We start from the raw sequence: 57,671 nt of genomic DNA, 5'->3' as shown, positions 1-57,671 counted from the left end.
CTGACCGTGGCCGCAGTCCTGTTACTGATCTACGTCTCGGTCCTGATCGCCTTCGCCCCCGCCGCCGTGATCGTCGAAGGACTCACCGCCGGAGCCGCGCTACGCCGCTCCCTCGACCTGGTCCACCGCTCCTGGTGGCGCTGCTTCGCCGTCCTCGTCGCGATCAGCGTGATCCTCCTGATCGTGGCCACCCTGATCACCCTGCCCGCCCTCGCCGCCGCCATCGCGATCGGATTCACCGGACCACTCTGGATCGCGATCCTCGGCGTCGGTGCTGTCCTGGCCGCGGTGTTCGGGATCAGCTGCAGCTACAGCACCGGCGCCACCGCCCTGCTCTATCAAGACCAACGCATCCGACGGGAGAACTACGCCACCGACCTCATCCACGACGCCCGCCTCGAACCGTAAACCCGCAGGCCAACGGCACAACCGCACCAGCGGCGCTACCGTCCGAGCCCGGGGCCCCGACCCGGGCTCGGACGGTGCTCGTGGACCGGGGACCGCCGCGGTGGCACCGGGCGGGGCGGCTCTCGACGATCCTGCACCGCCACCGGGGACCTGGCGCCGGGCACCACCCCCACCGGCGGCGACACAGCCGCGGCCGGGACAGCGGTCAATGCCGCGTAGCTCCGCCGCGCCGCCGCGGCCTGCGCCGGACGCTGCTGCGCCTCCCGCAACGCCACCACCTCCGCGACCACCGCCGCCACCGCAGCGATCAACCGGGCCGCGTCCTCCCCCCCATCACGCCCCAACGGACCCGCAGCGGCCAACCGCCACGCCGCCGACCGCAACGCCTCCGCCGCCGGCGACCACCGCACCGGCAGCACCCGATACGGCACCCGCACCGCCCGATCCAGATCGGCCCCCGCCCGACCACCGACCTGCCGAGCCACCACCTGACCAGCGGTGACCGTCTCGACCGCAGCCAGCATGTCCCCCACCGCATGCACGACCCCATCACCACCACGACCAGCACCCTCAGCAACAACGACGACGCGAACCCCGCCGTCCCCAGACACCGCCTCCCTCAGCGCTGCGCTCGCCTGGCCCATCGCCGACACCGCACCGGCCACCGCCGCCGCCCGCTCCACACGCGAGGCACGCGACCGATACCGCCGCACCCCGGCCGACTCCACCGACACGACCGGCTCCGCTGACGCCCACCGCGCCCGCAGGTTCGGCAACGACAGATCCGCCGCCAACCGCCGCCCGGAGAACCACACCGACTCCCCCACCCCGTTCACATCATGCGGAACCGCGACCGCATACCCCACCATGCCGCTCGCCCGATCCCCCGCCACCGCGTAACGAGGCCGCACCATCACCCCCCGATCCGCCAACACCGACACGAACGCCTCCGCGTCCCGCGCCTGCACTGCTGCGGCCCGCACCTGCCGCCGCAACCACTCCCGCGACGACGAGTCCGAGAGCTCCCCCAGCCGCTGCGTCAATCCCAACCGGGCGGCCTTCTCCAACTCCGCCCGCGACGGACCCGTCACCGACGACCGATCCACACCCGCCGTCCGCACCAGGTCAAGACGCTCCTCCCACGCCTGACACGTCTCCCGCGCACGCCGCTTGTCAAACGACGGCGACACCCGCCGCCCCGACACCTGCCCCACCAACACCGCCGCCACATGCACATGATCATCAGCGTGGCGGATCGCGACCCACCGACACCCATCCACATCACCACGCCGGGCGATCCCCGTCCGATCCATCAAATCCTCAACCACCTGCGACCACTGCTCATCACTGAGCACCGGATCCTCCGGCGCACACCGCAACGAGCAATGCCACACCGGGCCCTGCTTCGGACGCCTCTCCCCCTTCGCCGGCGGCGTCAACGACACCCCCGCCGCCACCGCAGGATCACTCAACTCCGCCACCAACCCCGCAACATCGAACGACCCATCCGCACGCCGACCCGGCTGATGCGCCTCCGCACAGCCGTCCCACGCCGCGACCACCCGCTGCCCCACATGCTCATTCGCCCGCCCCGGGCCCATCAAGTAGCGGACGAGCCCGGACGGGCGCCACCCCCGACTGATCTTCGCGATCACCCCACACCCCCGCACCCATCCGAACCCGGCGCCCCGCCGCCCACCGGGCTCGGGAACGCGCCCGCGACCGCACCACCGCGCGCTCCGCCCCCACCTGCTCATCCACCACCGCGACCGTCGCATCGATCCGCTCCACCGCCCTGCTGACAAGGTCCAGCACCCGCCCCGCCGACGCCTCCACCACCCCACCGGTGTTCGCGACCCGAGCGACGTCGTTGAGGTTCCCCCCGACATTGCGCAACACCCGCCGATCCTCCATCAACTCCGCCCGCAACCCCATCAACCCCTGCATCCGCGCACCCGACACCCCCGCCGAACGCACCGACACACCCGACCCGACCGCGTCATCACCGGCCGCGTCATCACCGGCCGCGTCATCCCCGACCGCAGCCACCTCCGCCGACCGCACCCCCACCACCCCCAACCACGCCCCCACAGCCATCCCCGACCGCGCCGCCGCCGCCTCCACCACAACCCGCTCCGCAGTCGACAACCACACCAACACCCCATGCGGACGACCACCCACCGCCCGACCACGACGCGACCCCGCCATCCGCCCACGACCCCCCAACCACTCACACCCAACACAACTGCTCGACCCGGACTCCGGGGCGAGCATCTCACGACCGGCGACCCACCGCGTGTTTTCTTAAAGAAAACACACAACTTGCTGCGCCGCAGGCGCACGCACACCGCGCAGCGCAGATCCGCGCTCAGCAGCACCCCCACGGAGCAGCACACGAGAGAGCCCGCCCCTCGACCAGGGCCGCGCTAGGCGCTCACCAGAAGACCCCAGACCCGATACACTCCACGCATGAACGCGCGCGCGGCGACAACAGCAACACCACAAGCCAAGACCCACGCACGCACAGCAGCACGCGAACTCCTCCGCGCACGCATGCAACCCATCACCGCACTCACCGAACTCGCAACCGCCGTCGACACCGCCCGCACAGAAATCGACAACGCCCGACAACGATGGCGCGACGCACAAACCGCCTACGCCCACGCCTACCGCGCCGCCCGAGCAGCCGGCTGGAGCCCCACCGAACTCCACGACATCGGCTGCGGCACCCAACCCGCCGGAACAGCACTACGCACACGCCCCGACAGCGACAGCACCACTCCGACGCCCGCACCTCCGGTGACCACCGACCCGGAACCGCGACCCACCGACACCACCGACAACGCCACCGCTGGACACAGCGCACACGAAGCAGGACCCCGATGACCACCGACAACACCGCCACCACCGCCGGTGGCGCCGCAGCCACCGCCGACGACTCTCAACCGGTCTTGATCTTCGGGCGGGGAGCGCTGACCCGACTCGCCGACGGCCGTAAAACAGCAACCATCAGCAGCGAAATCCCCGACGCAGCACCCGGCGACACCGTGACAGCAACACTCCCCGCCGGGACACCACGCCTGCCCATGCAGATCACGCACTGCTACCCCGTCGACGAACTCACCGCGCTACCCCAGCTCGCCACCCAAGCCGGACTCGAACTATCCGCCTTCACAAAATGCCGATCATGGTCGGCGTACCTCGACAACGTGACCACAACCGGGACCGTCACAACCCCGGCGCGCGTACTGGTCCTCACCACCACCGGGGAACTCGAAGGGGAATTCCCCCCGAAAAAGCGCCCCACCCCGAAACGTAAACGCCAACCCCCGACGCCACCCAAGCCGAAACCCGCCCCAGAACCACTGAAACCCGTGAAAAACGGCTGGATGCAGATCCAAGGCACCGGGCCAGTGAAAATGACACCACTCACCATGGTGCACCCACAAGACACACCTGAACTCCAACAACGAATCGCAGCCGTACTCGCCCGACGCACACCAACACTACAAGAACGCCGAGCACTAGCACCCGTCATCGGAGCACTACTCGAAAAAGGGAAAGCCGGACCAGCAGGACTAGGAAAAGACGACCGAGAACGACTCCGGAAACAACTCCACACAGCAGTCGCCTGGCTCACCCAACACCAACTACTCACACACGGACACTGGAACCCGAAACTCCTCACCGGACTCCGCATCAAACACGCCACCACCCGCGGCGGCGCACCCAAACAATAAAACCTTTCCCCACCGAAACCCGAGTTCACGCCCCCACCCGTGCCGCGCCGACCGGCGCGGTCGAGACGCTCCAGTAGCGCCCGGTCTTGACCGCCAACCCCGCACTCGCCAACGCAGTCAGCGCTTTCGACACCGCCGGGGCCTTCCGACCCGTCGCCGCAGCGATGTCCCCGGTCCGGGTGTGCCCGGCGGCCAGGGCGGCGTAGACCTCCCGCTGCGCAGGCGACAACCCGGCGTGCTCCGCGACCTCGAGGGCGCTGGTCTCCTCAGCCGGGGCAGGAAGGGGCCCGACGTCGGCGGCGGTCAACGCCGCCGGCACGGCGACACCCGCCCACCCCGGTAACGCCACCACCGACACCACCGACGGCGCCGAGAGCTCCGGCGCCGGTGCCTCCGGGGCCAGCTCCCCGGCGGCGCCGGCGCCGGTGTGGGTGGTGCGGCGCCAGGCGGCCAGCTTCGCCGTCTGGGTCTCCCACCGCGCCTGCGGCGACAGGCCCCGCACCGGCTGGAACGGCAGAACCGCCGCAGCAGTGTCGACATCCAGGGCCGCGCCGGGCACCGACCGCACCCACTCCCCCAGGTCCTCTGCCCAGGCGACCCGGCCCATCGTCATCCGCCCACCCGAGTTCGCGAAGCAATACCCACCACCCGACGGCAAGCTCGTGGGGGCGACCGCGAGACCGTCGATCACGGCGTTCTCGCTGCGGTTCATGTTGCGGAAAGCGAACAGGTTCCGTGCAGTCAGGAAACTCCGCAGCACCGTGGACTGCCCGAAGTCCGGCGCCAGCAACGACTGCGTCCCCACCACCAGCCCGACGCCGTATTTACGGCCGATCCGCACCACCCGCTCCAACCGGCCGATGAAATCCGCCGCGACCATGTGCGGATGCGTCGAGAGCCGATGCAACTCATCGATAATCCACATCAGGCCCGGCAGCTCCGGGGTGGGCAGCAGCTTGCGCGCCGGGGACTGGGCCGCCGGATCGGTGATCGGCACCAACGCCGGCTCACCGTCCTCCGACGGCGGACCCTCGGTGAGCGTGGACTTCAGCAGCGACCGCACCTCCAGAGCGGCCTCCACCGCGGCCAGCTGGGCCAGGACACCGTCCGGACCGGACTCGGCCCAATCGGCGACATCGTTGAGCACCGGCGACGAACCGCCGTCGGGGTCGCCGTCACCGAAGAACACATGCCAACACCCCGACGCGGCGAGGCCGAGACCGATCGCCTCCAAACACGCCGACTTGCCCGACCCCGGCTCCCAGGGCCCCGGCAAAGTCGCTAGATGATCTTGTAGGTGGTCAGTGGTCGATGGGGGTCGCGGGCGTGGTGGCGGAGTGCTGCGGCGATGTTGCTGACGCCGTGCAGGCGTAGCGCGGTGATCGCGAGGTTCCGCAACGCCGACATGACCTGCGGGGCGTGACCGGTGTGGGCGGTGGCGCGGTCTTCGTCGAAGCAGACATCACGGACCCAGTGCAGGCGATTCTCGATCGACCAGTGCCCACGGATCCAGCGGGCGAGCAGTCCTGGATCGGCGTCGGTGCTGGTCAGGCTGGTGATCGCGTAGGCGGTCTCGGTTCTCCACTTCCCGCCAGGCCGCAGTGGGCGACGCCGGCGCACCAGCTTGATCGCCTGGGATGCGTGGGGGAAGAACTCTGCGCCCAGGTCGGGACAGGGGTGCAGGCTGACCACGCTGATCGTGCGGGTCTCGACGCGGCCGTGCCCACGCCCGCGTTGACGATCAGCGACGCCGATCTGGGTCCAGGGCAGCGCCCGTACCCGTGCCAGCAGCGTGGGCTGGTTCGCTTTGATCGTCATCAGGTAGTGCCCGCCGCGGCGGTGTAGGTAGTCGGCGTGGGCTCGCTGGGTGTGCAGAGCGTCCGCGGTGACCAGTACATCGTCGAGGTCGAGGGGGTCGAGCAGCGCGGTGAACGCGGTGATCTCGCTGCCCTTCTCTGCGACCTGAACCTGGCCGAGCACGCCACCGCTGGTCTGGTCGAGCACCGACACCAGATGCGGGAGCCAGACCCTGCCGTCGGCGGCACGGACGCGGGCGCCGCGCAGGGTCTTGCCGTCCAAGGCCAGCACGCGACGCTGTTCTCGCCGGGGTGTGCCCTCCGCCGCCGGCTGGGCGCTGAGCTGGGGCAACACCCAGGACTGCAACGCCGCCTCCAGCGCCGAGGCGTCGACCCGTTGCAGGACCCGGCGGATGGTCGACTCGTGCGGAGCGACCGCGCCCACCCCGAGCACGTCCAGCACGGCGCGGCCGACGTCATGGGCGTACTCGGCGATCGCGGTGAACGACCGGGCCCCCGCCAACACCGCGCACGCCCCCAGTAGCAACACCGCGAGGACACCGTGGCGGACACCGCGTGGTTTCCGCGGGTCCGGCACTCGCGACAGGGCCTCCACCAGCGACAACCCCGCCGCCTCACCGACCGGCGCGGCTCTCCCCGCGTCAGGACCGACCTCCAGGCCTTCCAGAGCAGCAACGATCGGAGACACTGACACTGCGGACACAGGCTTCCTGACGTGAGCAAGGATTCGACACCCTCATGATCACGCCAAGCCTGTGTCCGCACCCACCCCCACCCCCCACATCACCGCAGCTCAGGACCCACCCATCACGACTTTGCCGGGGCCCTGCCCCGGCTCCCCGGTCACCAGCCCGTTACGGACACCGACCGCCTCCACCGCATGAAAGACCATCTCCCCATCCCCGTCGGCATACGGCCCAAGCGCGACGGCGCCGGCCTCATACCGCGGCCCGGTATAGGCGATCCCCGCCGACAACACATCCGCCGTGATCACCGTCAACACCGCCCAGCCCTCATCGTCCGGGAACGGCTCCACCACCAGGTGTTTCCCCGACACACCCAACGCCGAAGCGATCCGAGACCGACGCCCCAGGATGTCGTCGAAACACAGCTCACCGGGCGGGGTGCGCACCGTCCAGCGGATCGCCCGGCCGGTCTCCACCCGGTCGGTGAGCAGCGAGTCCGGGAGCGCTTTCCCGCGGCGGGCGACGTTGTCAGCCCACCGTCGCGCAAGACGGTCCCCCACATCACCCGCCACGTCCTCGTCCGGCAAGGCCGGGCCGGCCGTGGGCACGGTGACCGGATGCGCCGCCATCCAGCCCGACCAACACGCCGCCGAGCCCGCCGCGAGTACCCCGAGCAGAGTCGGGTCGGCCGGCCCGGTCAACGCCGCCGCACCCACCCACGCCCCCGCACCCGCGACACCCGCCCACGACACCTTCCGCCAGGACGCCGGGACACGGCGGCGCCACCATGCCCGAGCCCCGGCCAGACCGGCGGACACCGTGAGGCCGAGACCGGCCGCGGCCGCGGCCGCCGCACCTGGCCCATCCGAGGCGGCGACCAGGTCGCACAAGGCCCAGCCCAGGGTCCCGGCCGCCGCGGTCGCCGCGGTCGCCAGATACGGCACCCGCCGCGCCCACACCCCAGCCCGAACCCGCTCCACCCGATCACTCACAGCAGCCTGACCAGGCGTTTCCCGACGCAACACCGAACCCGGGCGGCGCACCACCACCTCCCCACCCACACCGTCGACAGGCTCGACGACAGTGTCAGCAGTCAGGCGCTGCAACGCCGCAGCCAGGACCTCCGGAGTGAGAGCCGCAGACTCTGCCGACACCGTCATCGATATCCCTCCAGGTGGTCGTTCACGGACCGATTCTGTTCAGCACGGTTCGGTGGTGCCCCGCACCGCCGCGACACGGACACCCGACAACCAGTACGCGCGTACCGGTTTCGAGGACGGGGCTGACACCCTGGCCTGGGAGAACTCCCAGGCCAGGGCAGAACCATCAGGTGCGGGTGCCGATGTAGGTGCCCGACACCGTCGCGGCCAGGGAGTCGTCCGAGAGGACCTGGTCCTGGGTCGACAGATGCCGCGCAAAATGGCTCTGAGCGCTGCCCGCGCTGTCGCGGAACAGCGCCGCGTGCTCCTGCATCTGCGACAACAGCGCGATCGGAGCGCCCGACACACCCGCCGCGGACAACGACGACACCGACTGCTCGATCTCTGAGAACATCCGCTCCCCCAACGACCGCATCTGCTCACAGAAATGATGCGCACTACCCGGATCCAGCGTCTCCCCACTCGCCATGGTCGTGGTGTTGGTTGCGGTCATCGAATCTTCCTCTCCATCATTACTGCTGGTCACAGGGCTGTCGGTTGTACTGGCCGGGGCGGGGCGGAGTGGATGCACCGTCGCCCACCCCGGCCCGGTCTCGGTCTCGGTCTCGGTCTCGGTCTCGGGAACGCTGCCGCCGACGCTGGCGGGCGGGTCCTCAGCCTTCTTCTCCGCGGGCACCGGCTCGGGAACCGGCGCCCCCGGGGCCGGCTCGGTCTCGGGGGCGGCAGGCGGGTCGACGGTGATCACCATCGGCCCGGCCGCCGGAGCCCGGTCGCCGGCGCGGGCCGCAGGTCCCGGCGTGCCCGGGCGAGGCGTCCACTCGCCACGACCACCCGCACCCGGACGGCGGGGCCTCTGCCCGACGCGGTCGCGGACAGCGCGGGCCCACCGCTGCCGACGTAGCTGCCCTGCGGCGGCCTGCTCGTGACGCTGTCGGCGGCGGTCGGTGGCGTAGTCCCAGCCGTCGGCCCACCACGCACCCACCGCGCGCCGTGCCGGACCCGGGGCGCGCCGTCCCCGCGGGTGCGCGATCCGCTCCGCCACCCGCGCGGCCAGCGCCTCAGCGATCGTCGGACCTGACCGGCGGGCGTCTTTCGCCATGCGGCGCTCATGCGCACGCTCCGCCCGCCGCCGACGATCCGCCAACCGCGGCGGCTCCGTGCCTCGCGCGGTCGCGATCACCTCGGCACCCGCGTATCTCGCCAGGCCCCACACCAGCAGGGACACCAGCAGAATCGTCTCCACCGCGCATCACCCGGTGATCCACGTCGAGGCCACCGCTCCCGCACCACCCACACCTCGGGCCAGGACGCTGTAAAAACCAGCCAGCAACGGCGCACCGGACGCCACCGCGAGGGTCGGCGCGGTCAACGCCAGCCACGGATGCCACGACTTCGGGCGCGCGGTCTTCGGCACGATGCCCTTCACCACGACCTCCAAGGTCGCGATCACACACACCGCGGCCAACACCGTCCCCCCAGCGACGCCCAACAGCTGGGTGACCGTCGAGGTCGCCCCCGACAGCGTCGTGAACACCCGCCCCAACAGCGTCCCCAGGACACCACCGATCCCGGTCCCCGCGACCAAGAACAGCGCGGTCGAGGTCTTCGCGCAGTTGCCGTTGTACTTCAACCACCCGCCCAGGACCAGCGCCAACGCCGCGACGACCCCGGTCGACGCCCACCCTGCCGCGTTCACGACGCACCTCCAGCAGACGACCCCGACAGCCACGCCGACAGCCAGGACGGCGCCCAGTACGACCAGGTCACACACTCCGGCACCAAGACCCCGACCAGCGGAACCTGGTCCAGCACCGACGCCACCGTCACCGCCAGCGGCACCACCGTCCACAGTCGGCCCGGGGTCCGGGACGCCCAGCCCAACACCCCGGCCACGATCAACGCGGGGGCCTGCACACACCAAAAGTGCGCGACCGCGACCTGCCGCAGCATCGGATGCCCCGAGGCCGTCCAATCCCCCCGCCGGGCCAGCTCCAAGCCCTCGACCAGAGTGACCGGGCGCTCCACCGCAGCCCGGCAGCCCGTCACCGCGCTAGCAATCGCGGTCATCAAGCCGCGGCTGATCCGCGCCCACAGCGACGGACCTGCGGTCGGGGCCGGGCCCCACCCGGCCTTCCCCGCCACAGCCGACACCACCGCACTCGGGGCCGACTCGCTCGGGGCCGTCGCGCTCGGAATCGACTCGTTCGTCGTTGCACTCGGCGCTGTACTCGGCGCTGTACTCACTGCCGGCTCCTTCCCGCGCTCAACGGCTCACGTGCCTGCAGCTCCAGAAGTCGATCCCCGGCCGTGACCAGCGCCGACACCGCCGACTCGACCGCAGCCGCGGCTTCGGCCGGGTCCGGATGCCGCCGCGACGCCGCGCCGCGGGCGTAATCGAACGCCGCGGCCAACCGCTCCACATCACTCCCGGCCGCGGCGAACCGCACCACGAACCGCGACCGCCGACGGTCCGGACGCCCCCGGCGCGACGCGACCTCCACACCCGCGCCAGCAGCCGCGGCGGTGCGGCGCCGATAGCCGCTCACCGCCGACCACCCCGCCGGCACCCGAGAGCCCGAGTCACCAGAGCAGCGACGCTGCACCACACCGCCACCGCCGCCAGACCCATCACGATCCGCGGCGCCGACCAGTCCCCGGCCGCCGGGAACATCGCCTCCACCAGCACAAACACCGCGAACCCCACACCACCCAGCCCGAGCAGCAGCGGAACCGACGACACCACCGACCCCAGCCGCGACACCGCCGCCCGCACCGGATGCGGCGCGAACCGCGGGCGACGCACCCGCACCCGCTCCGGCGGGAACAACGACAACTGCCCCGACCGGTCTGGCGAGTGATCCAACGCCCGGTCCAGCGGCCGGTCCGACACTCGACGCGACGATCGACGCGGCACCGGACGGGACACTCCAGATGACGACACAGCAACAGACACGCAAACCTCACCCCAAAAAGGAAGAAGCAGAACAAACAGGAGATAACGGACACCATCGGGCCCACGGCAGCCCCACAGCAGCTACAGCACGCCGCTACAACACGCCGAAGACGACCCGAGAAAGAACTAGACAGACCTGCCCGGCAGAGCGAACGGCAGAGCCGAACTGAACGCCTCTGCGCCAGGACTATGCGAAGGCGGCGACCCGGGCGCCGTTCACACGCCCCGCCACCGACGACACCGGCGCCGACACAGCAGACGACGCGGCAGACCCGGCAGGCGCGGCAGGCGCGGTGCGGTGCAGGAACGCGGTGACATGGTCATAGGCGTCCCCGGCGAGCTGGGCGCGGGACTTCCCGACCCCGAAGGTCTTACGGATCGCCTCCCGCGACACCGCCCCCGACGGAGCCGCGATCTGGCCGTCAGCGACCGCCTGACGGGTGCGTTCGTAGAGCACGACCGTGTCCGCCGCCGTCTCGTCCAGGCGGGCGGGGGCGAGTTCGTCGTAGAGGTCGGCGAAGATCGGGCGGAACACCGAGTGCAGCACGTGCTGCACCACCACCGCCGCAGCCACCAGCAGCGGCGGCAGGACATGCGCCAGGGTCGAGCCCGGGTCGAAGCCGTAACGCACGCCCCACGGCACCACCGTGAGCGCCAGGGACGCAGCAGCGAGGCCGGCGTCGAGGGCGTACAGGCCGCGGGGGATGCGGCGGCCGTGCTGCACCGCGGTGAAACCCACGAACAAGCTCACGACCAGCAGCACCGAGGCGAGAGGTTCGATGAGGTAGCCGTACCACGGGCCGTCGACACCGACGACGCCGTCGTGCACGGTCACCGACATGAACAACACCCCCGCCGCGATCAGCAGCGGCGGCACCATCGACAGGCCCACATAACGGCGGTAGGTCGAGGTCAGCCGACGGTCCGGGTTCAGCAGCCGATCACGGTTCGCGACCGCACGATGCGCCCAGCCGGCCTCCCGGCGCTCACCACGAGCGGCGGCGATCTCGGCCATCCGGGTCCGGCGCCGCTCCACGCGCTCCGCGCCCCGCAGCTTCTCAGTCACGCGCCGGTCAGCACGCCGCTCCCGCGACGACCGCGCATCCAGCAGCGCGGGATCGTCCTGGAGCGCGACCACGGCGCGGGCCTGCTCCACCTCCTTGGCGAGCAGGCGGGCCTCACCAATCAGACGCGGCGACGCCGCATCGACGGCGGAGTCGGCGGAGTCGGCGGAGCCGTCAGCGAGGATCAGGTCCTCCAGCCACGACTCCGACCGACCACGACCGGCCAGCTGAACGCCGTTCTTCGAGGAGCCGTTCACGGGGGCGTTCATCGGGCCCACCCCGGCGCAGACGTGCGCGGCAGCGGCATCGTCGCGACGGTCGCCCACAGGCGATCGATGAGCTTCTCAGTCAAACCATCCGGGAACCACCTGGGCTGCTCACAGCCAGGGTCAACATCCGGAGGAAGAGCCCCACCCGGAGGTGGAACCACGAAGGTAGTGCAGGCAAGATGCCACACAGCCGATCACCTGATTCTGTGCAGGTTGGTTGGTCAGACCGGCGCCCCGGACTCTTATCCGGGGTGTCGGTCGCACCATCTGACGAGACGCCAGACGGATGTTTCATGTCTAGCACCCGGCCCAGCCCGTGACAAGCCCCGGGTCGAACCCGCTGTCACCGAGCAGGCACACACCGCACGCGAGGACCGGGCCGGGATGCGGGCGGCGCGGGCCCCGGCGAACGGCGCCGGGACATCGCCGTGACGGTCGCGGCCGAAGGAAAATCCGGGGCGCCTCGCGTGCGCGCGCGACGCGCGCCTACGCGCACATCGCGTTGAGACCGGCCACGACCACCGGCCGCCGAGGTTGCGCAGCGCGTTGGAACCTCCCACCGGTCCATCACCGTCGCCACCGGCGCCAGGCGGGTTGAGCGGTGACCGCCCCGGACCCGGGAACGGGCACGCGTCCCGGACGCGACCACGAGCCGACGTCGCCAGCGGCCGGCGCGGCGACGGCCGCACCGACCGATCCGGTCTCGCCAGGGGAACCGCCGAGACCGTCGGCCCTCCCTGACCCCGGGCGATGCCGGCCGAGTCGTACTGGCCGATCTTCCGTCGAGGAAATTTCCGTGAAGGAAATCCCCACCGGGCGGGTCTCAACGCGATGTGCGCGTAGGCGCGCGGCGCGCGCACGCGAGAGCCCCAGGAATTCCACTCGGCTTTCCCGGGCGCAGCCGCGCACGACGACCGCCGACGACGACGTCCCCGAGCGCCCCGGACGGGCTCGGGACGGTGATCGTCCGCCACGCCCCAGCGCCGCTATCGACGACCTCGACAGCCCTGCTCGGGCAGCGCGTGGCGAGGTGTCCGAGAGTGGCCTCGGGCGGGATCGGGTCCTGCGCGGTCGGGATCGACTGGCAACAGCGGTCCGGCCCTCGGCCGGGCCCCGGGCTGCCCGGACTTCACCGTGACGATCCATTCCTGGGACGACGCGGACATCCGACCTGTCAGCGACCCAGGGGCCCGCGTCAAGATCGCCCTACAGGTATCGGGACCAGCATCTTTGCCGTGCGCAACGTTCGCCGTGCGGCGGCGTGGAGCGACCCGGACGGCACCGGCGACAGCCACTCCGTCAGAAAGAATCCCCTGGTCAGAGCACTGCGGCTCGGCCGGCGCGACCCGTGTCTGCCGGCGACGACCGCTCAAGATCGTTTCATTGCGGCGTTTCCGCTGGTCCCGATACTTGCCGACATCTACTCGCCTAGATGCGCGAGGGAGGATGGCCGAGCGGGGATCACGGCGTTCGAGGCATGTGATCGAACGTATTCCCAGGTCAGGGACATGATCCGGGCGAGGCAGAGGCATGGCCGCCGTTGCGCAGCGGCCTACAAGGAGATCATGAACAAGGTCGTTTTCGCTGGTCCGGATACTTGTCGGTACCCACTCGCAGGAGCGCGCCGAGAGCGGGCGGGCAGGGAGAGAGGTGTTCAGCGCAGTCGCCCTCGACAGGATTCCTCAGGTCAGGGGCGTAATCGTGACCGACAGAGCGGCTCGGAGAGGGGTCGGGGCGGAGCAGAGGTTGATCATGCACCGGGGTGTTTCAGCTGGTCCCGGCGCTTGTCGAGGGTGTATCGCGGCGATCCGGGGGCGTGGCGGGGGGACAGCGGGGCTGTGGCAGTGCGGCTGGCGAGGCAGGAATGGCCAGGTCAGAGTCGCATGGCGAGGCGTGAGCAGGTTCTGTCGTCGGTGGAGACCTCGCCCAGAGGTGGTCTTGCTGGGTGGTGTTTCCGCTGGTCCGGTGCCTTGTGAAGGTCGTCGCCGCGGGCTGATGGTCGTCGCGCCGGTCTTGTCCTGGCTGGGGTCGGGTCGGGGACGTTCACGACGGTGACAGATAGGCCTGTAGCGGCCGCTGAGGGTGTCTGTGACGGCTTCAGGCGCCGTCGGTGGTCGTGGGCAAGCCGACCCGGACCGCAGCCCGCGCTAGCGGGCGAGGACCGGAAGCGGCGCGGCAGCACCGTTCGTGGGACTCGACAACGGGCGGCCGGGGGTGGAGCTGGGGTTCAGCACGAGGTTCCGGCAGCGGAGAGGTGTCGGGAGCACCGAGCTTGGAGCAGAGCAGTGATCTGAGCGCGCGTGGCCTGGCGGGTACCGGTAGAGGCGGGGTCCTGGTCGGGGACAAGTCCGGAGCGCAGCGCGTGCTGGTCGTGGGCCTGGTTACAGGCCAGGACGGCGCGGGCGTCAGCGCGGTGTGTGTCGTCGACGCCGAGGGCGTCGGGGCTCAGCTGGGTGTGGCCGTAGGGCAGCCGCTGGGCGGCGGCCCGGCCGTACCGGGCCGCGATAGCGGCCCGGGCTTGGACGTCGGCGTGCGGGGCGACCAGGGGCCCGTGAGGGCCCTGCCAGGGGGCCAGGCGGTGGCGTAGCCACGCCGACGGGAAGCGCACCTGCCCGGCCGGGCAGCGCTCGACAAGCCGGGGCGGGCGGGCGGGGGTGGGCTGGTGTGCCAGGGCGTAACGGAGGTCGTTGTTGGTCCACCCCGCCCGCCAGAACACCTTCACCTGAGCGCGGATCGCTCGCGGGGACAGCCGCGCCAGCAGCGGATCATCACGCAGCTGCCGGGCTGCCGCGAGCATCTCCCCCCGGCTGACCGGCACCCGCTCATCGAACCAGTCCCCCCACCGACGGCCCTGGCGGGGCGGCTCGGCCCCGGCCCGGGCCCTGACCCGGTTGTGGATGATCGTTGTCGCGCGCGTATGAACAGAACTCTTACCTTCGGTAAGAGTAAACCCCGTTGGGGTCCAACTTTCACCACGCAACGAACCGTGGGAGCCTCCGTCGTGGGTTGGGGAGGGGATGGTGCCGGTCTCGGTGAGCGGGCGGAGGTCGTCGCGGACGGCGGCGGTGTTCGTGTCGGTGATCGCGTGGTCGGGCAGGTGGAGTTGGTAGACCGCTGCCCGGTTGCCGTGCCGTCCGTGGATCATGCTCTGGAGCGGGCCGCGGTACTGCGGGGTGCTACCGGGTTCGATCAGGACGAGCCAGTCGGACTTTTGGAGCTTGGCCAGCCAGGACGCGACCGAGGACCGCGCCCACCCGGTAGCGTCCTGCAGACGTTTCCAGGTCGGCCAGGTCAGGTGATCGGTCCAGTCCGCCCGTCGGGCGAGCTCGCCGAGCAGTGCGTCGAGGCGTCGTCGGGCGTCGCGGCGCAGCCGCCGGTACCAGGCCGACGCACGGATCGCCTCGCACCACGCCTGAGCCGTGCGCGGCAGCCCCCGGGGAAAGCCCGTGCCGGGGTCGGGGGTCGTGTCCTCGGCCAGCTCGGCCCAGCACGGGGTGCAGAGGACCGTACCGAGGACGGTGTCTTGGGGCTGCCCGGAGCGTCGCAGGCAGTGTGTACACATCCGCGCCGCCGGCGGCGGATCAGCGGACAGCTCGTCGGCCGGCGGCCAGCCCGCAGCGATCACCGCCGCGGTCGTGGCGGCCCGCTCACCCGGGTCGCCCGCGGTCAACGACCAGAGCCCGGTGTCGAGCCCGACCCGGACCAGACACCCACAGGCATCCCGGGCGTCCCCGACCGGGGGCGTTGCCAGGTCTTGACGGGTCGCGTTACCCTTCAACCACGCATCCAACGCGTGCTCGCTCCTTCAGGGATTGGGGGGGGCTGAAGGAGCGGAGCTGGACACTCCGTTGTACTTCCGTTGTAGGGCCCGACCGAGAGGTCGGGCCCTACTTCGTTCTGAAGCACATACTGCTGCTGATGCTGCTCCAGCCCGCCATATCAAATTGAGATCCAAGGACGACCAGCATCTGGCTGTCGCCCTAAGCGGTCTAGGTGGTCATCGTCGGCGATCCTTCGCCTGAGCTGGGGGAGCGGCTGTCCGGGGTCCCAGGGGTCCCAGGAGAGCCAGGAGAGCCAGGAGAGCCAGGAGAGCCAGGAGAGCCAGGAGAGCCAGCTCACTGTCCGATCCTGCCAGACCCGGCTACTGACCCGGTCGCCGGCTGCTCTTACGGCCGTGGCGGCCGCGCCGGTGGCCCACCGGGCCCGTGGTGTCCGTCGCAGTCGTCGAGGTCATCCAGGTGCTCGACGCAGTCATCGAGGATCGCCTGGGTGGTCCGGACATGCCACGCCGCCGGCGCCTGATCTTCCAGGGTCGCCCCGTAGGGGTTGCGGACCTTTTCGGCGGCGAGCGTCAGCTCCCGGGTGGCGGTGAGGATCCTGTCCCGCAACCAGTTCTCCTGATCCACCCCGGCCCGCCCCGAACGACGGACCGTCCGAGGCGGGACGAGACCCGGCGGCATCCACTGCCGCCCGGGATCAGGACCGTCGGGGGGCGAGTCGAGCATCGGAACCTCCGGGGGTGGGGGGCGAAATACCTACGCGTGACGCACTGCCGACCACGACGCCGGGTGGCCCACCCGGCGGTAGTGAGTGATCGTGCCGTCACGGGACGTGTCCGGGAGACTGGCACAAGCATCTATCGTGCGTCAACATGATCGTCACTCTCGATCAAGCGACTTGCCGCCGATAGTGATGACTGAGGGCGCCTTGCTGCTAGCCTGGCCCCTGGCCCCTGGCCCCCCCTGGCCCCTGGCCCCTGGCCCCTGGCCCCTGGCCCCTGGCCCCTGGCCCCTGGCCCCTGGCCCCTGGCCCCTGGCCCCTGGCCCCTGGAAGGATGATGCCCCGATGTCGACCGACGAGGGGGAGCACACGCTTACGCTTGCAGCTAAAATTAATCAGGCTTTCGAAACAGTGCATCGGCCAGGTGGGGCACCGTACACGAATCGCGAAGTAGCGAAGTGGTTGGTAGAGAACTCGCAAAACGGCGAGCCGGTCATTAGCGAGAATTACCTGGGACTCTTGCGGCGTGGAGATAGGACTAACCCGGGCATTCGGACGATTGAGGCGCTTGCCAGGTTCTTTGAAGTCCCGGCTGGGTATTTTCTAGAAACTGGTTCAACTACTGCGGAAATTCATGAAGAACTCCAGCTGGTCGCAAGCTTGCGAGACGCTGAAATACGGGGAATTGCGACGAGAGCAGCGACCTTGGATCCTGGAATGCGGGCGTGGCTCCTCGGTGTGGTCGAGACACTCCCCCTCGGGAAGCCGCTGAATACACCTCGGCCAAAATCCCGACAGCAGAGCTTCGAAGTGCGCCTGGACGAAGATCTCGACGCCTGGTGATTCCAAGATGGATCGAACCGTAACTATCGAGCCGAGCCGAGAAGACGGCTTTGCTCGTCGCAAGGAATAAGTCAGACAAGGACTCGGAAATCAAGAGGCTTATGGAGGGGGGGACTCCGCTGTAGCGTCGAGCTGGGAAGTCCCTCGTTTCATGATAACCCTGAGTATCTTTTCAGGTTCCTAGATGCATTATCGCGACGCGGAGAAGCGGATGATTCCTGAGAGGGTCGTGAGGCGAGGGTTGTCGCGTGGGTGGTTGCCCGGCCGAAAAGTAGATACTATCGCGAAAAGACTGGTCCGCGATCTGGGGCTGGTGTTTCCGCTGGACGTTGATGAGTTTTGTCAAAAGTTCGCGGTCCACCGAGGTCGCCCGATCAGCGTCCTAGAGCTCTGTCTCCCCAGCGCGGATGTATTTGGTTTATGGCTGGAAAGTGCGGATAGCGATGCTATCGTGCATGACGCTAACTTACCTCCACGGCAACGTGCGAAGACGATTCTGCATGAGTGCGGCCATATGGCCCTCGACCACAAACCTGACAATGGCGACGAAGATCTGGTTCGCATGATTGCGCCGCACCTCCCTCCAAACATGGTGTGGCGGCGCTGCCTCCGCCGTGATTGCTTTGATTCCCCTCAGGAGAATGACGCTGAACATTTCGCTACCGTGAGGCTTATTCATAAGCCGCAAAGAAGTAGAGGCCTACGATTGCCGCAACTGTGCTTTCGTATTTGCTGATGGGGTAGCGGTATCGGCCACCTTCTTCGCTGAGCATGCGCCATGTTTTGAGGTGCGCGATGGCGTGTTCGACGGCTGCGCGGATTCTGCCGAGGGCGGTGTTGAACTCGACTTGGCTGGGGTCGAGGTCGATACCGGGGGATCGCTTGTGCGGGACCGTGTTGATGCCCTCGACGCCGATGTAGCCGAGGTCGGCGACGGACGGGAGATCGCGCAGACGCTCCGCCAGCCCGGATGCGGCGTAGGCATGTGCGTCGTGGCGGGCGCCGTGAATCGGGACTTCGCCGACCGCGACGAGGACTCCGTCGAGGGTGGCGGCGATCTGCAGGTTCATGCCCGAGTAGCCGGCCTTGACCGAGAACAGGTCGGACACTGCGTTCCAGTCCCACGTCGGGCACACGGTGCCATCGACCAGCACTGTTCCGCCTCCGAGGACCTCCCGCGGGTCGGGCACGACGTCGGCGAGGACCTCGCCGATCACCGGGCGCAGCAGGTCCCAGCGGCGACTGACCGTGGACTGGCTGACCCCGAAGATCGCGCCCGCGAAGTCCTGGGTCACGTTCTTGCGCATCAGCGTCACCACCATGGCCACTGACCGGAACAAGCCCAACGCAACAGGCCTACCTGCAGAAACGAACTTGCCGCCGCATCGGGCGTGTACTCTCACCACCAGATCGGTGAGTTGTCTATCGTCCAACCCTGTCATAGCTTTGAATCGCAACAGCTCTTCGCCGATCCTCGTTCGATGCCTGGGAACACCGAACAAACCGGCAAGGGCTGTTGCACTTCAAGCGCGACACACCGCCGTGCCGGTATCGAGACAAAATCGCCGGTGACGGCTTCCGCAGATCAACAGAATTACTCCCTTGTGAATAAGCCCCCGTGTTGCAATACTGGGGATACGCGGCTGATGCAGAGAGGCGACAGGGAGTGTCGGGGGCCGGCTTCAACGATGTTGTCAACATCTTCTGACGACGCCACATCAGTAGAATAACAGCTTAAAGTGGATGTCGCTACTGTAGTAGTGTGGACGGTGCTGGCTGGAGTATTCGGCTCCCGCCTCGTTCTTCGTCAGAGGGGTTGTCGCAGAACTCGCGGAAACCTGCTAGTTGCTGCCATCCTCGTGATGTCGTGCGTATCGCTTGATCCAGTATCGACTGCTGTCGATTCGCTGGCCCCTGGGCTAGATCGCTTGCTGATCAACCTGATGTTGTTCGTTGTTTTTCTTACAACCGCTCTATTCTTCTCTGGCCGACTGCCCTGGACACGCAGGACAGTCCTCTTCTGCCCTGGAGTGCAGGTTCTCGTAACTGTCTTTGCCGCGATCGCTTTGACGTCCTGTTGGGCGTTGAGCGAGCAGGGAATCCCGCAGTATCAAGAAGTTCTAAGCAAGTACACCCCTAGCCTGCACGCAGCGGGGTACTTTTATCTAGCGGGAAATTTACAGTTCGCGTATTGTTGCATCATTTTATCCTGGAGTTGCTTCCTGGAGGCCTCCTGCCGCGCCGACCGCCTCAAGTGCGCCTTTTATTTGACCTCGATTAGTTCGGCGCTCATGTTCTTCGCAGGCCCCTTTGCGCGGGTCGTGGCACTGACAACGTGGTGGATTTCCGGCAATAAATTTATCCTGCTGGGCGGTGTCCGACTTGTCGTAGGCAGCGCCCTTCAGATGGGGATCATCGGGTTTATTGTAAGTTTGTGCATTTTTGGAGGAGCGCACCTCAAGGTTCGTCAGCAGGAACAGCAGATATTGCAGCGAAAAATAGAGCGCTTGAATCCGCTTTGGGAAGTGCTTGCTGCCGCAGCTCCCGGCACGAAATTTTATCGTCGATCCCGAATCGAAAGAGGTGTCGACTTCTTCCTGCGCGACACGCGATTCTGGGGGCTTATTCACAAGGGAGTAATTCTGTTGATCTGCGGAAGCCGTCACCGGCGATTTTGTCTCGATACCGGCACGGCGGTGTGTCGCGCTTGAAGTGCAACAGCCCTTGCCGGTTTGTTCGGTGTTCCCAGGCATCGAACGAGGATCGGCGAAGAGCTGTTGCGATTCAAAGCTATGACAGGGTTGGACGATAGACAACTCACCGATCTGGTGGTGAGAGTACACGCCCGATGCGGCGGCAAGTTCGTTTCTGCAGGTAGGCCTGTTGCGTTGGGCTTGTTCCGGTCAGTGGCCATGGTGGTGACGCTGATGCGCAAGAACGTGACCCAGGACTTCGCGGGCGCGATCTTCGGGGTCAGCCAGTCCACGGTCAGTCGCCGCTGGGACCTGCTGCGCCCGGTGATCGGCGAGGTCCTCGCCGACGTCGTGCCCGACCCGCGGGAGGTCCTCGGAGGCGGAACAGTGCTGGTCGATGGCACCGTGTGCCCGACGTGGGACTGGAACGCAGTGTCCGACCTGTTCTCGGTCAAGGCCGGCTACTCGGGCATGAACCTGCAGATCGCCGCCACCCTCGACGGAGTCCTCGTCGCGGTCGGCGAAGTCCCGATTCACGGCGCCCGCCACGACGCACATGCCTACGCCGCATCCGGGCTGGCGGAGCGTCTGCGCGATCTCCCGTCCGTCGCCGACCTCGGCTACATCGGCGTCGAGGGCATCAACACGGTCCCGCACAAGCGATCCCCCGGTATCGACCTCGACCCCAGCCAAGTCGAGTTCAACACCGCCCTCGGCAGAATCCGCGCAGCCGTCGAACACGCCATCGCGCACCTCAAAACATGGCGCATGCTCAGCGAAGAAGGTGGCCGATACCGCTACCCCATCAGCAAATACGAAAGCACAGTTGCGGCAATCGTAGGCCTCTACTTCTTTGCGGCTTATGAATAAGCCTCCTGGTATCATAAGGTTCTTGATGAATGCGAGTACGCGTTATGGCGCATCAGTAAGTACGCAGAAGAATCGTCGAAGTCTATGACCCTTAAGCAGCAGGCGAGTGCTGTATACAGAGCACTCGTCGCTACCAATAGGGGAGTTGTAGTCGCGCACGATCCGGTTCCAATCGCGCGGTGTACGGAGGACGACGATCGACCACTGTTGGTATTTGCAGCCGAGTTTGAAAAGCTTGTTCAGCGTTATGGTCCGCCATGTCGGAGTATGCTTAGCGACGATGATCGGAAATTCCAGGAGTGAGCATGCAAAGTATTTACACAGCCCCCTTAGTTCTGCCAGGCCCAGAGGGAACTTCGCTGCACGATGGGGCAGTTTTAGTGTCGGACGGAACGATCTTGGAAGTTGGTTCTCGAGCCGACGTCGAAGCGGTCGCAGAAAACGAGGTGGATCGCTATAATTTCGACGACTCGACGATCATGCCGGGCTTGATTGATGCGCATGTGCATCTCGTATTTCACGGGGGTCCGAATATCCTGGATACCCTATATGCAGAAGATGACGACACACAGCTCGAGCAGAAGATGGTTAAGCGGGCGCAGAAGCTTCTTCGTGCTGGCGTTACTACAGCACAAGATCTTGGCGACAGGAACGGTCTGGCTCGGCGGGTCCGGAATTTAATCACTAGTGGTGAAGCCCTCGGACCGCGCTTACTGACTGCGGGCGCCCCGCTGACCGTGAGGGAAGGACACTGCTGGTTCCTCGGCGGCGTAGTTGATGGTGAACAAGAAATCCGGGACAGGATCCGGCTGCTCGCTGCCCATGGCGTTGACACGGTCAAGATTATGGCCTCGGGAGGTCAGCTAACTCCGGGCCCATATGCGATGTGGGATCCGCAATTCACTCTGGCTGAGCTGCGGGCTGCGGTCGACGAAGCGCACGGCAATGGTTTACGGATCGCCGCTCATGCTCATAGCGCCGCCGCAATCGCTCTGGCGGTTGAAGCTGGAGTAGACACTATTGAGCACGCCACATGGCTCGTGGAAGGGCCTGACTGGGACCCGCGCCCCGAGGTTGCCCAGCAGATGGCAGAGCAAGGGACTGTGCTTTGCCATGCGAGCAGCAACGACTGGCGCGGCCTCGCTACGAAGGTCGGCGAGGCTTGGGCCCGACAGCTGGTGGGACGTGTCGCCTGGTTTGACGAGTATGGGGTTACTCAGATTTCAGGAACTGATGCAGGAGTAACTGACTTCGCTGGTTCAGCGACGGCGGTGGCGCGATTCGCAGAGTATGGATTTTCTTCCGGTAAAGCCGTAGAGATTGGAACCATTTCTGGCGCGAAAGCTCTTGGGTTGTCGCACGTGACAGGATCACTTGTTCCTGGCCTTGCGGCGGATCTACTGATCGTCGACGGAAATGTGCTCAGCGACTTGTCGGCGATAACAAGACCGCGTCTTGTTATCAGTCAGGGGCGTCACATCGTTCCGCAAGGCAGTGCCCCGTAGCAGAAGTCTAAATCCGCCCCACCTTCCTTCTGGCGTCAAGGTCAAGCGAAGTGAGAGATGATGGGGATGCAACCATTCCGGCTATGGGTAGCGCCTGTGAGTTCGACTGTCGTGCTGTGTGGTTTTGTGTTGCTTCCGTGGGGCGCTGCGCGTGAATGGCATGTTGCACTGTCCGTGGTTGCTCTCGGGTTCGTGTCTTTTCTCGCGGGCTGGAAGAGTGAGCACCTGTCGTGGGTCACTGTGGCGCTACTTGTTGCAGTGTCCGCGAGCGTTATCTTTGTTCTTGGTGAGTTAATGAACAGGGGTGAACGGTGGTGGCTGGTCGGTCTTGTGGTGTATCCGATCCCGGCTCTCGTGACTGCTGCGGTGGGGGCTGGGGTCGGCCGGGTGATGCGCAGGCAGAAGATATGGATGGGGAAATGATGTCGTCGCCTGCTGCTTATCGATTGCTGCAGAGGCGGCTGTTGTGGCGGTCGTGAAAATCTATGCTGTGCGTGTCGCGGACGCACAGGAAGTTGACCTAGAGTACCGGTTCGTTTCCTGTCGTGCAGATATGGGCGATGTTCCAGGGTTTCGCGGGTTGGAGTTGCTGCGGTCGGTTGATGGTGGTGGCCGGTATTTTGTGGTGTCGTGGTGGGACTCCGAGGCCTCGTTTTGTGATTGGTTAGCGTATGGCCGGGAGATGGCGCATGGGGTGTCGTCGGCCCGGTCGGGTGTGGTGTCGGAGTTGCTGGAGTTCGAGGTCGTCGACCTGCCCGGTCTCGCCGAGGATTTGAGATAAGCGTGTGACGTGGGTTTACGCGGCTACGCGTGTCGCCTCCGCCGTGAGTGGGGCCCCGTCTGTGTCGGTGGCTGGGTGGTCGAGGCATCCGTGGCTGTGGCGTTCGCCGGCGGCGGCGTCTCGGTCCCAGAAGCCGCAGCTGCCGGTGGCGAGGTGGGCGGGCCAGTAGGCGGCGCAGTCGCTGCAGATGAACGCTTCGGTCGCGCCGAGCCGCAGGTTCTGTGGTGGCTGGTCGCAGGTCGGGCATCGGTAGAGGCCGTGGGTGTCGTCCCAGCGCAGCGCCGCCGGGCGACTCTCGCTGACGGCGTTGATGGCGATGGTCATGCCGTTGCTCCTGTGTTCTCGTGGGTGTCCCGCGCGCGGTGGATGAAGCCGTGCTGGCCGAGGCGGTGGGCGAGCTCCCCGGTCGTGTCCGCCGTGTAGGCCGCCGATCCGGTGTCGGCGCCCTCGCCGTTAGTGCTGTTTCTGCTGGTAGATGCCTCGTGAAGACGGTTCATGGGCGTTCCCTTTCCCGCTGCGCGTTCGTGGAGCGCCGCGCGGAACGCGGTGACGTTGACGAGGTGCTGGACGACGTGTCCGGAGGCGACGAGGACCCCGTGCTGGTCGTGTGCGGTCACGGCGAAGGCGAACCGGGTGCCGATCTCGTGGGTGCAGCGGGCGGTGACGTGGAGTCGGTCCCCGGGGATCGACGGCGCCCGGTGGGTGATCTCGACTTTCGCGCCGACCGGTGTCTGGCCGTCGGCGGCGCGGTGGTGGCGGAGGAAGTCCATGCAGGGCGCTTCGAGGAGGCCGATGAGGTAGCCGGTCGCGAACACCGCTTCCCCGTCCCGGAACGCGTCGAGCGTGGGGTGCAGGTCGGGGACGAGCTGGTCGTCGGGGACGACGTAGAAGATCGACATCTCGGCGCCGGCGCCGGTGCTGCGGCTGGTCTTGGTGGGTCGGAGTGCGGTGGTCATGGCTGGCGGGCCCTGGCCGTCGAGGGGGACGAATCGTCGTCCTTGTCTTCGGTGGGGTCGTCGCCGCTGACCGTGCCGTCAGCGCCGTCAGCGCCGTCAGCGCCGTCGGCGTTGTCGGCGTTGTCGGCGGTGTTGTCGGCGGTGGTGCTGATGGCGTGGCGGTGGTGTGGGGGGACCATGCTGGTGATCAGGGCGGAGACGATGTCGCGTTGGCGTTCGGGCAGCAGTGCCCAGTTGTGGAGTAGGTCGGTGCCGGCGGGTTCGCGGACCAGGATGTGCAGGGTGTGTGAGGGCCCGTCCACGGCTTCGGGGTGGTCGGTGTAGAAGAAGTCGTCGGCGACGTTGTAGTAGCGGGCGAGCCAGCGGGTGTAGGTGGGTGAGGGTTCCTTCCCGCGGGTGCCGTTGAGGATTTTGGTGATGTAGACGTCGCTGACGCCGCCGCCTTGGCTGCGGATCCATCGGACGATGTCGGTGGCGGGGAAGACGGTGCCGTTGGGGCGTCGGATGGCGCTGGCGAGGTAGTTGAGGCGTTCGCTGATGGTGCCGAACCGGTTCGGGTCCGGCGAGCCGGGCTTGATCCGCGGCGGCATCGCCTCCCCGTCTGTCGTCGCGCTGGCGGAAGGGGTTCTTCCGCTGGTCGTTGCGGTGTTGCTGGTGTTGGGGGGCTGTGCTCGTCGACGGGCCATGGTGCTCCTCCTCGTGTCGCGGTCGTTCCGGGTTGTCCCTGCTGGCCCCCGGTTCCCGGGCGTGAAGGTCCGGGACCGGTAGGTCCCGGGACTCTATCTCCGGTCCGGGTTGGCGGGTGTGTAGCACACGCCCTAGTGGACGGATATACAACAGTGGATAGGGTACAGTCGCGGCGTTGTTCAGGACGGGCGCCGATGGGTGGAGGCGGTGGAGCGGGTGGTGAAACGTCGGGTCTCGCCCGGAGTCGGGCCTGCCGGTGTGCGTAGTCGCCGGGGTGCGCGCTGATGGGTCTGGTCGGCGGCGTCTCTGCGCTCGCGGCTGCTGCGGCTCTGCTGCTTGGCTCGGCCACTCCGGACAAGGGCCCCGCGGAGACGGCGGATGCCGTGTGTGGGTGGCGGATCACCGCCACTCATGTCCTGGCTGAACTCGACCTCGGCAGCGTGAGCGGTAGTAGTGCGGGTGTGTTGCGGGCGGCATTGCTCGCCCTCGACGCTGATGAGCCCGGTTTCGTGCCCGTCACCTGCTACAGCGCCGGGGTCGGGAACCGCTTGGATGATCATGGAAACGGTTCCGCTGGTCACCAGGGGCAGGCCGGACAGGACACGCAGGCCCCGGCGGCGGCCACGGCACCGCCCGGTTCCTCTGCTCTGCCGTCCGCACAGGGCCAGGGCGCCACGGCTGGTGAGGTGTTCGGGTGGGGCGCCCCGGATGTCGTGGACGACTTCACCGGCACCGCTCTCGGTCCTGGGTGGAGTGCCTACGACGGTCCCGGGCATGCCGGGAACGGTGTCCGCTCCCCTGCTGCGGCGACCGTCTCCGACGGTGTCCTCACCATCGACGGGACCGGGGACGGCACGACCGCCGGCCTGGCCTGGACCGCGCACTCCCAGAAGTACGGACGCTGGGAAGTGCGGATGCGCGCCCCGACCGGTTCGCCGTCCTACAACGCCCTCGCCCTGTTGTGGCCGACCCAGGAGAACTTCCCGGTCGGCGGGGAGATCGACTTCGCCGAGATCATGGACCCGGCCCGCGACAAGATCGAGTTGTTCCTGCACTACGGCGCGGACAACTCCCAGGTCCACGGCGAACTCAAGATCGACGCCACCCAGTGGCACAACTACGCGGTGGAGTGGACCTCGGCCGGTGTGACCGCGTTCGTCGACGGCCGCGAATGGTGGAAGACAGAAGACACCTCGATCTTGCCGCCCGGCCCGATGCACCTGTGCCTGCAGCTGGACTGGTTCCCGCGCGGCGACGGCGAGTCCGGGCGGATGCAGGTGGATTGGGTGAAGCAGTGGGGCCTGGCCGCAGGTGAGGGCTCGTCCACGACCTCCGGTGGCAGCGAGGGCTCCACTGATGCGGATTCGTCGACGTCGATTACCGATGAGGTGAACAACGTCGACGGTCGGTGATGGCCCCGCTGATGGCCTCGGTGTCGTTGGGTCCTGCCCGCTTTGTTTGTTGATCATGAAGGGAGTTCGTTGATGTCTGCTCGTTCTAGTTCTTCTCCTTTGTCCTCGGTCTCGTCGTCGTTGGTAGCGGGGGTGGTGCGTCGTTCGGCGGTTGCGGTGTTGGCGGCGGGGGCGATGCTCGGTGGGACTGCGGTGACGCCGGTCTTGCTTGCCACCGCTGCGGCGGCGGAGCCCGAGCCCGCGGCCGAGGGACCGTCGGGGGAGGGCGCGGTGGGTGTCCTGGGCGGTCTGACCGACGCGGGTCACAGGGCCGTGGACGCGGTCGGCGCGGCGGGTGGTGCGGTCACCGACGTGGTGAACGGCCCCGCCCCCGCGGCGGCCCCCGCGGCGGCCCCGGCTCCTGTGTCTGAACCACCGCCCCGCCCGACCCCGCCCCAGCCTGCACCCGCACCGCCACGGGCCGCCCCACCCCAGCCGGCTCCTGTTCCGCGACCCGCGCCGCCGCAGAACCTCCCCCCGCCGCCCGCGGCTCCGGCTCCTGCTCCCACTCCGGCTCCGGCCGTATCACCGGCGCCGTCCGTCACACCGCCGCCGCCGCCGTCGTCGGCTGCTCCGGTGCCGGATAAGGCGGTGCCGGTGCGGCCTGCTGCCGTCACCGCGACGCCCGTCCCGGTCGCTTCCGACAGCGGTGGTGAGTCGCCGTCCGGCCCGCCCACGAGCCGACCAGAGGAGAACCACGGCAAGGACTGCTGCGTGGACGTCGCTGACCGGGGCAGCTCTGCCGGTGCAGGTAGTGGCGGCGGTGAGCAGGTGAGTCGCTCGGTGGAGGATGCGCGGGCTGCGGTCGCGCTGTTGGACGAGTTCCTCGACGCCCTGGAAGCCGAGCCGGCCAGCCCGGTCGGCGCGGGGGGTGAGGCGGGCCGGGCGGTCCTCGACGCTGCTGCGGATAGTGGCCGCAGCCCAGCGGTCGGCAGCGCTGTGGGTGAGGTGTCTGTGCCTGTGGCCCCGTCGGAGCGCCCTGTGGACACCGCGGCGCCGAAGCCGCCGCCTGCCAGCGGCTCCGGCACGGTCACGCGAACTGCGGATGAGCACACCAGCGCTGGTCAGAGCAGCGGGCCGCAGGGCGAAGCCCCGGGCGGTGCCCAGCAGAGCGAGGGCCTGGCCGCCGGTGTGGAGAAGCTGACCGAACAGGCCGCCCGTGCGGCGGTGGCCGACCCGACCGCGGTCGCGTTGCTGGAGACTCTCACCGACCCGGAGCTGAACCTCGACGATCTCGACAGCACCACCAGTAGCAGCACCGACAGTGCTGGTAGTGCTGGTGAGACGGTCTCCCGAACCAACGGCGCTCCCGCGGCCGAGGCGTCGTCCGTCGCTGCTCAGGAACCCGACGCCGCTGCTGCGGAGTCGTCGGCTCCGGTCGTGGAGAAGAGCTCGGGCGCGGTCCCGGAGCGGGTGTGGGATGCGCTGGCCGAGTGTGAGTCCGGTGGGGACTGGGCGACCCGTACCGGGGACGGTTTCGCCGGTGGGCTGCAGTTCACGCCGTCGACCTGGGCGACCTTCGGCGGTACCGGCGCCGCCCACGAAGCGTCTCGGGCCGAGCAGATCGCGGTCGCGCAGCGTGTGCAGGAAGGCCAGGGGTGGGGCGCGTGGCCGGCGTGTAGCAAACGGCTCGGCCTCACCGACTGACCTCACCGCCTGACCGGCCGCGACACGGTGAGAGGGAGGCGGGGGTGGGCGTTGGCTCCGGGCCTGTGGTGTGGGAGGGACTGACACAGGGGGACCCGTGCGTCACCTACACCAGGCCGCCGTTCCCACACGAGACGAGGAGGTTCGGTGGTGTGCAGGCCCGGAGACAACCCGCCCGGGCCGACCGGCCGAAGGGCTCTCAAACCTCGGCGGGTCTCGGCCCGAGCACCACGAACCGTAGCGGGTCGATGCGGCCAGTGTCACCACCCCACCAGCTCCGATACCGAGGCCCGGAGAGAAGAGCGAAGAGGAGGCGACCGCGGTGAAGACCGCGACGAGTGGGCTCGCGTGTGTGGTCGCGCTGGTGGGCGTGGTCATCGTGCTGTTCGTGATCGCCCTCGGCGGCGCGATCACCTCAGGCGGACGCACGTCCTCGCTGGGCGTCCCCGGGGTGGTCTGCGCCCCCGCTGGGGTCGACCCGGCCGACCTGGTCGACGGTTTCGGCCCCGCCCAGGTGTCCAACGCCGCGCACATCGTCGCTACCGGTGTCGAGATGGGTGTCCCAGTGCGGGGGCAGGTGATCGCGGTCGCGACCGCCATGCAGGAATCCACACTGCTCAACTACGCCAACACCACCGTCACCGAATCGTTGACACACCCGCATGAGGCCGTCGGGGCCGATCATGACTCGGTTGGGTTGTTCCAGCAGCGGGCCGCCGGCTGGGGACCGGTCACCGTCCGCATGGACCCGAAGGCCTCGGCGCAGCTGTTCTACGAACGCCTCCTTCAGGTCCCCGGCTGGGAGAGCATGCCGCTGACCCGCGCAGCCCAAGCGGTGCAGATCAGCGCGTTCCCCGACGCCTACGCCCGCTGGGAACACCCCGCCGCACTACTCGTCGGCGCCCTGGACAACATCACCTGCACCAGCCCCGGCACCCCGGACAGCCCGCCGGGCTCCCCGGGGCTGCCCGGCGGGGTGGACCCGCACATCCGCCAGGTGATCGACCGCGCCCTGACCCAACAGGGCCAGCCCTATGTCTGGGCCGGAGGCGACGCCCACGGCCCCACCCTCGGCGGGTTCGACTGCTCCGGGCTCATGACCTACGCCTTCGCCGGCATCGGGATCGACGTCCCCGGACAGACCCAAGCCATCTGGCAACGCTTCCCACCGCCCATCACCGACCCCGCCCACGTCCAACCCGGAGACATGCTCCTGTTCTCCAACAACGGACGCCCCGGCGGGATCCACCACGTCGGCCTCTACCTCGGCGCAGGCCAGATGCTCCACGCCCCCCAGACCGGCGACGTCGTCAAAACCGAACCCGACATCTGGAACAACACCTACTACGCCCGCGAGTTCATCGGCGCCGTCCGCGCCACCCACAACCCAGCCACGTAGACGACCGCCCGAGGTCTGCCCCGTGGGAGCTGGTTACGCCTCGTCCGCCGCGGTCGAGGTGGTGGCGAGGTCGACGGTCTCGAACTCCAGCAGGTCAGCACCAGTCCCGACCTGCGGACGAGACGAGTCGCAGTGCGCCGCCTCGCTGCCCTCGGTACGCCACGCCTGGAAAGCGTCGTCGGACTCCCAGCGGGTGTAGACGAAGTGCCGCGTGTCACCAGCGACCGGCCGCAGCAACTCGTAACCGAGGAACCCAGCCACGCCACCCATGCAGCCCTGCGTGAACCGGGCAGCGAACCGCGCCTCCAACTCCGGGCCCTGCCCATCAGGCACCGTGATCGCATTGATCTTCACAACAGTCATAGAGCGACATACTACGCGGGCCCGTGCACGGGCCCGCGTAGTAACTGCGATGATATCTGATGTGATCTCGCCCCTACCGGCTATCGGCTCTGACTTGCTCGCATCCGTGGAAGAACTTCGCATCTGGTCGCGCCCGATGCTCGCCGGACGCGTCATCGCGGTGGCGGCCGGGAAAGGCGGTGTCGGGAAAAGCACTCTGGCCGCAGAGCTGGCCTACTGTCTTGATGCGGTGCTCGTCGATGCTGATTGGGACGACGGCTGCGTGTCCAGAGCTCTCGGATGGCGCCGCGAAACCCGTGCCAGATCTCCACTGCTTGACGCGCTTGACAGCGGTCGCGCACCCCGCCTGATTCGCGGCGGCACTACCAAACCGGACCTGGTCCCGGCCGGTCCAGATTTGGAAGCTCATCAACCGCGCCCGGAGAAATTTGCTGACGATCTCACGCGATGGGCTAGGGAGTGGCAACGACCAGTCGTGATTGACACCCACCCCGGATCAGGGGCCGCAACTTACGGCGCGATGGCTGCGGCTCACGTGGTCCCCTGCCCCACTGAGCTGGGGGAGAAGGACCTCGACGCGCTCGCCGGATGGTGCGAGAAATTGCAAGGGTATCCCCTGTACATTGTCCCATCCCAGGTTCCGAAGAGTCCAGCGGATTCCCACCTTGACTGGCTCGACCAGATCGCCTTAACTTATAATCTTAAGGTAAGCACCGAGGTCCCCCGTGCCGACTGGTTGCCTCAGCGAAAAGCCCGCACCGCCTTGTGTGCGGCAAGATCCCTGTCGAAACGAAACACCCCGATGATCCGTGCCTATATCACGACAGCGAGAGAGGTGGCTGAACGTGCCAACAACGCCTCCTGACGAAAATCTAGATTCACATACCACCAGCGAGACACCCGCTAGTAAGTCGCCGTCACCGACAGCAAAACTCCGCGAGAGAAAAAACTCCCGCCAGCCGCGGCGCCCCCCCGCCCCCCGCCACCCGAAGATTATCGCGCATGAGCCCGCGTCCGCGCATGAGCCCGCGTCCGCGCATGAGCCCGCGTCCGCGCATGAGCCCGCGTCCGCGCATGAGCCCGCGTCCGCGCATGAGCCCGCGTCCGCGCATGAGCCCGCGTCCGCGCATGAGCCCGCGTCCGCGCATGAGCCCGCGTCCGCGCATGAGCCCGCGTCCGCGCATGAGCCCGCGTCCGCGCATGAGCCCGCGTCCGCGTCATCTTCAAAGGCTATCCGGGAATGCCCCGGGAACCGGCCCGAGATGGCTTCTAGCGGCACAACAGAGGGGACCCAGGTAGACGAGCCCCGACCGCTGGTGGCCGCCTATCAGGGGCGCGCTGAGCGGAAGACTGTCGTCGATGCTGCATTGTCCTGGGCCGCAGCAGTGCGCAAACTGGACGCGCGTCGCGCGACCCTCATCCGAGCACTAGAGGCGGCGCGGATGGCCGGCGTGCCCTCTGAAGTGTTATCTACCGTACTTTCTGATGCTGAGGGCCGCGCACTCGGTCAACCTCTGCCCATCGAGGTGCGAAATGCCGCAGAAGGCTAGACAGCCCCTGCAAAGTCTTTGTAAAGAAATACACGCTCAAGCAAGAGAGAGCTCGTAAATGCGCTGAGCGGCGTCACGTATGGCTACGATTTAACGCGTGGAGTCGAACAGTACCGCAACCGCAACTTACCCAAGCCACGCCGAAGCAAGCCACGCCGAAGCAAGATATGATGCTTCGGTCTGCAAACGCTGTGGAGCAATCCAGGATCAGTGGTCACCTTGCCGACTGGAGTGTGTCCTGTAATTCGGTGGTGCAGGTCCAGGGCGCGATCGAATTACAGGACGCACCCCAGTCGCAGCAGGGGCCGAGCCCGTTTCCTCAGAGGTATGGCGCAAATCTGACCAGGATTCGGGGCGATGATTTTCGTCGGAAGGAGCAATTCCATGCCAGAGAAGATGCTCGCAGTGTGGCGGATCTGAGTCATCTCGCCTCCTCTCGAATCGCCATGGTGTCGCCACCGAATACCTCCGTGATTAGCGCAGCGCAGATAACAACGCACCATGCCGTGAAAGTGACGCGGAGTAGCGGTGGTGCGTTGCGGAGTTCCATGAAGTAGTGGCCGACGAGATACACCTTGATGAAGGCGAGCAGGATGATCCCGCTGTTCACAAGACTTGACAGATCGTGAGTGTCGGCCCAGTACCAGGAGAGGATCGTGACGGCCATGAGTCCGACCCAGACCACAAGCGTGCGCGTGTATGGTCGCGTCGTGATGTGACCTGTCATGATTCCTATCTCACGAGATACAGTAGTGTGAACAATATGATCCATATGAGGTCGACGAGGTGCCAGAAACAGGCTCCGGACTCGATGTGACACAGGGCGCGGGCTGTGGGGTTCGGTGTGCGGGCGATGCGACACATGCCGATCAGGACTGCGAGTCCGGCGATGAGGTGTGTCAGGTGTATGGTGGTGAGGACGAAGTAGAACATGAAGAAGCTGTTCGCAAAAGGATCATGCCCGACTGTAAGCATGTCTGACCACTCGGCATATTTGCTGACAACGAACATCAACCCGCACGCTATGGCTGCGGCGAACAGTCGGGCGCTCCACCGGGGCTGGTGATCGCGGAGTGCGATTACGCCCCATGCGACGAACACGGAGCTGGTGAGCAACAGCAGAGTGTCCACCGCACCGTAGGTCAGATGCATCGTCGACTGAGCGATCCGGAAAGTCTCAATCTGCTGGGCGCGTTCGTAGCCGAACACGATGAAGACGAGCCCGAAGATCAGCAGCTCGCCACCGATCAGCACCCACACGCCCAGCTCACCCGGCACTCTGCCGCGGCCACCAGGTGTCCAGTTCCGCGCAGCCGGACCGCTCGAGGTCGAGGCGATCGGATCGGTGAACATATCCGCAGCAGGCTGGCCCTCGCGTGTCATCGAGGTGTCCCGGTGCTCATCCGAGGCGTGTCGTCGAGATCTTGTTCGTGGAGAAACCCGGCCCGGACGTTCCGCACCGTCAACGCGGAGAACGTCAACAGCCATATTCCGAACACGATGATCGGAACTCCCATACACACGATCCCCTGCCACCCGAACGGCCCATCCTTGAAAAACCACACCGTGGCGCAGGGCAGATAGCCGATACCCACCCCCATACTCAGGTAGCCGCTCCACCGCGGATACACCGGAAGATCGCTTCTGTCCAACAGGACACTCAAGCCTAGCGCAACCGCCCACACAGTAAACGGAATCCACGTGCCGAGAAAAATAATGAACCCGGCATCGTTGAGCATTTGCGTGATCTCCGGCGACACCTCACCCGCACGAAACGCCGCTGTCGCCCAGAGGGCAGTGTTGAGCACGATCTGCGCGGTCCCCACCGCCATGCACGTCACCTGCACATACGTCAGCACAGGGAACGCACCTTCTTTACGGCGGGTTTGCGCGGCCATCGCCACACCCCACACCGGGATGACACCGAACGAGATCATCGCGAACACCGCGCCGACCCGAATCGGCAAAGTGTTCTGTGCGTAGTAGGAAGCCACAGTTTCCGCGCTATCATCCGGACCGATCCGAGGCGGCAACCAGCCGCCGAGCAACACGCCACCGATCCCGAAAACGATGATGCACACCGGCGCGGCGACCGCAGCGAGCAGGTGCGCCTGACGACTCATGCTCGTACGCGCAGAATACGAGTCTCTGCGGCCCCTTGGGCCGACGTCAGTCACCACCACAGAATGATCTGGTCTCACCGCCGGAGGAAGACACCCCATGTAAAATCACGATGAAACACAGCTGCACACGCAACGACAACGGCACGCCTCCCCCTGCTACTCCACGCCGCGATGAAGAACAGCTGTCCCGCAGGGCAGGGGAATCCGACGCCGTTGTAAATATCAGATAACGCGCACCGTCGCCGCTTGTCGTGATGGGCCCTACGGCTGGATCCAGATGCCGTTTTTGGTGGTGGTCAGGCTGAGTGTGGCGGGGTCGAGACAGACGGTGACGCCGTCGCGTTCGACGCGGTGGGTGTCCCACAGGACGGCGTTGTCGAAGACGTGTCCGCAGCCGTTGGTGCGGGTGCAGCAGTGGGCGCGGTCGGGTCCGACCCAGGTGTGTCCGCAGCAGCTCATCCGGACAAGTACACCGCTCACAGGCGCCGCGGGTTCCCTTCATGATCATGGAGCCTTTTTCATCGTGATTTTGCTGGTCAGGGGCTTGGTGAGGGTGGTGGTGTAGCTGGGTGAGGCTCCCGGTAGGACAGGGATCGTCCAAGATCAATCATCCTGACCGGGAGCCTCGGCGTGTTGTCCTACCCTGCTGCGAACACCCTTGCCCGGCTGCGCAGCATGATCGGTCGTCAGCGGCGTGCCAGCGGGGGGCGGTGGTGGCGGATCACCGCCGGCCAGCAGGCCGTTGCTGGTCCTCGCGTACCTGCGTAACGGTGACACCTACGCCCGCCTCGCCGCCGGGTTGGGGTGCCGGTAAGGATCGTGTCATCAGCCGCAAACGAGCGCTGGGGGCTTGACCCTGAATCTCTGGTCGCGGCGGTGTCCGGGGGGTGGGAGTAGCGTCCGTGCGTGGCGCGTGAGCTGGGTCAGGACGAACTGATCGATCGGTGGACGCTGGTCGAGGCCGAGCTGGCGATGGTGGCCGGCAAGCGTGGCGCGACGCGGCTCGGGTTCGCGGTGTTGCTGCGCTTTTACACCGAGCACGGCCGGTTTCCCCGCAGCCGGAGCGAGATCCCCGACGCCGCTGTGGACTACGTGGCCCGGCAGGTCGGTGTGCCGGTGACCGAGCTGGCGTTCTACGACTGGTCCGGCCGCACGATCGAGTTCCATCGCAGCCAGATTCGCCGGACACTGGGGTTCCGGGAGTGCAGCGTCGCCGACGCCGACAAGCTCACCGAGTGGCTGGTCACCACCGTCACCCAGACCGAGCGCGGCGCTGAACGTGTCCGTGACCAGCTGCTGGACCGGTGCCGGGAGGAACGTATCGAGCCGCCCACCGGCGGCCGCGTCGACCGGATCGTGCGCTCGGCGCTGCACCGCGGCGAGGAGCTGCTGTTCGCACGGGTGGCGATCCGCTTATCCGAGGCGGTGCGCGTTCGGCTGTTCGCCTTGGTCGCGGCCGGTGCCGATGACGACGGCCAACCCGGCGGGGACGGTGACGGGCCGGCGGTGCTGGCCTCGATCCGGTCCGATCCGGGCAACGTCAGCCTGAACACGATGTTGACCGAGATCGCCAAGCTGGAAGCGGTACGGGCGGTCGGCCTGTCAGCCGGCGTGTTCGCCGACATCGCCCCGAAGGTGGTCGCCGCCTGGCGGGCGCGGGCGGCGGTCGAGGCGCCCAGCCACCTGCGCGGACACGCGCCTGAGGTGACGCTGGCCCTGCTGGCGGCGTTGTTGCACTGCCGGGAACGGGAGATCACCGACACGCTGGTCGAGCTGCTGATCTCCACCGTGCACCGGATCAACGCCCGCGCCGAGGTCCGGGTGACCAAGGAGCTGATCAAGGAGTTCAAGCGGGTCACCGGCAAGGAGAACTTGCTGTTCCGGGTCGCCGAGGCGACCGTGAACGCCGGCGACCAGCTCGTGCGCGACACCGTGTTCCCGGTCGCGCCGCAGGCCGTGCTGGCCGACCTGATCGCGGAGTTCAAGTCCTCCGGGCCGACCTACCAGCGCACCGTGAAGGCCACGCTGAAGGGCTCCTACACCAACCACTACCGGACTGGGCTGATCAAGCTGCTGGACGTGCTGGAGTTCCGCAGCAACAACACCACCCACCGGCCGGTGCTCGACGCGCTGGAGCTGATCACCCGCTACGCCAGCGCCGGGAACCTGCACTACTACCCGGCCGGCGAGCACATCCCGGTCCATCGCGGCCTGAGCGAGGACTGGGAGGCGCTGGTTTACAAGGACGACAAGCGCCGCCGGCAACGGGTCGTGCGCATGGTCTACGAGGTGTGCACCTTCCAGGCGCTACGCGAGCAGTTGCGGTGCAAGGAAATCTGGGTCGTCGGCGCGGACACCTGGCGCAACCCGGCCGAAGACCTTCCGACCGATTTCGAGGACCATCGCGTCGAGCACTACCAGGCGCTGCGCAAGCCGCTGGACCCCAGCCAGTTCATCGCCGACCTGCAAGCCGAGATGCGCGCCGAGCTGGAGGCCCTGCACACCGCCCTGCCGGGCTGCGATTGGTTGTCGATTAGCGACCGCGCGGCTGGCGCGGTCAAGCTGGCCCCGCTGGAGGCCTCGCCGGAGCCGCGCAAGAGCAATGCTTGAGACCTGTGGATGACCTGGAGGGGCCGTACCCTCCCGGTGATCTTGAGGCTCTGAAGCAAGGTCGGCGGGTCAACGCCGGCCGGAAGGGTACGACCCGTGCTCACCGTAGTTCCTGGAGCTGCTGACACCGATGAACCCCGCCGGGGCGGCGGCTCGCTGATCGACGACCTGGTCCGCGAAGGCGCCCGCCGGATGCTGGCCGAGGCGTTGCAGGCCGAGGTCGATGACTACATCGCCCGCCACGCTGAGGAGCGCGACGAGCACGGCCGGCGGCTCGTGGTCCGCAACGGCACCCACCAGCCCCGCGAGGTCCTCACCTCGGCCGGCGCGGTCGAGGTTGTCGCCCCGCGGGTCGACGACCGCCGCATCGATCCCGAGACCGGGCACCGCTGCAGGTTCTCCTCGGCGATCCTGCCGCGATGGTGCCGCCGCACTCCGAAGATCACCGAGGTGTTACCGCTGCTGTATCTGCACGGACTCTCGACCGGGGACTTCGTGCCCGCGCTCGGGCAGTTCCTCGGCTCCACCGCGGGCCTGTCGGCGTCGATGGTCACCAGACTGACCGAGACCTGGAAGACCGAACAGCAGACCTTCTCCCGCCGAGACCTGTCCGGTGTGGACTACGTCTACCTGTGGGCCGACGGGATCCACGTCAACATCCGCCTCGAGGAACACAAGCTGTGCCTACTCGTGCTCATCGGAGTCCGCGCGGACGGCGGCAAGGAACTCGTCGCCCTGACCGATGGCTACCGCGAGTCGAGCGAGTCCTGGGCCGATCTGCTGCGCGACTGCGCGCGGCGCGGCATGCGAGCACCCGTGCTCGCGGTCGCTGACGGCGCGCTCGGGTTCTGGGGCGCGCTGCGCGAGGTGTTCCCGCAGACCCGCGAGCAGCGCTGCTGGGTCCACAAGACCGCCAATGTCCTTGCCGCGCTGCCGAAGTCAGCGCATCCGGGGGCGAAGAAGGCGCTGACCGAGATCTGGAACGCCGAGGACAAGCGCAGAGCCCTCGACGCCGTGGCCCGCTTCGAGGCCGCCTACCGGGCGAAGTTCGGCAAGGCCGTCACGAAGATCGGTGACGACCTCGACGAACTGCTCGCCTTCTACGACTTCCCCGCCGAACACTGGCAACACCTACGCACCACGAACCCGATCGAGTCCACGTTCGCGACCGTCCGCCACCGCACCCGGGTCACCCGCGGGCCCGGGTCACGCGCGGCCGGACTGGCGATGGCGTTCAAACTCATCGAGGCCGCCCAGAACCGATGGCGCGCCGTGAACGGACCGCACCTGGTCGCCCTCGTCCGAGCCGGAGCCCGATTCGACGCCGGCCGCCTCGTCGAACGACCCGATGCCCACACCCACACCGAAGCCGCCTAAAAGATCTTCATCCACAGGTCTTGACGATTGCTCCCGCGCAACCTGCGCCGGCTCAAGCAGGCTGTGCAGGCCCGGTGGGGCACGGTGCCGCTGATCGACATGCTCAAGGAGGCGGTGCTGCGCACCGGCTGCCTGTCGGCGGTGACCTCGGTCGCCGACCGCGGCACCTTGCCCGAGCACGTGCTGGCCGAGCGGTTGCTGCTGGCTATCTACGGGTACGGCACCAACACCGGCATCCGTGCGGTCGCCGGCGGCGAGCACGGGCATTCCGAGGACGAGATTCGCTACGCCCGGCGCCGCTACCTGAGCACCGAGGCCGCGCGGCAGATCGCGATCGAGATCGCCAACGCCACCTTCGCCGCCCGCCAGCAGACACTGTGGGGCGACGGATCCACCGCCGTGGCCAGCGACTCGACTCACTTCGGCGCGTTCGACCAGAACATCTTCACCGAGTGGCACTCCCGCTACGGCGGCCGAGGGGTGCTGATCTACTGGCACGTCGAGCGCGGCTCCGTGGTGATCCACTCGCAGCGGCTGAACTGCTCGGCCTCCGAGGTGCACGCGATGGTCGACGGCGCGATCCGGCATGGCACCGACATGCAGGTCGAGGCCAATTACGTGGACACGCATGGTCAGTCCGAGATCGGGTTCGGCATCACGAAGCTGCTCGGGTTCGACCTGCTGCCGAGGATCAAGCGGATCAACAAGGTCAAGCTGTACCGCCCGGCTGCTGGCGAGCCAGACGCCTGGCCGGGTCTGGCACCGGCGATGACCCGCCCGGTCCGGTGGGACCGCATCGCTGAGCAGTACGACCAGATGCTCAAGTACGCCACCGCGATCCGCGTGGGCACCGCCTCGACCGAGGCGATCCTGCGGCGATTCATGAAGGCCAACGCAGCGCACCCGACCTACCAGGCGATGATCGAGCTGGGCCGGGCGCAAAAGACCATCTTCTTGGCCCGTTACCTGCACAGCCGGGCACTCCAGCGAGAGATCCACGAGGGCCTGAACGTGGTCGAGTCGTGGAATCGGGCCAACGCGGTCATCTTCTACGGCAAGGGCGGGGACCTGGCCACCAACCGGCGCGACGAGCAGGAGATGAGCGTGCTGTGCCTGCGGATCTTGCAGGCCGCCCTGGTGTACGTGAACACCCTGATGATCCAGGACCTGCTCGCTGGCTCCGAGTGGGACGACGCGCTCACCGCTGAGGATCGGCGCGGGCTGACGCCGCTGTTCTGGGCGCACGTGCTGCCCTACGGCGAGGTGCGGCTGAACATGGACGCCCGTCTGCGCCTGGCCGCCGCCGCCTCCAGCGGCTGACTGGCCGGTCTCGAAACCAAGGTTCCGCGACAGCGTGCAGGCGAGTTCGGACATCGACATCACCCCAGGTCACGCTGTCTCACAATCTAACGTCGAAACACCGCCTCGAAACACGGCCACATGGTAAACTTATGAGACAGTTGCGGGAGGAAACGAGACGATCATGACCGGCGAGTCCGCCATTACCGACCCGCGGATCGCCGCCGCCCTGGATGCCGACCGGGACCAGGCCAGGACGGTGACGTGATGGAACTGGGCTACGCCCGCGTCTCGACCACACACCAGGACCTCGAACGACAGCTCGACGCCCTGGGCCACCACGGCATACCCGACGAGCGGATCTACACCGACAAGAAGACCGGCGCCACCATCGACCGGCCCGGCTTCACCGAGCTGCGCCGCTACGCCCGCTCCGGCGACACGATCATCGCGACCAACCTCGACCGACTCGGCCGCAATCTGCGCGAATGCCTCAACGTCGTGCACGAGCTGCGCGAGCAGGGCATCGGGATCAAGACCCTGAAGGACCCGATCCCGATCGACACCACCGACGACTCGCCGATGGCCGAACTCGCCGTCGCGCTACTGGCGCTGTTCGCACACATGGAACGAGTGTTCATGCGCGAACGCGCCGCCCACGCCCGCGAGGCCACCGCAGCCACGGGCAAACTGCCCGGCCGACCCCGCAAACTCGACCCCAACCAGCTCGCCGCGGCCCAGGCCGCCCTCGACACCGGCCAGACCGCCGACCAGATCGCAGCCGCGTTCGGCGTCAGCCGCGCCACCCTCTACCGCAACCTCACCGAAAATAAACCCGCTGACCAGCAATGATCGACTCGTTTGCGGCTGGTGACAACTCCCTTACCGGCGCCCCGGGTTCGGGGTCGCTACCAGCACCGCCTGGCGTTATGTCCACGACACCCTGGCCCTGCTTGCCGCCCTCGCCGAGGACATCACCCAGGTCGCGGCCCGGGTGGTATCGCTGGCCTGGGTGCTGCTGGACGGGACCCTGGTCCCGATCGACCGGGTCGCCGGGCAGCGCCGCTACTACTCCGGACGACACCGCCGCCACGGCGTGAACGTCCAGATCCTCGCCGACCCGTTCGGTCGACTGTTGTGGGCGTCCCCACCACTACCGGGGGCCACCCACGATGTGACCGCGGCCCGCACCGTCGGGGTGATCGACACCCTGACCAGCCGGAACGTCGAGACGTGGGCGGACAAGGCCTACCAAGGCGCCGGAGGGACGATCCGGACCCCCTACAAACGGCACCGGACCCGACCACACCTGTCGACCGGGCAGAAAGCAGTGAACCGCGCTCACACCCGGATCCGGTGCCGAGTCGAACAAGCCGTCGCCGAGCTCAAGGGCTGGCACGTGTTGGACCGGCTCCGCTGCTGCCCCCGCTACGCGAGCACCGTCATCGCCGTGATCACCGTCCTGAACCGGATCGAAACCCGCCGCTGACCAGCAGAAACACGATGAAAAAGGCTCATGTTGTGCGCCGGCCGGTTGCTCTGACGGCAACGGCGGCTTTGGAGGTCGGTGGTGGTTTTAGTGGAGGTGTTCGTGGACGCGCCAGAGCCTGTCCCCGCCGGGGCTGTTGCCGCTGTTGCTGTCGATGCCGCCGCGGGTCAGGGTGAGGGTGGCTGCGACGGGTTCGGGCGGTGTCCGTGGCCCGTGGGGCTCGGTGCAGCGGGTGTGGACGGTACCGGAGACCTGCACCGCGACCCGGTCACTACTCCGCGGGGCTTCGGGTGGGATCACCGCAGCCAGCCCGGACACGGTGACGCTGCAGCGGTCGGCGACCAGTTGTGGCCAGCCGCCCCCGGTCCGCGCCCCATGGGTGACGAGGTGGTCGTTGGCGCGGGCGGCGGGTCCGGTCAGCAGCGGCGCGGCGCGGGCGGTCCAGGCCAGCGGGTCCGGATCGGTGTGGGAGATGCTGCGGGTGGCGATCAGCCACCGCTGGGCGGTGATCAGCGGATCAGCCGAGGCCACCCCCACGCCGTCGGGAGTCACGACGGCCGCGCCGACCGCGGACGCGGTCGTGGGCGGCGGCCCGACCGACGACAGTAGCGACACCGACAGCAGCACCGCCCCACCCAGGGTGGCGACCCCAGCGATGACCAGACCGAGGATCACCCCGAACCGGCCACGGCGGCCACGGCGGGTTCGGCGCAGGTCGGGTTCGAGGAACGACCGTTCCACCTGCCCCGAACCTCCCGACCCGTCCGTCATGTCCGCCGTGTCCGTCTTGTCCGGTCTCGCGTTTCAGGATATCGCCGCCGCAGGTAGCGGCGTTACCGACGCCGACACCGACGCCGACGACCACCCGACGACGCGCGGTGGCCCACAGCGGTGCGGGTCGGGCCTGCCCGGCCTCGGTCGTCGCGTTCGTGCGCGGCACCCCATCGAGCATGTATGGTTTCACCGCTCGTGATTCCGTTCAATAAGGTGGCATTCCCCGGCGGGGTGTCGGGGGATGGGGCTGGGGTGGTGGGTGTGCGGGAGCGTCCACGTGTGGCCGGGGTCGCCGGCGGGGTCGGCACGTCGGTGCTGGCTGCGGCGGTGGGTGGTGTGGATCGGGGGGTGTATCGGGCGCAGACCGAGGTGGCGGTGGTGGTGTGCCGGTCGACGGTGTCCTCGGTCGGCGGTGCGGCGCACGCGTTGCAGCACACCCCGAGCCCGCCGGTGCTGGCTGTGGTCGACGATGCTCCTGGCGCGGCATGGGGTTCGAATACGCGGAACCGGCTACGCAGTATCGAGCCACACACCGCCGCGATCGTGCCCATCCCCCTCGTGACCGTCTGGCGGGACATGCTGCGCCCGATCCAGCGCGCCGCCCAGCTCCTGGCCCTCGACCCCGCGGAGTTGTCGAAACCCGAACGAGCGCTGGTCCGCGCGCTGGGGCAAGTGATCGACGCCGTCCTCGCCCTCCCCGACCACGCCGCCCTTCCCGAGCACGACGTCAGGTCGGCCCCGGCCGACGCCGCTCCGGTCGCTCCGGTCGGTCCGGTCGTGGTGGCGTCGCCGGGTGCTCGGGTGCGTCCGGCATGACCACCACCGCGGCGCTGCCGCGTCCCCGTTCGAGGAGCTCTCATGTCCCTGGTGATGACCGCTGCAGTATCGACGTCCGACACGCTCACCGCCCTGGACCCGGGTCTGGTGCCGGGGCAGGTGGCGCCGCCAGACCCGCCGGCGCAGCGCCCACCGGGGAAGCTGGGCGATTTCGTCGATCAGATCATCGGCTGGATCAAGTGGGGTCTGATCGCCGCCGGGGTGGTCGGGCTGCTGGTGTGTGCGGGGATGATCGTCATCGGCCGCAAACGCAATCACGCGATGGCCATCGACGGCCTGACCGGCACCCTCTGGGTCGTCGGCGGCCTCGCCCTGGCCGCAGGAGCCTCGGGGATCGTCGCGGTCTTCCTCTAGGGCTGAGGATCGACCAACAGCTGGGAGCGGATGAACCCGGAGACGTCGAGTTCCTCCTCCGGGGTGGGCGCGTCGAGGTAGCGGACCTGCAGGTCCCGGCCCCCGAACAGGATCATCCGCCGGATGATCTCATCGTCGACCTCTGCGAGACCGTTCGCGGACAGCCCGGCGTTGAGCCACAACCAGGCCGACTGCATCGCCGCCACCGCCTGCGCGACACCGTCAGCGACCGCGGTCCCGCCGGGCAGCTCCCCCGTGGCGAGCACCGTCACCGTCAGCACGACCCCGTCGGTCGGGTCAGGCAACGGCGCAACGGTCGCATCGACGACCCGGTATTCCCGGATCTGCTCGATCAGGAACTCCGACAGGACGTAGTTGACCTCGACCGGGTTCCATCCCAGCGACGGGAACACCTGACCGACCGAAACAAGAAGAGCACCATCGACCTCGACCTCGCCCTCACCTGCGCCATTACCTTCGCCTTTGCCGTCACTCACGGTCGCTCATCCTCCCCGGCCGCCCCGGCCGGGCCCGGGCCGGTATCCCGCACGTCCACGTCCACGTCCACGTCTGCGTGTGGGTGTCTCTTTATGGGGGTGGGGTGAGGTATGGGGTTCTGGACAGATCCCGGGGGTGCTCTGGCAGAGTCGGCGGCGGAGATCCTGGCCGCCTTGTTGACGTGGTGGCTGGCCGAGGACACCGTCTTCGACGGCCTGGCTGCGCATGCGGAGCGGTTCGCGGTGCTGACCGGGCCGATCGTGGCCGCGATCGTCACCATCACCCTGCTGTGCCAGGTGGGGAAGATGATCCTGACCCGCCGCGGTGAACCCCTCCTCGACGCCGCCGCCGGGCTCATCCAGTTCGTGGCCGCCACCACCGTCGGGGTCCTACTCGCCGTCACCGCGCTCGCTGGGGCGGATGCGGCGACCACGCATTTCCTCGGGGCGGCGTTGCCGGAGTTCGTCGACCGCCTCACCACCGTCCTGCAGCTGTCGCAGATGGGGGTGGGGTCGCAGATCCTGCTCGGCGCCATCGTCCTCGTGCTGGGGGTGTTGCAGTGGCTGGCGATGTTCGTCCGCCAGGCGGGGATCTTCGTGCTGATCGCGGTCCTCCCGATCGCCGCAGCCGGGGCGCTGTCCGGGGCGACCCGCCGGTGGCTCCCCACCGTCGTCGCGTGGTTGGCCGCGTTGATCTTCTACAAGCCGATCGCCGGGCTGATCTACGCGATCGGGATGACCCTGATCGCCACCCCCACCCCGGCCGGGGGTGGCCCGGAGTGGGTCGCGATCCTGGTCGGGATCGTCATCCTCGCCCTCGCGGTGATCGCCCTACCGGCGCTGATGCGGTTCTTCTCCTTCACCGGCACCACGATCACCAGCAGCTCCGCCGGCGGAATGGCGGCTGGTGCCGCGACCGGGGCGGTGTCGTTGGCCGGGATGCGCAACGCCCGCACACTGGAGCTGACCGGCCCCGACAGCGCCCCCGCCTGGACCACCCCACCTGCTGCGACACCGCCTGGCACCAGCCCGGGAGCCGGTGGAGCCGGGCCCGGCCCGGGCGCCGGCAGCGGCCCGGGGACCCCCGCTCCCCCTGGAGCGGGCTCTGGGGCTACGGCCGGACCGCAGAGCACCCCGACACCGGCCCCCGGCACGGCACCGGGCGCCGCCGCCGGGCCCGGCGCTGCGGGCACCAGGGCTGCCAGTGGCGCTGGTGCTGGTGCTGGTGGTGCTGCGGTGTCGGGGCCCGCCACGGCGGCGGCCGCTGGAGCGGCGGCGGTGCAGGCCGCGCAGTCGGCGGCCGAGACCACCGCCGCCCAGCTGAGCAGCCCCACCCGCAACAACCCCGATCCCGACCCCGGCGCAGGCAGCCATGGCAGCGCTGGCGGGCCGTCGGGTGCCGGGGCGGCCCCACCCGGCTCCGGCACCGACGGGACAGGACGGTGACCAGGCATGGCTAGCAGCACAGGCACAGCACGGCGGACCTATGGGAACTGGCGCCGCGCCCGCGGGTTCGGCATCGGCACGCTGTCACCGACCGAGACGAAAGTCGTGTTCACCGCCCTGGTCGTCCCGGCGCTGGTCGCGATCGTCTCCGGCCGCGCCGCGCTCACGGTGGCTGTGGTGGGTGCGGCGGCGGTCGCGGTGACGGTGGTCAAGGTCGACGGACAGTCGATCACCGGCCTGTTCGCCCGGCGGCTGCGGTTCCACCGCGCCCAGCGGGCCGGCTGGACCGAACTGTCCGGCGGGCTACTCACCGAACATCCCCGCCGCCACGACCTGCCCGGCCCCCTCGCGGCGGTGGTGCCGCTCTCGACCGACGACGGCCGCGGCTCCCGCCAAGGCCTGCTCTGGGACCGGCGCACCGGGACCCTGACCGCGGTGTTGCGGGTGTCCCCGGTCGGGCTGGATTTGATCGACCGTGCCCAGGCCGATATCTGGGTCGCGCAGTGGGGCGCGTTCCTCGCCGACCTCGGCTACCAACCCATGATCCGCCACCTCAGCGTCACCGTGGACACCTCCCCCACCGGCGGGGCGACCCTGCGCGACGACGTCACCGCCCGCCTGCACCCCGACGCCCCCGCACCGGCGCGGGCAGTCATGGCCGCCCTCGCCGCCGCCGCACCGTCCTCCGCAGCCGAGGTCGCCACCTATGTCGCGCTCTGCTTCGACCCATCCCGCGCCACCCCACGCCCCCCGGACCTCCCCGCCGCGGTCGCCGAAGTCACCCGATGGCTGCCCGGCACCGAACGAGCCCTGGCCGCGACCGGGGTCGCGGTCCTGGGACGTGCCACCACCCACTGGCTGACCGATCACCTACGCGCCGCCTACGACCCCGCAGCCCGCGCTGATCTCGCAGCAGCCGCCGCTGCTGCTGGCGCTGCTGATGGGGGTGACGGCGGCGGTGCGCCGCCGGACTCGTCACAGCACTGGGCCGTCGAGTGGGCTGATGCGGCCCCGATCCGCGCTCGGGAATCCTGGGATCACTGGCGGCACGACTCGGGGATGTCGGTGTCCTGGGCGATGATCGACGCACCGAGACAAGCTGTCATGGACCGCATCCTCGCTCCACTGCTGGCCCCCGGCCCTTTCGCGCGGCGCACCACCCTGCTCTACACCCCCTTCAACGCCGCTGCGGCGGCGACCGAGGTGGAACGGGAGATCACCCACACCCACATCCGCCGATCCTGGGCCCGCAAAACCCGCCGCGACGAGACCCAACGCGACCGCGACGACCTCGCCCGCGCGGTCCAGACCGCACGAGAAGAAGCCGAAGGCGCTGGCCTGGGCCGCTTCACCCTCTATGCCACCACCACCGTCACCGACCCCGACCTGCTCCCCGCCGCCGTCGCCGACTGCGAGCAACGCGCCGGCCACAGCAAACTCCGGCTCCGCAGACTGGGCGGCGCCCACGCCGCCGGGTTCGCCGCCGCCCTCGGCCTCGGCGTCAACCCCGACGAACTCCACCACCGCCACTAGCCGCCGCTCACCCTGCAGAGAGCAGACGTTCATGACCACGACCACTCCCGGGGCCGGCTGGCCGGGTGAGCCGGCCCATCCGGCCGCGCCCGACCTCGTCACCGCGCAGCAGACCCGGGGACGGGACCTGCCCCCGGCGTGGGGCTGGCCCGGGCTCGGCGGCGGCCGGGCGGCGAACGTCGAGCCCGGGATGATGTGGCAGGCCACGACCTCCCAGGTGTGCGGACTGTTCCCGTTCGCCGTAGCCGGGGGTGCTGCGCCCCGCGGCGTCCCCGTCGGGCGGCATCTGCACACCGGGGAACCCGTCGGTCTGGACCCCGCTCACTGGCTCCGGTCGGGCCTGGTGTCCAACACCGGCATGTGGATCCAGGGTCAACCAGGCATCGGGAAATCGACGATCGTGAAACGTCTGCTCACCGGGCTGGTCGCGTTCGGGGCGACCGCGGTGATCCCCGGCGACGTCAAAGGCGAATACACCGCCCTCGTCGAGCACCTCGGCGGGACCGTGTGGCGCCTCGGCCGCGGACTCCACTGCCTGAACCCCCTCGATGCCGGGCCGTTGCGCGCCGCCCTACGGGCCGCGGTCGGGACCGAACGCACCCAGCTGGTCGAGACGATCCGCGCGCGGCGCCTGTCCCTGCTCGAAGCACTCGTGGTGATCGTGCGGCGTGGGCCGATCACCGTCACTGAACGCCGACTACTCGACACCGCCCTCGACCACACCACCCCAGACAACGCCGGGAACGGCACCGGGACCGGCGCTGGGGGCGGGGCGGAGCCGGTGCTCGGTGACATCCTCAACGTCCTGACCACCCCGCCGGCCAGCCTGCTGGCTGTCACCGCCGCCGACACCGAGGCCCAGTACCGGCGCGAGGCCCGCGACCTGGTCAACACCCTCGCGTTGCTGTGCACCGGCGCGATGCGCGGCCTATTCGACCGACCGTCCTCGGTCACCGCCGACCTCGACACCCCCGCCCTGTCCCTGGACATCTCCGCGCTCGATCACGACGACGATGACGTCGTCGCCGCCGCCATGCTCTCGGCCTGGGCGTGGGCGGCGGGGGTCACCACCGCCGCCGCCACGCTCGGCGGCCACCGGACGGTGTTCCGGGTCCAGGACGAGCTCTGGCGGGCCCTGCGGGTCGCACCCGGACTGGTCGAACTCTCCGACCGCGTCACCCGCCTGGGCCGCTCACGCGGGGAGATCTCCGCCCAAGTCACCCACTCCCTCGACGACCTCGACGCCCTCCCGACACCGGAAGACCGGGCGAAAGCCCGCGGGCTGGCCGGGCGCAACGCCATCACCATCCTCGGCGGCATGAACACCGCCGACCTCGACCGCCTCCACGCCATCACCCCGCTCAGCGCCGCCGAGACCGCGATGATCCACGGCTGGGCCGCACCACCGACCTGGGTCCCCGGACAACTCCACCCCGGCCGCGGCAAATATCTGATCAAGTCCGGCGGCCGCACCGGCCTCCCGATCCACCTGACCCTCACCGGCGACGAACTCGACCTCTACCACACCGAACACACCTGGCACCCACCCCGACACCAGCACTGACCAGGAGATATCCATGGCCGACCAGGAGGCCCCAGTGGCCACGCCCGAGCCCTGTGACCTGCAGCGACCCCACCCCGCCGACGCTGATATCGCTACGCGGGCAGAACAGCCAGCACCATCGACACCGAGATCGGCAGCACCGAGATCGACAGCTCTGTCGGTAGCGGGGTGCGAGCTCGGCGCTGTCCTGGCGATCGCCGGCCCGCGGTCCGGGAAGACCCGGCCGTGGCACCCACCAGAGCATTCGGGCAAAAGTGATGAACCCCATCACAACCCCCCAGACGGGCCTGAGGGCTGGCAGCATCACCGCCGCGATACCGGACACACCTCCGGTGACGCTGGCGCTGCTGCCCCGGGCCATGGCCCCCGACCGGTCAGGGGCAGCAGTACCAGCCGCCTCTCCCCACACGACGGCGACAGGCAGGACGCGGCGGGGACGACACCGTGACCGCGTCGACCAGCTCGTCGCAGCCCCCGTCAGGGATCCCGTGGGCACAGCTCGCCGCCCCACTCGCGTTGCTCGGTGTCCTCACCACCGGGACCTCGACCGTCACACTGATCTGGTCGGCCACAACGCTCGCCGCCCCGGACACGGCACCCCTGTGGGGAGCGCCCACCGCGAAAGCCCTGATCGCCGCCGGCAGCGCGGGCAGCCTCGACCCACTCATCGGACCGGCCGGGTCCCGACCACTGTTCTGGACCGTCCTCGCCGGGACCGCGATCATCCTCACCACAGCCATCGTCGCCGGCGCCGTGACCTGGAGTCTGCGCGACGCCACCCGTCCGCAGCGGCCCCCGGCGGCGCTCACCCGCAACGCACTGCCCGGGATGCGCGGACCCGCCGCCCACCAGCGCGCCACCGAGCTCCGCCCCTCCCTCCTCGACCAGCAGCAGCCCGCCCAGCAGCACGGCCAGAACGAGCCGCCCCCGCACCGAGGTCGGCGGCGCGATCGTGGGCGGGTGGATGAGCGTGACCTCGGCATGCTCCTCGGCCGCATCCCGAGCAACAGCATGGGCAGCGTCCTGGGCGGGGAGCGGGCTCGGCGGGTCTATGCCGCGGAGGAAGACGTCGTCCTGGTCATCGCCGGGCCCCGCTCGAACAAGACCAGTGCGCTGGTCGTGCCCGCGATCCTGTCCGCGCCGGGCCCGGTGATCGCGACCAGCAACAAAAACGACATCTACACCCTCACCGCCCGCCTGCGCGCCGGGATCGACGGTGCCCGGGTGTGGGTCGCCGACCCACAGCACCTCACCGGTATCGAGCAGGCCTGGTGGCTCGACCCCCTTGCTGCGGTGCACGACCTCGCCGACGCCTCCACCCTGCTCGCCCACTTCACCACCCCCACCAGCAGCGCTGGGAGTGGGAGTGGGGAGTTCTTCGCCCAGTCCTCCCGGCGTCTGCTCGCCGCGCTGGTCCTGGCCGCCGCCCACGCCGCCCGCAACAGCGACCGCACCCCGGCGGGGGTGCCGGTGTCGATCCGTGACGTCCGCCGCTGGGCCGCCACCGAAGACCCCACCCCCGTCGCGGTCCTACGTGCCCACGGGTTCACCGAGGTCGCCGACGGCCTCCAAGCCCAGTACGAAGCACCCGGTGAGACCCGCGGCGGGATCTTCGCCGGCGCCCTGACCACCCTGGGCGCCCTGGAGAACGAACACGTCACCCGCATCATCACCCCACCCGCGACCTGGCGCACCCCACCCGACGACCCGGCCGCGGTGGCCGAGCTGGACCCGTGGACCTTCGTCGTCGGCCACACCGACCCCGACACCGGACACATCGTGCCGCCGCGCGACACCCTGTATCTACTCACCCAGGACGGACCCGGCTCCGGGGCGCCGGTCATCGCCGCGCTCGTCGACCACCTCCTGCGCGTCGCCACCCAGGCAGCAGCGGCCCAGGGCGGGCGCTGCGACCCGCCTGTGCGGGTGATCCTCGACGAAGCAGCGAACGTGTGCCCGATCGCCAATTTGCCCGCCCTCTACTCCTACTTCGGCTCGCACAGCATCCAGGTCGCCACCAGGGCCCCGGCAAAGTCGTTAGATGATCTTGTGGCGAGCCGTGACAAGCGGCGCAGCTGCGCCGCCGCTCGGCGCTATAGCTGGTCCCGGGCAGGTGCAGCGCGGCAATCAGAAGGCCGCGTGGGGCGACTACCGCCGCCTATCGCGACTTTGCCGGGGCCCTGAGGTCGCCACGTTCCTGCAGTCCTTCCCCCAAGGCACCGACGTCTGGGGATCTGCCGGGATGAACAAACTCTGGGGCGCCGCCACCATCACCCTGATCGGCGCCGGGGTCACCGACCTCGACCTCACCCGCCACCTGGCCGCTCTCCTCGGCGACCTCGAACTCCCCACCGTCACGCACACCCACTCCCGCGGCGGGACCTCCACCTCCCACACCACCAGGGACAAACCGGCCATGTCGGTCGCCGACATCGCCGCCCTCGACAAGCGCTACGCCATCTGCCTCGCCACCGGGACACGACCCACTGTCCTGGAACTGCTGCCCTGGTACCGCGAACCCGACGCCGCCGGACACACCCACGACGACATCACCGCCGCAGCCGCTGCGGCCAGCGCGGACGTGCGACACGCCGCGATCACACACCTCGGCGCCGACAACCCCCTCACCCGCCGCCTCCACACCCACAACCAGCAGCACCACGGCCAGGAGTCGCCGTGACCAGCGACAACGACACCGCCGGCGTCGGCGCGGCTCCGACCCCGCTGGCGACGGCGGCGGCGGTCACGGCACTCGCGGCGCAGAACACCCTGCTCCACCACCGGCTACTCGAACTCGACAGCCGACTCGACGACCTCGCCGAGTCCTTCGACGTCCTCGAAGAAACCCTGACCGCCACCGCCCGCACCATGTCCACCGACACGACCGGAGCCGACCCCAGCACCGAGACCAGGACCGAGGACGGGCAGACCAGTAGCGCCGCCGCAGACACGACCGCGCCCCAGGACACGAGCGCGGCCCAGGAGCGCAACACCGAGCCGGACATACGAGTCCTGCTCCCGTGGGTGCGGTGCACCATCGCCGAGCGGTGCGAGCGGAAACTGCCTCAGGGCCAGGGGCGGATCCGGTGGTGTCGCTCCTGGTGGCGTCACCGTGAAGCCCTCGCCCGCTTCGCCGCCCTGTACCGGGCCTGGGTCGAGGCCACCGACCCCGAGACCGGCACCGGCACCGCCCTGGTCGCCTACTACGAACACCTCGACCACGCCCTCGAGGTCCTGATGAGCGACCACGGGCCGTTCTCCGCCGGGGCTTGACCCCAGATCTTGGACACGCTGATTCCAGCACTGCTGGGGAAGCGAGATGATCCAGCGATCATGGCCAGGAAGAGTTTCACCGACGAGTTCCGTCGGCAGGCTGTTGATCTGTATGAGTCCACCCCGGGTGCCACCGTCCGTGGTATCGCCGACGACCTGGGCATCGCGCGGGGCACGTTGCGGGACTGGCTCACGATCCACGGCACGGGGAACAAGACCGCAGCTGATGGCAGTAGCTGCCCCAGCCCGGTACAGCCCATGCGTACCACGCCGGGGTCGGGCCTGGGTGGGGAGGAACCACCGAGGCAGAAGATCGCCCGTCTCGAGGCCCGGGTCCGTGAACTCGAGATCAGCGAGAAGAAGCTGACCGCCGAGCGGGAGATCCTGCAGCGGGCGGCCAAGTATTTCGCGGGGGAGACGCGCTGGTGACCCGCTTCCAGTTCGTCGCTGACCACCGGCACACCTTCGAGGTGAAGCGGTTGTGCGAGCTCGTGCACGTCTCGAGGTCGTCGTTCTACGCCTGGTTGGCTGCGGCCCCGGTCCGGGCGCGGCGGGCCGCTGGTGATGCGGTGTTGGTGGCGCGGATCCAGACGATCCATGACGGCGACAACACCATCGGTGCGCCGCGGGCCACCACAGAGCTCAACGACGGTGTCGCCGCCGCCGATCGGGTCAACCACAAACGCGTCGCGCGGGTCATGCGCGCGGCCGGGATCGCCGGCTACCGCCGCCGACGCCGCGTGCACACCACGATCGTCGAGCAGCCCCGGCAGACGGTGCCCGACCTGCTCAGGCGGGATTTCACCGCCCCAGCACCGAACCAGGTCTACGTCGGTGACATCACCTACCTGCCCCTCGCAGGCGGGACGAACCTGTATCTGGCCACGGTGATCGACTGCTGCTCCCGCAAACTCGCCGGCTGGGCCCTGGCTGATCACATGCGCACCGACCTGGTCAACGACGCGCTCCACGCCGCGGAACGGGCTCGTGGGTCGCTGCGCGGGGCGGTCTTCCACAGCGACCACGGAGCGGTCTACACCTCGAGTGCCTACGCCGAGCTCTGCGACCGGCTCGGGGTGACCCGTTCCATGGGCGCGGTCGGGTCGTCGGCGGACAACGCCTTGGCCGAGTCGTTCAACGCCACCGTCAAACGCGAGGTCCTCCAGGACAGCACCTGCTGGCCCGACGCGGCCACCTGCCGACGGCAGGTCTTCAGATGGCTGACCCGCTACAACACCCGCCGACGGCACTCCTACTGCCAGCACCTGTCCCCGAACACCTACGAACAGGCCCTCCGGGCTACCGTCACAGCCACAGCCGCGTAATCAACCACCGTGTCCAAGATCCGGGGTCAAGGCCCGCCTGCCCAGGCGGCCGCCACCGCACCCCCGGCACAGGTGACCCCACCGTCGGCTACCTCGGCCAGGACCACCACCCCGACGAACCCGACCCCACCGAGCCCGGCGCCGGAGTCGATGACGAGGCCGCAGCAGACGACAAGGAGCAGTCGCAGCGATGACGACAACGACAAACGCGCCGATCAACGACGTCCCGACCCTCGGGCTCGGCCGTGAGCAGTCCCAGGCCTGGGTGCGCCTCGCGTTGACCATCGCGACCACCCTGCGCCAACACCGCCTCGACCGAGGCCGGGCGGCGTTCAGCGACCAGCACGCCGCACTGCGCCGGGGCGCCCAGTACGCGGCCGATCTCGACCCGCGGGTCGCGGCGATGGCCGCCGCCGACGAGACCGCCTTCCACCACGCCGCCACCACCGACACCACTGCTGCTGCTGCGGCCGGGTTCGAGGAGCTGACCAGCCCGGAACCGCAGTTCGGGTGGACCGTCCACACCACCATCGGCCCCATCCCCGCCCACGCCCCCTCCGGCGGCCGGGGCCGCTGGGGACTGTGGGCCCACGGCCGGCGCGGGGACAAAGAACTATCGGTGTTCGTCGTCGTCCCCGACCGCGACCTCGCCACCGCCCTGCGCGACGAACTCACCCACGGCCAGCAACGCACCCTGCTCCAACTCCGCGACCTCGGCGTCTACGGCTGCCTGCGCGCCGACCACGCCCGCACCCAACTCCGCACCACCGACACCCAGTTCACCGACCACGTCCGGCACGCGCTGTACACCGCCTGGCCCCACCACCCCGACCGCGCCACCGCAATCCTCCGTACCGACACCGACAGCGCCGACACCGACAGCGTTGCCCCGGCCGGCGGAACTCTCGAGGACCTGCACCAGCGGCTCCGGGCCTTCGACGAACGCGGCTACCGCCCCGCCGACGTCCTGGCTGCGGTCGACCCCGACCGGCTCGACCGCGACCATCCCCGCGCCGCGCTGATCGCCGCGCTCGACACCCTGACCCCCAGCACACAGCAGCAGCCGAGCACCACGCCCGACGGCCCCGGGCAGACGGTGCCGCAGCGCGGGACCGACCTCTCCGCTGCCGCGCAGCTTCTGCACCGCCACCTCGACGACGACACCACCGCCGCGGTCACCGGATGTCGGCACTGGCCCGGCCTCGCCCGCCAACTCCACGCCTGGCATCGCGACGACACCACCACCGGCTATCTGGCCGCCGAACTCGCCCGGATCCCCACCCACCGCGTCCGCACCGCGCGGGCACCGGCGATCTACCTGCGCTCCCTCCTCGACCGCAGCATCACCTTCCACAGACGACACGACACCACCGCCGGAGACGCCACTGCTGGAGACGACGCTGCCGACGGGCAGAACACCGCCGACGCCACCGCCCAGGAACAGACCCCGGACCGGGAGCAGGTGCCGCCGACACCGTTCGACATCCACCAGCTCGACCCGACCAACGTCCTCGACCGCGAAGCCCTGCGCGCGTCCCGCGGAGCCGGCACCGCCGCCGACGACGACTACATCGACACCCTCCTCGCCGCCGACCACCCCATCGGTCGAGCCGACGAACCCCAGCACATCGCCCCCGGCACTGCCCACGACGCCGTACCCGCCCAGGTACAGCACCCGGAACGCGTTCCTGACCAGCAGAAACAAGAGAGCTCCGCGGACCAGGTGTCAGCAGCCGAGCGCACCGACGCGACCGGCACCGCCGACGGCGTCGTCACCAGGACCACCATCGGCACCGCACAGCCCGCCCCGCCGCTCCCGACCCGATTCGCACGGAAACGACAAAACGCCTACACACCCCACGACAGCACCCCTAAGCAGGCGAAAACGCGCATACATGAAATTTCGGGCGATACTTGCCCGAAATTGCACGCTTCGTAGCCACGCATGTGCGATACGCATCTGATCTTGATCGGACGATTCGCATCGTGCTGTACTACGCAGCGTGAGCACGACGACGTACGCACAACGCACCATCACTGTGATCCTGGCAGCGGCGATCCCGATGAGCATGACCACCGGATTCGCCGCCGCAGCACCTTCCCACACGCCGCGACCAGCGGAACGGCACGTCCAGGAAACTTTCGCCGGGCAGGACAGTAAGAATCTTGAAGAGGGGCTGCGGTTCATTGAGTCCATCCCCGAGTCCGTGCTTGTCAGTGATGCCGCATGGGATCAGTGGAAGAGGAATCATCTCTCCCCGCCCGATCGAGCAAATGCCTGGGTGTGCAGCTCGGCGATCGCCATCGCGATCATCTCCAACGGCTTCGCCCCGGCGAAGATCCTCAAGCTGAAGAGCGCGATCAAAGCCGCCGGAGGTGTCAAGAAGGTCGCCCAACTGGGCATCGACGCTTTCAAGGCGGCGCGAGCGCGGGGAGAGTCCGTCGGCGCGGCAGCCGCTGCCGCGCAGGCCGCTATCGTCCAGAACGGCGGCGGCGTCGCCCAGGGCATACTCCTCGAATTCTTCTCACTCAATGCCGTGGTGAGCGGATGCTTCCAGTAACCCTACCCCTCCCCAGAGTCGGGGCACTTCCCGATCGAGCCGGGAACCATGCCTGCTGAACCCGCCAAGAAGCCGTCCTTCCTTGCTGCTTTTATTATTGTGTGCGGGTGCGGCGTGGCGATGTATCTGTCCGCACGTATTTTCCCGGATGAGCCGTGGGCGGACTTGATTTCTTCGCGAGTCTCATCCTGCAAGGCGCAGTCACCCTGTGGTTCAACTTCACACTCCACCGCAAGGAAAAAGACCCCACGTCACCATCGCAGGACCCTCGAGTTCCACCGGTCAGCGAAAGCACAACCCATTTCACTTCTCATCGAAACAAAGAGGGAAACATGAAAGAAGACGTTCCGGCAGGACCCAGCGGGCCGGGGCCGCGGCCGGGGATCATGGCGTTGCAGCCGTTGCGGTGGTATCAGATCGCCGCCGCGGCGGTTCGGTTCGTCCGGGCGAACCCCGCCGCGGTGCTGGTCCCGACCCTGCTCGCAGCACTGGTCCTGATCGGCGGCGGCGGGCTGACCTGGTGGTGGCTGTTCGACCCGGCCACCGCCATCGACAACGCCGCCGCCGCAGCCGCGCAGGCGACGGACCCGGCCGCGGCAGAAGCCGCAGCACAGACCGCCGCAGCAGCATCCTCACCGCAGGACCTGCTGTTCACCCTCCTGCTGGTCGCGCTCTACTTCATCGTGGCCCCACCCGCAGCGGCCATGGTGCTGTCCACCCTGCGCCCGCCGTCCTCGGACACAGTCGGGTATCGCTGTCGCAGGCCTGGGCCACCGCCCGCCCTCACCTGCGGTCCCTCTACGGAGTGTGGGCGGTCCTCACCGCGCTCAGCCTGATCCCGACCGCGATCCAGACCGCCGCCGCAGCCCCGTTCTGGAACACCCCCGACGCCCCCGCCGAGGCCTCGGACACCATCGTCGTCCTCGCCAGCATCCTGACCGTGGCCGCAGTCCTGTTACTGATCTACGTCTCGGTCCTGATCGCCTTCGCCCCCGCCGCCGTGATCGTCGAAGGACTCACCGCCGGAGCCGCGCTACGCCGCTCCCTCGACCTGGTCCACCGCTCCTGGTGGCGCTGCTTCGCCGTCCTCGTCGCGATCAGCGTGATCCTCCTGATCGTGGCCACCCTGATCACCCTGCCCGCCCTCGCCGCCGCCATCGCGATCGGATTCACCGGACCACTCTGGATCGCGATCCTCGGCGTCGGTGCTGTCCTGGCCGCGGTGTTCGGGATCAGCTGCAGCTACAGCACCGGCGCCACCGCCCTGCTCTATCAAGACCAACGCATCCGACGGGAGAACTACGCCACCGACCTCATCCACGACGCCCGCCTCGAACCGTAAACCCGCAGGCCAACGGCACAACCGCACCAGCGGCGCTACCGTCCGAGCCCGGGGCCCCGACCCGGGCTCGGACGGTGCTCGTGGACCGGGGACCGCCGCGGTGGCACCGGGCGGGGCGGCTCTCGACGATCCTGCACCGCCACCGGGGACCTGGCGCCGGGCACCACCCCCACCGGCGGCGACACAGCCGCGGCCGGGACAGCGGTCAATGCCGCGTAGCTCCGCCGCGCCGCCGCGGCCTGCGCCGGACGCTGCTGCGCCTCCCGCAACGCCACCACCTCCCGCGACCACCGCCGCCACCGCAGCGATCAACCGGGCCGCGTCCTCCCCCCCATCACGCCCCAACGGACCCGCAGCGGCCCACCGCCACGCCGCCGACCGCAACGCCTCCGCCGCCGGCGACCACCGCACCGGCAGCACCCGATACGGCACCCGCACCGCCCGATCCAGATCGGCCCCCGCCCGACCACCGACCTGCCGAGCACCACCTGACCAGCGGTGACCGTCTCGACCGCAGCCAGCATGTCCCCCACCGCATGCACGACCCCATCACCCACCACGACCAGCACCCTCAGCAACAACGACGACGCGAACCCGCCGTCCCCAGACACCGCCTCCCTCAGCGCTGCGCTCGCCTGGCCCATCGCCGACACCGCACCGGCCACCGCCGCCGCCCGCTCCACACGCGAGGCACGCGACCGATACCGCCGCACCCCGGCCGACTCCACCGACACGACCGGCTCCGCTGACGCCCACGCGCCCCGCAGGTTCGGCAACGACAGATCCGCCGCCAACCGCCGCCCGGAGACCACACCGACTCCCCCACCCCGTTCACATCATGCGGAACCGCGACCGCATACCCCACCATGCCGCTCGCCCGATCCCCCGCCACCGCGTAACGAGGCCGCACCATCACCCCCGATCCGCCAACACCGACACGAACGCCTCCGCGTCCCGCGCCTGCACTGCTGCGGCCCGCACCTGCCGCCGCAACCACTCCCGCGACGACGAGTCCGAGAGCTCCCCCAGCCGCTGCGTCAATCCCAACCGGGCGGCCTTCTCCAACTCCGCCCGCGACGGACCCGTCACCGACGACCGATCCACACCCGCCGTCCGCACCAGGTCAAGACGCTCCTCCACGCCTGACACGTCTCCCGCGCACGCCGCTTGTCAAACGACGGCGACACCCGCCGCCCCGACACCTGCCCCACCAACACCGCCGCCACATGCACATGATCATCAGCGTGGCGGATCGCGACCCCACGACACCCATCCACATCACCACGCCGGGCGATCCCCGTCCGATCCATCAAATCCTCAACCACCTGCGACCACTGCTCATCACTGAGCACCGGATCCTCCGGCGCACACCGCAACGAGCAATGCCACACCGGCCCTGCTTCGGACGCCTCTCCCCCTTCGCCGGCGGCGTCAACGACACCCCCGCCGCCACCGCAGGATCACTCAACTCCGCCACCAACCCCGCAACATCGAACGACCCATCCGCACGCCGACCCGGCTGATGCGCCTCCGCACAGCCGTCCCACGCCGCGACCACCCGCTGCCCCACATGCTCATTCGCCCGCCCCGGGCCCATCAAGTAGCGGACGAGCCCGGACGGGCGCCACCCCCGACTGATCTTCGCGATCACCCCACACCCCCGCACCCATCCGAACCGGCGCCCCCGCCGCCCACCGGGCTCGGGAACGGCGCCCGCGACCGCACCACCGCGCGCTCCGCCCCCACCTGCTCATCCACCACCGCGACCGTCGCATCGATCCGCTCCACCGCCCTGCTGACAAGGTCCAGCACCCGCCCCGCCGACGCCTCCACCACCCCACCGGTGTTCGCGACCCGAGCGAGACCCCGTCGTTGAGGTTCCCCCCGACATTGCGCAACACCCGCCGATCCTCCATCAACTCCGC

52 protein-coding genes and 4 pseudogenes (1 of these 56 running past the window's edge) are annotated in these 57,671 nt (G+C 68.6%); 30 read left to right on the top strand and 26 right to left on the bottom strand.

Going from position 1 to position 57,671, the window contains the following annotated elements; all coding sequences use genetic code 11:
* Positions 1–408: the 3' end of a hypothetical protein gene (locus KPL57_RS58375; RefSeq protein ID WP_226358608.1), read on the top strand. It extends 822 nt beyond the left edge of the window; 408 of the gene's 1,230 nt are visible here — the last part of the coding sequence; its start codon lies beyond the left edge, outside the window; its stop codon occupies positions 406–408.
* 35 nt (positions 409–443) lie between these two features.
* Here the strand turns inward: KPL57_RS58375 and KPL57_RS58370 are convergent, their stop codons facing one another.
* Together KPL57_RS58370 and KPL57_RS58365 are read right to left on the bottom strand one after the other, a co-directional pair.
* A complete protein-coding gene (locus KPL57_RS58370; protein ID WP_226358607.1) occupies positions 444–2,063 on the bottom strand; it encodes a relaxase/mobilization nuclease domain-containing protein in 1,620 nt (539 codons plus the stop codon).
* Positions 1,987–2,535, bottom strand: a complete 549-nt coding sequence (locus KPL57_RS58365; RefSeq protein ID WP_226358649.1) for a hypothetical protein — start codon at positions 2,533–2,535, stop codon at positions 1,987–1,989. Before KPL57_RS58365 ends, KPL57_RS58370 begins: the two co-directional genes overlap by 77 nt.
* Positions 2,536–2,877: 342 nt before the next feature.
* On the opposite strand from KPL57_RS58365, the gene KPL57_RS58360 reads away from it, so the two are divergent.
* Positions 2,878–3,294 carry a hypothetical protein gene (locus KPL57_RS58360; RefSeq protein WP_226351793.1) on the top strand — a complete coding sequence of 139 codons (417 nt, stop codon included), beginning with the start codon at positions 2,878–2,880 and terminating at the stop codon, positions 3,292–3,294.
* The gene (locus tag KPL57_RS58355; protein WP_226351794.1) at positions 3,291–4,148 is read left to right on the top strand and encodes a hypothetical protein; all 858 of its coding nucleotides are present in this window, start codon (positions 3,291–3,293) and stop codon (positions 4,146–4,148) included. The genes KPL57_RS58360 and KPL57_RS58355 overlap by 4 nt, the downstream gene beginning before the upstream one ends.
* Before the next feature lie 25 nt (positions 4,149–4,173).
* On the opposite strand, the gene KPL57_RS58350 is transcribed toward KPL57_RS58355, so the two are convergent.
* The 11 genes from KPL57_RS58350 to KPL57_RS58300 form a co-directional block, all read right to left on the bottom strand.
* Positions 4,174–5,424: a hypothetical protein gene (locus KPL57_RS58350; RefSeq protein ID WP_226358605.1), complete on the bottom strand. Its 1,251-nt coding sequence runs from the start codon at positions 5,422–5,424 to the stop codon at positions 4,174–4,176.
* A gap of 5 nt (positions 5,425–5,429) precedes the next feature.
* A complete protein-coding gene (locus KPL57_RS58345) occupies positions 5,430–6,653 on the bottom strand; it encodes an ISAs1 family transposase (protein ID WP_226351754.1) in 1,224 nt (407 codons plus the stop codon).
* A 105-nt stretch (positions 6,654–6,758) separates the two neighbouring features.
* Positions 6,759–7,811, bottom strand: coding sequence for a hypothetical protein (locus KPL57_RS58340; protein WP_226358604.1), 1,053 nt, complete (start codon positions 7,809–7,811; stop codon positions 6,759–6,761).
* A 166-nt stretch (positions 7,812–7,977) separates the two neighbouring features.
* Complete coding sequence (locus KPL57_RS58335) at positions 7,978–8,559, bottom strand: hypothetical protein (protein WP_226358603.1); 582 nt, start codon at positions 8,557–8,559, stop codon at positions 7,978–7,980.
* 501 nt (positions 8,560–9,060) lie between these two features.
* Positions 9,061–9,507 (bottom strand): hypothetical protein, encoded by a 447-nt coding sequence (locus tag KPL57_RS58330; protein ID WP_226358648.1) that lies wholly within the window; start codon positions 9,505–9,507, stop codon positions 9,061–9,063.
* Positions 9,504–9,695: a hypothetical protein gene (locus tag KPL57_RS58325; RefSeq protein WP_226358647.1), complete on the bottom strand. Its 192-nt coding sequence runs from the start codon at positions 9,693–9,695 to the stop codon at positions 9,504–9,506. The genes KPL57_RS58330 and KPL57_RS58325 overlap by 4 nt, the downstream gene beginning before the upstream one ends.
* A 356-nt stretch (positions 9,696–10,051) precedes the next feature.
* The gene (locus tag KPL57_RS58320) at positions 10,052–10,357 is read right to left on the bottom strand and encodes a hypothetical protein (protein ID WP_226358646.1); all 306 of its coding nucleotides are present in this window, start codon (positions 10,355–10,357) and stop codon (positions 10,052–10,054) included.
* Positions 10,354–10,644, bottom strand: a complete 291-nt coding sequence (locus KPL57_RS58315) for a hypothetical protein (protein ID WP_226358645.1) — start codon at positions 10,642–10,644, stop codon at positions 10,354–10,356. The genes KPL57_RS58320 and KPL57_RS58315 overlap by 4 nt, the downstream gene beginning before the upstream one ends.
* A gap of 307 nt (positions 10,645–10,951) precedes the next feature.
* Positions 10,952–12,097 (bottom strand): hypothetical protein, encoded by a 1,146-nt coding sequence (locus tag KPL57_RS58310; protein WP_226358644.1) that lies wholly within the window; start codon positions 12,095–12,097, stop codon positions 10,952–10,954.
* Between the two features lie 2,227 nt (positions 12,098–14,324).
* Positions 14,325–15,767 carry a hypothetical protein gene (locus tag KPL57_RS58305; protein WP_226358643.1) on the bottom strand — a complete coding sequence of 481 codons (1,443 nt, stop codon included), beginning with the start codon at positions 15,765–15,767 and terminating at the stop codon, positions 14,325–14,327.
* A 496-nt stretch (positions 15,768–16,263) separates the two neighbouring features.
* Positions 16,264–16,503, bottom strand: a complete 240-nt coding sequence (locus tag KPL57_RS58300) for a hypothetical protein (protein ID WP_226358642.1) — start codon at positions 16,501–16,503, stop codon at positions 16,264–16,266.
* Positions 16,504–16,942: 439 nt separating this feature from the next.
* Here KPL57_RS58300 and KPL57_RS58295 point away from each other — a divergent pair, with 439 nt between their 5' ends.
* On the top strand, positions 16,943–17,440 hold the full coding sequence (locus KPL57_RS58295; protein WP_226358641.1) for an XRE family transcriptional regulator: 498 nt from the start codon (positions 16,943–16,945) through the stop codon (positions 17,438–17,440).
* Positions 17,441–18,111: 671 nt separating this feature from the next.
* Here the strand turns inward: KPL57_RS58295 and KPL57_RS58290 are convergent.
* On the bottom strand, positions 18,112–18,762 hold the full coding sequence (locus KPL57_RS58290; protein WP_226351147.1) for a transposase: 651 nt from the start codon (positions 18,760–18,762) through the stop codon (positions 18,112–18,114).
* Positions 18,763–19,644: 882 nt separating this feature from the next.
* The gene (locus KPL57_RS58285; protein ID WP_226358640.1) at positions 19,645–20,283 is read right to left on the bottom strand and encodes a hypothetical protein; all 639 of its coding nucleotides are present in this window, start codon (positions 20,281–20,283) and stop codon (positions 19,645–19,647) included.
* 69 nt (positions 20,284–20,352) lie between these two features.
* Here KPL57_RS58285 and KPL57_RS58280 point away from each other — a divergent pair, with 69 nt between their 5' ends.
* From KPL57_RS58280 to KPL57_RS73265, 3 genes and pseudogenes are all read left to right on the top strand, one after another.
* On the top strand, positions 20,353–21,003 hold the full coding sequence (locus KPL57_RS58280) for a transposase (RefSeq protein ID WP_226351147.1): 651 nt from the start codon (positions 20,353–20,355) through the stop codon (positions 21,001–21,003).
* Positions 21,004–21,383: 380 nt separating this feature from the next.
* Positions 21,384–22,508: an amidohydrolase family protein gene (locus KPL57_RS58275; RefSeq protein ID WP_226358639.1), complete on the top strand. Its 1,125-nt coding sequence runs from the start codon at positions 21,384–21,386 to the stop codon at positions 22,506–22,508.
* 466 nt (positions 22,509–22,974) lie between these two features.
* Positions 22,975–23,163: pseudogene (locus KPL57_RS73265) on the top strand (antibiotic biosynthesis monooxygenase); the annotation flags it as partial.
* Between the two features lie 141 nt (positions 23,164–23,304).
* Here KPL57_RS73265 and KPL57_RS58265 read toward each other — a convergent pair.
* From KPL57_RS58265 to KPL57_RS58255, 3 genes are read right to left on the bottom strand one after another with little or no spacing between them, the layout of a single operon-like run.
* The gene (locus KPL57_RS58265) at positions 23,305–23,613 is read right to left on the bottom strand and encodes a hypothetical protein (protein WP_226358638.1); all 309 of its coding nucleotides are present in this window, start codon (positions 23,611–23,613) and stop codon (positions 23,305–23,307) included.
* On the bottom strand, positions 23,610–24,245 hold the full coding sequence (locus KPL57_RS58260) for a thioesterase family protein (protein WP_226358637.1): 636 nt from the start codon (positions 24,243–24,245) through the stop codon (positions 23,610–23,612). Before KPL57_RS58260 ends, KPL57_RS58265 begins: the two co-directional genes overlap by 4 nt.
* A complete protein-coding gene (locus KPL57_RS58255) occupies positions 24,242–24,835 on the bottom strand; it encodes a hypothetical protein (RefSeq protein ID WP_226358636.1) in 594 nt (197 codons plus the stop codon). Before KPL57_RS58255 ends, KPL57_RS58260 begins: the two co-directional genes overlap by 4 nt.
* A 606-nt stretch (positions 24,836–25,441) precedes the next feature.
* Here KPL57_RS58255 and KPL57_RS58250 point away from each other — a divergent pair.
* The 3 genes and pseudogenes from KPL57_RS58250 to KPL57_RS71145 all read left to right on the top strand — a co-directional run bounded on the left by KPL57_RS58250 (position 25,442) and on the right by KPL57_RS71145 (position 29,429).
* Positions 25,442–26,344: a glycoside hydrolase family 16 protein gene (locus KPL57_RS58250; protein WP_226358635.1), complete on the top strand. Its 903-nt coding sequence runs from the start codon at positions 25,442–25,444 to the stop codon at positions 26,342–26,344.
* Between the two features lie 1,419 nt (positions 26,345–27,763).
* Positions 27,764–28,018 (top strand): annotated as a pseudogene (locus KPL57_RS58245) (transglycosylase family protein); the annotation flags it as partial.
* A gap of 334 nt (positions 28,019–28,352) precedes the next feature.
* Complete coding sequence (locus KPL57_RS71145; protein WP_308253175.1) at positions 28,353–29,429, top strand: C40 family peptidase; 1,077 nt, start codon at positions 28,353–28,355, stop codon at positions 29,427–29,429.
* Positions 29,430–29,462: 33 nt separating this feature from the next.
* On the opposite strand, the gene KPL57_RS58235 is transcribed toward KPL57_RS71145, so the two are convergent.
* Complete coding sequence (locus tag KPL57_RS58235) at positions 29,463–29,792, bottom strand: antibiotic biosynthesis monooxygenase (RefSeq protein ID WP_226358634.1); 330 nt, start codon at positions 29,790–29,792, stop codon at positions 29,463–29,465.
* Between the two features lie 94 nt (positions 29,793–29,886).
* Between KPL57_RS58235 and KPL57_RS58230 the strand changes: the two genes are divergently transcribed.
* A complete protein-coding gene (locus tag KPL57_RS58230; protein WP_226358633.1) occupies positions 29,887–30,657 on the top strand; it encodes a ParA family protein in 771 nt (256 codons plus the stop codon).
* 1,106 nt (positions 30,658–31,763) lie between these two features.
* Here KPL57_RS58230 and KPL57_RS58225 read toward each other — a convergent pair.
* The 4 genes from KPL57_RS58225 to KPL57_RS58210 form a co-directional block, all read right to left on the bottom strand.
* Positions 31,764–32,069, bottom strand: coding sequence for a cytochrome C oxidase subunit IV family protein (locus tag KPL57_RS58225; protein WP_226358632.1), 306 nt, complete (start codon positions 32,067–32,069; stop codon positions 31,764–31,766).
* 5 nt (positions 32,070–32,074) lie between these two features.
* Positions 32,075–32,725, bottom strand: coding sequence for a cytochrome c oxidase subunit 3 (locus KPL57_RS58220; RefSeq protein WP_226358631.1), 651 nt, complete (start codon positions 32,723–32,725; stop codon positions 32,075–32,077).
* On the bottom strand, positions 32,722–33,465 hold the full coding sequence (locus tag KPL57_RS58215) for a hypothetical protein (protein WP_226358630.1): 744 nt from the start codon (positions 33,463–33,465) through the stop codon (positions 32,722–32,724). The genes KPL57_RS58220 and KPL57_RS58215 overlap by 4 nt, the downstream gene beginning before the upstream one ends.
* Positions 33,466–33,726: 261 nt before the next feature.
* Positions 33,727–33,924 carry a hypothetical protein gene (locus tag KPL57_RS58210; RefSeq protein ID WP_226358629.1) on the bottom strand — a complete coding sequence of 66 codons (198 nt, stop codon included), beginning with the start codon at positions 33,922–33,924 and terminating at the stop codon, positions 33,727–33,729.
* A gap of 171 nt (positions 33,925–34,095) precedes the next feature.
* Between KPL57_RS58210 and KPL57_RS73260 the strand changes: the two are divergent.
* The 6 genes and pseudogenes from KPL57_RS73260 to KPL57_RS58180 all read left to right on the top strand — a co-directional run.
* A pseudogene (locus KPL57_RS73260) lies at positions 34,096–34,264 on the top strand (transposase family protein); the annotation flags it as partial.
* 107 nt (positions 34,265–34,371) lie between these two features.
* On the top strand, positions 34,372–36,075 hold the full coding sequence (locus KPL57_RS58200) for a DUF4158 domain-containing protein (RefSeq protein ID WP_226358628.1): 1,704 nt from the start codon (positions 34,372–34,374) through the stop codon (positions 36,073–36,075).
* 96 nt (positions 36,076–36,171) lie between these two features.
* The gene (locus tag KPL57_RS58195; protein ID WP_226352943.1) at positions 36,172–37,452 is read left to right on the top strand and encodes an IS256 family transposase; all 1,281 of its coding nucleotides are present in this window, start codon (positions 36,172–36,174) and stop codon (positions 37,450–37,452) included.
* A 27-nt stretch (positions 37,453–37,479) separates the two neighbouring features.
* On the top strand, positions 37,480–38,772 hold the full coding sequence (locus KPL57_RS58190; protein WP_226358627.1) for a transposase: 1,293 nt from the start codon (positions 37,480–37,482) through the stop codon (positions 38,770–38,772).
* Between the two features lie 246 nt (positions 38,773–39,018).
* Complete coding sequence (locus KPL57_RS58185; protein ID WP_226351775.1) at positions 39,019–39,603, top strand: recombinase family protein; 585 nt, start codon at positions 39,019–39,021, stop codon at positions 39,601–39,603.
* Between the two features lie 43 nt (positions 39,604–39,646).
* A pseudogene (locus KPL57_RS58180) lies at positions 39,647–40,240 on the top strand (transposase family protein); the annotation flags it as partial.
* An 87-nt stretch (positions 40,241–40,327) separates the two neighbouring features.
* On the opposite strand, the gene KPL57_RS58175 reads toward KPL57_RS58180, so the two are convergent.
* Complete coding sequence (locus KPL57_RS58175; RefSeq protein WP_226358626.1) at positions 40,328–40,981, bottom strand: hypothetical protein; 654 nt, start codon at positions 40,979–40,981, stop codon at positions 40,328–40,330.
* 312 nt (positions 40,982–41,293) lie between these two features.
* Here KPL57_RS58175 and KPL57_RS58170 point away from each other — a divergent pair, with 312 nt between their 5' ends.
* Both KPL57_RS58170 and KPL57_RS58165 read left to right on the top strand, forming a co-directional pair.
* Positions 41,294–41,830, top strand: a complete 537-nt coding sequence (locus KPL57_RS58170; protein WP_226358625.1) for a hypothetical protein — start codon at positions 41,294–41,296, stop codon at positions 41,828–41,830.
* A gap of 42 nt (positions 41,831–41,872) precedes the next feature.
* Entirely contained in the window at positions 41,873–42,205 is a 333-nt protein-coding gene (locus tag KPL57_RS58165) for a hypothetical protein (RefSeq protein WP_226358624.1), read from the top strand.
* Here the strand turns inward: KPL57_RS58165 and KPL57_RS58160 are convergent.
* A complete protein-coding gene (locus KPL57_RS58160) occupies positions 42,202–42,702 on the bottom strand; it encodes a hypothetical protein (RefSeq protein ID WP_226358623.1) in 501 nt (166 codons plus the stop codon). The two genes, KPL57_RS58165 and KPL57_RS58160, sit on opposite strands and share 4 nt — an antisense overlap.
* A 111-nt stretch (positions 42,703–42,813) precedes the next feature.
* On the opposite strand from KPL57_RS58160, the gene KPL57_RS58155 reads away from it, so the two are divergent.
* From KPL57_RS58155 to KPL57_RS58105, 11 genes are all read left to right on the top strand, one after another.
* On the top strand, positions 42,814–44,148 hold the full coding sequence (locus KPL57_RS58155; RefSeq protein WP_226358622.1) for a hypothetical protein: 1,335 nt from the start codon (positions 42,814–42,816) through the stop codon (positions 44,146–44,148).
* Positions 44,149–44,154: 6 nt separating this feature from the next.
* Positions 44,155–45,681 carry an SCO6880 family protein gene (locus tag KPL57_RS58150; protein ID WP_226358621.1) on the top strand — a complete coding sequence of 509 codons (1,527 nt, stop codon included), beginning with the start codon at positions 44,155–44,157 and terminating at the stop codon, positions 45,679–45,681.
* A gap of 31 nt (positions 45,682–45,712) precedes the next feature.
* Positions 45,713–47,245, top strand: a complete 1,533-nt coding sequence (locus KPL57_RS58145) for a hypothetical protein (protein WP_226358620.1) — start codon at positions 45,713–45,715, stop codon at positions 47,243–47,245.
* A gap of 444 nt (positions 47,246–47,689) precedes the next feature.
* A complete protein-coding gene (locus tag KPL57_RS58140) occupies positions 47,690–49,429 on the top strand; it encodes a type IV secretory system conjugative DNA transfer family protein (protein WP_226358619.1) in 1,740 nt (579 codons plus the stop codon).
* A complete protein-coding gene (locus tag KPL57_RS58135; RefSeq protein ID WP_226358618.1) occupies positions 49,359–49,925 on the top strand; it encodes a TraM recognition domain-containing protein in 567 nt (188 codons plus the stop codon). Before KPL57_RS58140 ends, KPL57_RS58135 begins: the two co-directional genes overlap by 71 nt.
* Entirely contained in the window at positions 49,922–50,518 is a 597-nt protein-coding gene (locus tag KPL57_RS58130) for a DUF4913 domain-containing protein (protein ID WP_226358617.1), read from the top strand. Before KPL57_RS58135 ends, KPL57_RS58130 begins: the two co-directional genes overlap by 4 nt.
* Before the next feature lie 60 nt (positions 50,519–50,578).
* Positions 50,579–51,843, top strand: a protein-coding gene (locus KPL57_RS58125) for an IS3 family transposase (protein WP_226351113.1) whose coding sequence is annotated in 2 segments (ribosomal slippage) — positions 50,579–50,930 and positions 50,930–51,843 — 1,266 coding nt in all. Because the reading frame shifts where the segments join, the coding sequence is not laid out codon by codon here.
* A gap of 190 nt (positions 51,844–52,033) precedes the next feature.
* On the top strand, positions 52,034–53,782 hold the full coding sequence (locus tag KPL57_RS58120; protein ID WP_226358616.1) for a hypothetical protein: 1,749 nt from the start codon (positions 52,034–52,036) through the stop codon (positions 53,780–53,782).
* Positions 53,783–53,846: 64 nt separating this feature from the next.
* Entirely contained in the window at positions 53,847–54,404 is a 558-nt protein-coding gene (locus KPL57_RS58115) for a hypothetical protein (protein ID WP_226358615.1), read from the top strand.
* A gap of 155 nt (positions 54,405–54,559) precedes the next feature.
* Entirely contained in the window at positions 54,560–55,240 is a 681-nt protein-coding gene (locus KPL57_RS58110) for a hypothetical protein (protein ID WP_226358614.1), read from the top strand.
* Entirely contained in the window at positions 55,210–55,746 is a 537-nt protein-coding gene (locus tag KPL57_RS58105; RefSeq protein ID WP_226358613.1) for a glycerophosphoryl diester phosphodiesterase membrane domain-containing protein, read from the top strand. Before KPL57_RS58110 ends, KPL57_RS58105 begins: the two co-directional genes overlap by 31 nt.
* A 1,085-nt stretch (positions 55,747–56,831) precedes the next feature.
* On the opposite strand, the gene KPL57_RS73255 is transcribed toward KPL57_RS58105, so the two are convergent.
* On the bottom strand, positions 56,832–57,098 hold the full coding sequence (locus tag KPL57_RS73255; protein WP_374203946.1) for a hypothetical protein: 267 nt from the start codon (positions 57,096–57,098) through the stop codon (positions 56,832–56,834).
* Between the last annotated feature and the right edge of the window lie 573 nt (positions 57,099–57,671).

It is taken from the genome of Pseudonocardia sp. ICBG601, assembly GCF_020496245.1.
Note: the sequence above shows the minus strand (reverse complement) of the source record. Positions and strands in the feature narration are given on the sequence as shown.

Coding starts and splice junctions, on each gene's coding strand:
- KPL57_RS58255 (WP_226358636.1), bottom strand. CDS start 24,835: ATGCCGCCGCGGATCAAGCCCGGCTCGCCGGACCCGAACCGGTTCGGC.
- KPL57_RS58360 (WP_226351793.1), top strand. CDS start 2,878: ATGAACGCGCGCGCGGCGACAACAGCAACACCACAAGCCAAGACCCAC.
- KPL57_RS58310 (WP_226358644.1), bottom strand. CDS start 12,097: ATGAACGCCCCCGTGAACGGCTCCTCGAAGAACGGCGTTCAGCTGGCC.
- KPL57_RS58165 (WP_226358624.1), top strand. CDS start 41,873: ATGTCCCTGGTGATGACCGCTGCAGTATCGACGTCCGACACGCTCACC.
- KPL57_RS58280 (WP_226351147.1), top strand. CDS start 20,353: ATGGTGGTGACGCTGATGCGCAAGAACGTGACCCAGGACTTCGCGGGC.
- KPL57_RS58215 (WP_226358630.1), bottom strand. CDS start 33,465: ATGAGTCGTCAGGCGCACCTGCTCGCTGCGGTCGCCGCGCCGGTGTGC.
- KPL57_RS58225 (WP_226358632.1), bottom strand. CDS start 32,069: ATGACAGGTCACATCACGACGCGACCATACACGCGCACGCTTGTGGTC.
- KPL57_RS58295 (WP_226358641.1), top strand. CDS start 16,943: ATGTCGACCGACGAGGGGGAGCACACGCTTACGCTTGCAGCTAAAATT.
- KPL57_RS58265 (WP_226358638.1), bottom strand. CDS start 23,613: ATGACCATCGCCATCAACGCCGTCAGCGAGAGTCGCCCGGCGGCGCTG.
- KPL57_RS58355 (WP_226351794.1), top strand. CDS start 3,291: ATGACCACCGACAACACCGCCACCACCGCCGGTGGCGCCGCAGCCACC.
- KPL57_RS58340 (WP_226358604.1), bottom strand. CDS start 7,811: ATGACGGTGTCGGCAGAGTCTGCGGCTCTCACTCCGGAGGTCCTGGCT.
- KPL57_RS58145 (WP_226358620.1), top strand. CDS start 45,713: ATGACCACGACCACTCCCGGGGCCGGCTGGCCGGGTGAGCCGGCCCAT.
- KPL57_RS58260 (WP_226358637.1), bottom strand. CDS start 24,245: ATGACCACCGCACTCCGACCCACCAAGACCAGCCGCAGCACCGGCGCC.
- KPL57_RS58235 (WP_226358634.1), bottom strand. CDS start 29,792: ATGACTGTTGTGAAGATCAATGCGATCACGGTGCCTGATGGGCAGGGC.
- KPL57_RS58120 (WP_226358616.1), top strand. CDS start 52,034: ATGACGACAACGACAAACGCGCCGATCAACGACGTCCCGACCCTCGGG.
- KPL57_RS58150 (WP_226358621.1), top strand. CDS start 44,155: ATGGCTAGCAGCACAGGCACAGCACGGCGGACCTATGGGAACTGGCGC.
- KPL57_RS58335 (WP_226358603.1), bottom strand. CDS start 8,559: ATGGTGATCACCGTCGACCCGCCTGCCGCCCCCGAGACCGAGCCGGCC.
- KPL57_RS58185 (WP_226351775.1), top strand. CDS start 39,019: ATGGAACTGGGCTACGCCCGCGTCTCGACCACACACCAGGACCTCGAA.
- KPL57_RS58290 (WP_226351147.1), bottom strand. CDS start 18,762: ATGGTGGTGACGCTGATGCGCAAGAACGTGACCCAGGACTTCGCGGGC.
- KPL57_RS58220 (WP_226358631.1), bottom strand. CDS start 32,725: ATGACACGCGAGGGCCAGCCTGCTGCGGATATGTTCACCGATCCGATC.
- KPL57_RS58210 (WP_226358629.1), bottom strand. CDS start 33,924: ATGAGCTGCTGCGGACACACCTGGGTCGGACCCGACCGCGCCCACTGC.
- KPL57_RS58155 (WP_226358622.1), top strand. CDS start 42,814: ATGGGGTTCTGGACAGATCCCGGGGGTGCTCTGGCAGAGTCGGCGGCG.